The organism is Streptomyces sp. SAI-135 (assembly GCF_029893805.1).
GTDB lineage: Bacteria > Actinomycetota > Actinomycetes > Streptomycetales > Streptomycetaceae > Streptomyces.
In genome coordinates this window covers 2805576-2863246 of record NZ_JARXYP010000002.1, presented here as the reverse complement: position 1 = coordinate 2863246, position 57671 = coordinate 2805576, and the positions used below count along the sequence as shown (strand labels likewise).

Annotated in this window: 47 protein-coding genes (2 of these 47 cut by a window edge); 21 read left to right on the top strand and 26 right to left on the bottom strand. The window is 71.0% G+C overall.

What is annotated here, in order from left to right:
* On the top strand, positions 1–606 hold the 3' portion of the coding sequence (locus tag M2163_RS17440; RefSeq protein ID WP_280894395.1) for a small ribosomal subunit Rsm22 family protein. Its footprint begins 384 nt before the window's first position; the window shows 606 of its 990 coding nt (coding positions 385–990); its start codon lies off the left edge, out of view; its stop codon occupies positions 604–606.
* Positions 607–630: 24 nt separating this feature from the next.
* Here the strand turns inward: M2163_RS17440 and M2163_RS17435 are convergent, their stop codons facing one another.
* Positions 631–813, bottom strand: a complete 183-nt coding sequence (locus M2163_RS17435) for a DUF6243 family protein (protein WP_280894394.1) — start codon at positions 811–813, stop codon at positions 631–633.
* Between the two features lie 110 nt (positions 814–923).
* Between M2163_RS17435 and M2163_RS17430 the strand changes: the two genes are divergently transcribed.
* Both M2163_RS17430 and M2163_RS17425 read left to right on the top strand, forming a co-directional pair.
* Positions 924–1553 carry a TetR/AcrR family transcriptional regulator gene (locus M2163_RS17430; RefSeq protein WP_280894393.1) on the top strand — a complete coding sequence of 210 codons (630 nt, stop codon included), beginning with the start codon at positions 924–926 and terminating at the stop codon, positions 1551–1553.
* Positions 1554–1675: 122 nt separating this feature from the next.
* Positions 1676–2413: a bifunctional DNA primase/polymerase gene (locus tag M2163_RS17425; protein ID WP_280851863.1), complete on the top strand. Its 738-nt coding sequence runs from the start codon at positions 1676–1678 to the stop codon at positions 2411–2413.
* A 21-nt stretch (positions 2414–2434) separates the two neighbouring features.
* Here the strand turns inward: M2163_RS17425 and M2163_RS17420 are convergent, their stop codons facing one another.
* From M2163_RS17420 to efeO, 4 genes are read right to left on the bottom strand one after another with little or no spacing between them, the layout of a single operon-like run.
* A complete protein-coding gene (locus M2163_RS17420; protein ID WP_280894392.1) occupies positions 2435–3436 on the bottom strand; it encodes a hypothetical protein in 1002 nt (333 codons plus the stop codon).
* A complete protein-coding gene (gene efeU, locus M2163_RS17415; protein WP_280894391.1) occupies positions 3396–4268 on the bottom strand; it encodes an iron uptake transporter permease EfeU in 873 nt (290 codons plus the stop codon). The genes M2163_RS17420 and efeU overlap by 41 nt, the downstream gene beginning before the upstream one ends.
* Before the next feature lie 3 nt (positions 4269–4271).
* On the bottom strand, positions 4272–5519 hold the full coding sequence (gene efeB / locus M2163_RS17410) for an iron uptake transporter deferrochelatase/peroxidase subunit (RefSeq protein WP_280851866.1): 1248 nt from the start codon (positions 5517–5519) through the stop codon (positions 4272–4274).
* 10 nt (positions 5520–5529) lie between these two features.
* Positions 5530–6675 carry an iron uptake system protein EfeO gene (gene efeO, locus M2163_RS17405; RefSeq protein ID WP_280851867.1) on the bottom strand — a complete coding sequence of 382 codons (1146 nt, stop codon included), beginning with the start codon at positions 6673–6675 and terminating at the stop codon, positions 5530–5532.
* 186 nt (positions 6676–6861) lie between these two features.
* On the opposite strand from efeO, the gene M2163_RS17400 reads away from it, so the two are divergent.
* Positions 6862–7518 (top strand): PhzF family phenazine biosynthesis protein, encoded by a 657-nt coding sequence (locus M2163_RS17400; RefSeq protein WP_280851868.1) that lies wholly within the window; start codon positions 6862–6864, stop codon positions 7516–7518.
* Here M2163_RS17400 and M2163_RS17395 read toward each other — a convergent pair.
* Together M2163_RS17395 and map are read right to left on the bottom strand one after the other, a co-directional pair.
* A complete protein-coding gene (locus tag M2163_RS17395) occupies positions 7515–8162 on the bottom strand; it encodes a biliverdin-producing heme oxygenase (RefSeq protein WP_280894390.1) in 648 nt (215 codons plus the stop codon). The two genes, M2163_RS17400 and M2163_RS17395, sit on opposite strands and share 4 nt — an antisense overlap.
* A gap of 111 nt (positions 8163–8273) precedes the next feature.
* Positions 8274–9131: a type I methionyl aminopeptidase gene (gene map / locus M2163_RS17390; RefSeq protein WP_280851870.1), complete on the bottom strand. Its 858-nt coding sequence runs from the start codon at positions 9129–9131 to the stop codon at positions 8274–8276.
* A gap of 58 nt (positions 9132–9189) precedes the next feature.
* Between map and M2163_RS17385 the strand changes: the two genes are divergently transcribed.
* Positions 9190–9417 (top strand): hypothetical protein, encoded by a 228-nt coding sequence (locus M2163_RS17385; protein WP_280851871.1) that lies wholly within the window; start codon positions 9190–9192, stop codon positions 9415–9417.
* Here M2163_RS17385 and M2163_RS17380 read toward each other — a convergent pair whose 3' ends face one another.
* Together M2163_RS17380 and M2163_RS17375 are read right to left on the bottom strand one after the other, a co-directional pair.
* Positions 9418–10731, bottom strand: coding sequence for an MFS transporter (locus tag M2163_RS17380; protein WP_280851872.1), 1314 nt, complete (start codon positions 10729–10731; stop codon positions 9418–9420).
* Between the two features lie 51 nt (positions 10732–10782).
* On the bottom strand, positions 10783–11385 hold the full coding sequence (locus tag M2163_RS17375; RefSeq protein ID WP_280851873.1) for a hypothetical protein: 603 nt from the start codon (positions 11383–11385) through the stop codon (positions 10783–10785).
* 292 nt (positions 11386–11677) lie between these two features.
* On the opposite strand from M2163_RS17375, the gene npdG reads away from it, so the two are divergent.
* Both npdG and M2163_RS17365 read left to right on the top strand, forming a co-directional pair.
* Entirely contained in the window at positions 11678–12385 is a 708-nt protein-coding gene (npdG, locus tag M2163_RS17370; protein ID WP_280894389.1) for an NADPH-dependent F420 reductase, read from the top strand.
* A gap of 60 nt (positions 12386–12445) precedes the next feature.
* The gene (locus M2163_RS17365; protein WP_280854217.1) at positions 12446–12628 is read left to right on the top strand and encodes a hypothetical protein; all 183 of its coding nucleotides are present in this window, start codon (positions 12446–12448) and stop codon (positions 12626–12628) included.
* Here the strand turns inward: M2163_RS17365 and M2163_RS17360 are convergent.
* Positions 12610–13380 carry a site-2 protease family protein gene (locus M2163_RS17360; protein WP_280894388.1) on the bottom strand — a complete coding sequence of 257 codons (771 nt, stop codon included), beginning with the start codon at positions 13378–13380 and terminating at the stop codon, positions 12610–12612. The two genes, M2163_RS17365 and M2163_RS17360, sit on opposite strands and share 19 nt — an antisense overlap.
* A 784-nt stretch (positions 13381–14164) precedes the next feature.
* On the opposite strand from M2163_RS17360, the gene M2163_RS17355 reads away from it, so the two are divergent.
* A complete protein-coding gene (locus tag M2163_RS17355; protein ID WP_280894387.1) occupies positions 14165–17482 on the top strand; it encodes a BTAD domain-containing putative transcriptional regulator in 3318 nt (1105 codons plus the stop codon).
* A 19-nt stretch (positions 17483–17501) separates the two neighbouring features.
* Here the strand turns inward: M2163_RS17355 and M2163_RS17350 are convergent, their stop codons facing one another.
* Both M2163_RS17350 and M2163_RS17345 read right to left on the bottom strand, forming a co-directional pair.
* Positions 17502–18314 carry an ABC transporter permease gene (locus M2163_RS17350; protein ID WP_280851876.1) on the bottom strand — a complete coding sequence of 271 codons (813 nt, stop codon included), beginning with the start codon at positions 18312–18314 and terminating at the stop codon, positions 17502–17504.
* The gene (locus M2163_RS17345) at positions 18311–19336 is read right to left on the bottom strand and encodes an ATP-binding cassette domain-containing protein (protein WP_280851877.1); all 1026 of its coding nucleotides are present in this window, start codon (positions 19334–19336) and stop codon (positions 18311–18313) included. Before M2163_RS17345 ends, M2163_RS17350 begins: the two co-directional genes overlap by 4 nt.
* A 109-nt stretch (positions 19337–19445) precedes the next feature.
* On the opposite strand from M2163_RS17345, the gene M2163_RS17340 reads away from it, so the two are divergent.
* A complete protein-coding gene (locus tag M2163_RS17340) occupies positions 19446–19913 on the top strand; it encodes a hypothetical protein (protein WP_280894386.1) in 468 nt (155 codons plus the stop codon).
* A gap of 52 nt (positions 19914–19965) precedes the next feature.
* Here the strand turns inward: M2163_RS17340 and M2163_RS17335 are convergent, their stop codons facing one another.
* The 4 genes from M2163_RS17335 to M2163_RS17320 form a co-directional block, all read right to left on the bottom strand.
* A complete protein-coding gene (locus tag M2163_RS17335; RefSeq protein WP_280894385.1) occupies positions 19966–21186 on the bottom strand; it encodes an MFS transporter in 1221 nt (406 codons plus the stop codon).
* 92 nt (positions 21187–21278) lie between these two features.
* Entirely contained in the window at positions 21279–22328 is a 1050-nt protein-coding gene (locus M2163_RS17330) for an endonuclease/exonuclease/phosphatase family protein (RefSeq protein WP_280851880.1), read from the bottom strand.
* Positions 22329–22524: 196 nt separating this feature from the next.
* Positions 22525–23148 (bottom strand): TetR/AcrR family transcriptional regulator, encoded by a 624-nt coding sequence (locus M2163_RS17325; RefSeq protein ID WP_280851881.1) that lies wholly within the window; start codon positions 23146–23148, stop codon positions 22525–22527.
* A gap of 100 nt (positions 23149–23248) precedes the next feature.
* A complete protein-coding gene (locus tag M2163_RS17320; RefSeq protein ID WP_280894384.1) occupies positions 23249–24835 on the bottom strand; it encodes an MFS transporter in 1587 nt (528 codons plus the stop codon).
* A 203-nt stretch (positions 24836–25038) separates the two neighbouring features.
* On the opposite strand from M2163_RS17320, the gene panB reads away from it, so the two are divergent.
* Positions 25039–25905, top strand: coding sequence for a 3-methyl-2-oxobutanoate hydroxymethyltransferase (gene panB, locus M2163_RS17315; RefSeq protein ID WP_280894383.1), 867 nt, complete (start codon positions 25039–25041; stop codon positions 25903–25905).
* A 110-nt stretch (positions 25906–26015) separates the two neighbouring features.
* On the opposite strand, the gene M2163_RS17310 is transcribed toward panB, so the two are convergent.
* From M2163_RS17310 to M2163_RS17295, 4 genes are all read right to left on the bottom strand, one after another.
* Entirely contained in the window at positions 26016–28052 is a 2037-nt protein-coding gene (locus tag M2163_RS17310) for an NAD(+) synthase (protein ID WP_280894382.1), read from the bottom strand.
* Between the two features lie 140 nt (positions 28053–28192).
* Positions 28193–30133 (bottom strand): S53 family peptidase, encoded by a 1941-nt coding sequence (locus M2163_RS17305; RefSeq protein ID WP_280894381.1) that lies wholly within the window; start codon positions 30131–30133, stop codon positions 28193–28195.
* A gap of 141 nt (positions 30134–30274) precedes the next feature.
* Entirely contained in the window at positions 30275–30877 is a 603-nt protein-coding gene (locus M2163_RS17300) for a DUF305 domain-containing protein (RefSeq protein ID WP_280894380.1), read from the bottom strand.
* A gap of 11 nt (positions 30878–30888) precedes the next feature.
* On the bottom strand, positions 30889–31542 hold the full coding sequence (locus tag M2163_RS17295; RefSeq protein ID WP_280894379.1) for a DUF3105 domain-containing protein: 654 nt from the start codon (positions 31540–31542) through the stop codon (positions 30889–30891).
* A 339-nt stretch (positions 31543–31881) separates the two neighbouring features.
* Between M2163_RS17295 and glnA the strand changes: the two genes are divergently transcribed.
* Positions 31882–33243: a type I glutamate--ammonia ligase gene (gene glnA / locus M2163_RS17290; RefSeq protein WP_028807424.1), complete on the top strand. Its 1362-nt coding sequence runs from the start codon at positions 31882–31884 to the stop codon at positions 33241–33243.
* A 181-nt stretch (positions 33244–33424) separates the two neighbouring features.
* On the opposite strand, the gene M2163_RS17285 is transcribed toward glnA, so the two are convergent.
* Together M2163_RS17285 and M2163_RS17280 are read right to left on the bottom strand one after the other, a co-directional pair.
* A complete protein-coding gene (locus M2163_RS17285; RefSeq protein WP_280851888.1) occupies positions 33425–33865 on the bottom strand; it encodes a VOC family protein in 441 nt (146 codons plus the stop codon).
* A 41-nt stretch (positions 33866–33906) separates the two neighbouring features.
* The gene (locus M2163_RS17280; RefSeq protein WP_280894378.1) at positions 33907–34416 is read right to left on the bottom strand and encodes a pyridoxamine 5'-phosphate oxidase family protein; all 510 of its coding nucleotides are present in this window, start codon (positions 34414–34416) and stop codon (positions 33907–33909) included.
* Between the two features lie 188 nt (positions 34417–34604).
* Here M2163_RS17280 and M2163_RS17275 point away from each other — a divergent pair, with 188 nt between their 5' ends.
* Positions 34605–37592, top strand: coding sequence for a bifunctional [glutamine synthetase] adenylyltransferase/[glutamine synthetase]-adenylyl-L-tyrosine phosphorylase (locus M2163_RS17275; protein WP_280851890.1), 2988 nt, complete (start codon positions 34605–34607; stop codon positions 37590–37592).
* A gap of 54 nt (positions 37593–37646) precedes the next feature.
* On the opposite strand, the gene M2163_RS17270 is transcribed toward M2163_RS17275, so the two are convergent.
* Entirely contained in the window at positions 37647–38564 is a 918-nt protein-coding gene (locus M2163_RS17270; RefSeq protein ID WP_280894377.1) for a phosphatase PAP2 family protein, read from the bottom strand.
* A 131-nt stretch (positions 38565–38695) separates the two neighbouring features.
* Positions 38696–39730 (bottom strand): LacI family DNA-binding transcriptional regulator, encoded by a 1035-nt coding sequence (locus M2163_RS17265; protein ID WP_280851892.1) that lies wholly within the window; start codon positions 39728–39730, stop codon positions 38696–38698.
* 362 nt (positions 39731–40092) lie between these two features.
* Between M2163_RS17265 and M2163_RS17260 the strand changes: the two genes are divergently transcribed.
* From M2163_RS17260 to M2163_RS17220, 9 genes are all read left to right on the top strand, one after another.
* Entirely contained in the window at positions 40093–41361 is a 1269-nt protein-coding gene (locus M2163_RS17260; protein WP_280851893.1) for an extracellular solute-binding protein, read from the top strand.
* A gap of 133 nt (positions 41362–41494) precedes the next feature.
* Positions 41495–42499: a sugar ABC transporter permease gene (locus tag M2163_RS17255; RefSeq protein ID WP_280851894.1), complete on the top strand. Its 1005-nt coding sequence runs from the start codon at positions 41495–41497 to the stop codon at positions 42497–42499.
* A 13-nt stretch (positions 42500–42512) separates the two neighbouring features.
* Entirely contained in the window at positions 42513–43421 is a 909-nt protein-coding gene (locus M2163_RS17250) for an ABC transporter permease subunit (protein WP_280894376.1), read from the top strand.
* A 167-nt stretch (positions 43422–43588) separates the two neighbouring features.
* Positions 43589–45250: a glycoside hydrolase family 13 protein gene (locus M2163_RS17245; protein WP_280854218.1), complete on the top strand. Its 1662-nt coding sequence runs from the start codon at positions 43589–43591 to the stop codon at positions 45248–45250.
* Between the two features lie 131 nt (positions 45251–45381).
* Positions 45382–45948, top strand: a complete 567-nt coding sequence (locus M2163_RS17240) for a dihydrofolate reductase family protein (RefSeq protein WP_280851896.1) — start codon at positions 45382–45384, stop codon at positions 45946–45948.
* 109 nt (positions 45949–46057) lie between these two features.
* The gene (locus M2163_RS17235; RefSeq protein ID WP_280894375.1) at positions 46058–47449 is read left to right on the top strand and encodes an alpha-amylase family protein; all 1392 of its coding nucleotides are present in this window, start codon (positions 46058–46060) and stop codon (positions 47447–47449) included.
* A gap of 120 nt (positions 47450–47569) precedes the next feature.
* Positions 47570–52972 (top strand): pullulanase-type alpha-1,6-glucosidase, encoded by a 5403-nt coding sequence (gene pulA, locus M2163_RS17230; RefSeq protein WP_280894374.1) that lies wholly within the window; start codon positions 47570–47572, stop codon positions 52970–52972.
* Positions 52973–53046: 74 nt separating this feature from the next.
* A complete protein-coding gene (locus M2163_RS17225; RefSeq protein ID WP_280894373.1) occupies positions 53047–54666 on the top strand; it encodes a fused response regulator/phosphatase in 1620 nt (539 codons plus the stop codon).
* A gap of 28 nt (positions 54667–54694) precedes the next feature.
* Positions 54695–55048: an isomerase gene (locus tag M2163_RS17220; protein ID WP_280894372.1), complete on the top strand. Its 354-nt coding sequence runs from the start codon at positions 54695–54697 to the stop codon at positions 55046–55048.
* Here M2163_RS17220 and M2163_RS17215 read toward each other — a convergent pair.
* On the bottom strand, positions 55045–55734 hold the full coding sequence (locus M2163_RS17215; protein WP_280851900.1) for a TetR/AcrR family transcriptional regulator: 690 nt from the start codon (positions 55732–55734) through the stop codon (positions 55045–55047). The two genes, M2163_RS17220 and M2163_RS17215, sit on opposite strands and share 4 nt — an antisense overlap.
* Positions 55735–55811: 77 nt before the next feature.
* Positions 55812–57671, bottom strand: the 3' portion of a protein-coding gene (locus M2163_RS17210) for a hypothetical protein (RefSeq protein ID WP_280894371.1). 66 nt of this gene lie beyond the right edge of the window; the window shows 1860 of its 1926 coding nt (coding positions 67–1926); the start codon falls outside the window, past its right edge; the stop codon is at positions 55812–55814.

Here is a 57671-nt window from a genome sequence, read left to right as displayed (position 1 = left end):
ATCGCCGCCGCCAACCCGGCCCTGAAGGACGCCCGCTGGCAGCGCGCCAGGATCGGCCGGGACCTCACCCTGCCCGCGACCGACCTGGTCACCGTCTCGTACGTCCTCAACGAGCTCACCCCGGCCGACCGCACCGCCCTCGTGGACAGCGCGGCGGCGTCGGCCCGGGCGGTCGTGATCGTGGAGGCCGGCACCCCCGCCGGGTACGCCCGCGTCATCGAGGCCCGCGACCGGCTCGTCACCGCCGGTTTCCGTGTCGCCGCCCCCTGCCCGCACAGCGCCGCCTGCCCGATCGCCCCCGGCGAGGACTGGTGCCACTTCTCGGCGCGGGTCAGCCGCTCCTCCCTGCACCGCCAGGTCAAGGGGGGCTCGCTGCCGTACGAGGACGAGAAGTTCAGCTATGTGGCGGCCACCCGGCTCCCCGTCACCCCGGTGCCCACCCGGGTGATCCGCCGCCCCCAGATCCGCAAGGGCCAGGTCCTCCTCGACCTGTGCGAGCCCGACGAACGGCTGACCCGTCGTACGGTCACCAAGCGGCACGGCGACCTGTACCGGGCGGCGAGGGACGCCGAGTGGGGCGACGGCTGGCCCCCGGCGGACCACTAGGCCCGGTCCGCGGGGGCTCCCCGGTCACTTCGGCGATTCCCCCTCCCGCTTCTCCAAGAGTTTCCGCACCAGCTCACGCCTGTGCGCCTGCGGGTCCCGCGCACCCCCGATCCGGCCTTTGCGGCCGCCACCGCGCAGCGCCTCGCGGCCGATGTTGCTGCGGGTGCCTCCGACTCCGAGCATGCCGCCCGCTCCACCTCGTGTCATGACCTGCGCCTTTCGATCGATCTCAGCTAGACGATACGTACCGTCTCGCTCAATGTCTCATCACTCTCCAGCGAGACGCACCGTCTTGTCAACCTGGTAGGTTCGCCACCATGGCCACCCAGAACCCCAAGCAGCCCGCCCCCGACACCACCCGGCGCAGCGAGCGATCCCGCCGCGCCATCTACGACGCCGCCCTCGCTCTCGTCGCCGAGGTCGGCTATCCGAAGACCACGATCGAGGGCATCGCCGCCCGCGCGGGGGTCGGCAAGCAGACGATCTACCGCTGGTGGTCGTCGAAGGCGGAGGTGCTGATGGAGGCGTTCCTCGACCTGAGCGAGCAGGCGGCACGGGAGGCCGGCCCCGAGGAGACGTACGCCATTCCGGACACCGGTGACCTCGCCGCCGACCTCAAGGCCGTACTGCGGCTGACCGTGGACCAGCTCAACGACCCCCGCTTCGAAGCCCCCTCCCGCGCCCTGGCCGCCGAGGGCGTCGTCAACGAGCAGGTCGGCCGCGCCTTCACGGCCAAGCTCCTCGAACCCTCGCTCCAGCTCTACGTCGACCGCGTGCGCGCCGCCCAGGAGGCCGGCCAGGTGCGCCCCGAAATCGACCCCCGCATCGCCCTCGAACTCTGGGTCTCCCCCCTCGCCCAGCGCTGGCTGCAGTACACCGGCCCGATCAGCTACGACTACACCGACACCCTCGTCGACTACGCCCTGTACGGCATCGCGCCCCGCTGAGCCGCACCCGGTCACCGGGCATTGGCCCCCAACCCCTCATATCCGCTCAGGGCCCCCCGGAGCAGAGGAAGGTGGGACCATAAGGCATGCTGTTCCGCACGACAGCGAGGCGAGGGTGGTAGATGAGCGCGGAGTCGGGGGGCCTGACCGGCCTGCAGGGCAAACTCTCCCAGTGGCTGCGCGGACGCCGGCCGAAGGAGGCCGCCGCCGGGGACGACGGCGGCCGTGAGGCCCTGCTGCTGGCCGCCGCCTCAGCGGGACTCCCGCTGGCCCCCGCCGCGCACCCCGCCCCCGGATACCGGTGCTCCTGCGACCGCGTCGGCTGTCCCACACCCGCCCGGCACCCGGTGTCGTTCGCCTGGCAGACCCAGTCGACCACCGACCGCGCGCAGATCGAGCGCTGGGCCAGGCACCAGCCGCAGGCCAACTTCATCACCGCGACCGGCATGGTCCACGACGTCCTGGACGTCCCCCTGGAGGCCGGCCGCGAAGCCCTGGAGCGGCTCCTGGCCGCCGGCGTCGAGGTCGGCCCGGTCGCCGAGAGCGACGACGGACGGCTCCTCTTCTTCACCCTCACCCGCGGCACCCCCGAGGACGAGGACGAGTGGTGGCCGTGCGAACTGGACTGCCACCCCGAGACGGCGGACGAACACCCCGGCCTGCGCTGGCACTGCCGCGGCTCCTACGTCCTCGTACCGCCCGCCCGGCTGCCCGGCGACCAGGCCGTGCACTGGGTCCGCGGCCTCGAACACCCGCTGCCCGACCCGCTGAGCCTCCTGGAAGTCCTCACCGACGTCTGCGCCCGCCACGTGGGCGAGGAGCCGGACCACACCGACGCGGCCTGGCCCCTGCGCCGGTAGCGGACCGGTCCCGGCCCGTTCCTACGAGCCCTGCGCGGACGTCAGTCCCTGGATCCGCCCGATCACGTCGACCTCCTGGTCGCCCGCGCCCTTCGGCGGGTCGAGCGCCACCTCGTTGGAGACGAACTGCATGGTCAGCGACTGCTTGATCTCGCCGGTCGTCAGCGCGAGCACGGCGTCACCGGGGTTGGGCACCGACGTACCGGAGTGGGCCGTCTCCTTCACGTAGTGGTGCGTGGCGAAGAACACCAGCGCCCCGCCGTCCTTCGTGCGCAACGCCAGCGGCGCGTAGGCGTCGCCCGTCAGCGGCTCGTCGAGGTACTGGGTGGCCAGCCCCGGCCGGATGGCGTCCTTCGCCCGGTCCGCCCGCCACACGCTGGTGTGCGTGCCGTCCGCGAAGGCCTCCCCGCCGTTCTTCAGATAGCTCACGTACTTCGTGCTCAGGTCCCCGGGCTCGGCGGCCAGACCGGCCGAGTCCGCCGGGACCGCCTCGGCCCAGCCGTCCGCGTCCTTCTTGAACTCCGGCACCTTGCCCTCGGCCACCAGCGTCAGGAACGCCACCTGGAACGGCTCGTCCATCCCGTCGCGGGTGAACACGAGCAGCCAGCGCGCGGTGCCGCCCTTGTTGCCGGCCGCGTCGGCGACGAACCAGCGCGGCCAGCCCGCCTTCTTCGGGATGGTGTACGTCACGTCCGACAGCTTCAGCGGGGTGTGCGAGGCGTTGCCGCTCGGGCTGTTGGCCTTGCCGGCCTTCAGCCGCGCCGCGTCGATGGCGCCCAGCGCGCCGGTGACATGGGCGGCGTCCAGCGAGCTGTCGTACGCCTTGTCGGCCGCGTTGTACGCGTTCGTGAACTGCTGGAGCGCCTTGGCGGCCTCCGCCCTGGTGGTCGCGGGAAGCACCTCCCGCTCGCCGTGCACCACCACGCATCCGCTCGCCGTCAACGACAAAGCGGTCACAGACGCCGCTATCAGTGCGCTCCGGTCAAGCCTGCGGAGCCTTCGAGGGCTGCGATCCCTGCTCATCAGGTGCCTTCACCTTCCCCTTCCCGGAGGCGAACCCTACCGGGGCGAGGAAGAGCGCGAGCGTCGGGACCAAGTACAGCAGCCACACCGTGACCTGAAGGACGGTCGGGTCCGGCTGGAAGTTGAACACACCCTTGAGGAGGGTGCCGTACCAGCTGTCCGGGGGGACCGTGTCGCTGATGTCGAAGGCCTTGTCGTTCAGGCCGGGCAGCCAGTCGGCCTCCTGGAGGTCGTGGAAGCCGTACGCCAGCACCCCCGCGGCCACGACCACGAGCATCCCGCCGGTCCAGGTGAAGAACTTGGCGAGGTTGATGCGCAGGGCGCCGCGGTAGAACAGCCAGCCGAGCGCGATCGCGGTCAGGATGCCCAGGGCCGCCCCGATCAGCGGGCGCGGGGTGCCGTCACCGGCCGCGCGCACCGACGTCCACACGAACAGGGCGGTCTCCAGGCCCTCCCGGCCGACGGCCAGGAACGCGGTGGCGACCAGGGCACCCGTGCCCATCTGCAGGGCGGCGTCCAGCTTGCCGTGCAGCTCGGACTTCAGATGCCGGGCGGTGCGCCGCATCCAGAAGACCATCCACGTCACCAGGCCGACCGCGATGACCGACAGGGTGCCGCCGAGGGCCTCCTGCGCCTCGAACGTGAGCTCCTGCGAGCCGAATTCGAGCGCGCACCCGAAACCGAGGGCGAGCGCCACCGCGACGCCGATGCCGGTCCAGATGGGCCGGAGGGCGTCCCGGCGGCCCGTCTTCACCAGGTAGGCGATGAGGATGCAGACGACGAGAGACGCCTCCAGGCCCTCGCGCAGACCGATCAGGTAGTTGGAGAACACGGGTCAGCCCTCCTCGGAGAACAGCGTGCTGCCCCACCAGTCGTCCTTGTCACGGACGCCGGGCGGGACGGCGAAGACCGCTGAACCCACGTGCTGGATGTACTCGTTGAGCGCGTCGGTGGACAGATGCCGCTGGATCCGGATGAAGCCCTCGCGGACGTCCTTCTGGTACGCGAGGAAGAACAGCCCCGCGTCCAGCCGGCCCAGTCCGTCCGTGCCGTCGGTGAAGGAGTAGCCGCGGCGCAGGATCGTCGCCCCGCCGTTGGAGTCGGGGTGCGCGAGCCGGACGTGCGCGTCGGGCTTCATCGCCGGCAGGAACGGCTTGTCGCGCTCCTTGGCCCTGCCGACCGGGGCGCCCTCGCCCTTGTCCCGGCCGAAGATGTCCTCCTGCTCCTGGAGCGAGGTGCGGTCCCAGGTCTCGATGTGCATGCGGATGCGGCGGGCGACGAGGTAGGAGCCGCCGGCCATCCAGTCCTTGTCCTTGCCGTCGGCCCAGACGAACTTCTTCAGCCGGTCCGTCTCCGTGCCCGCGATGTTGCGGGTGCCGTCCTTGAAGCCCATCAGATTGCGCGGGGTCTGCGCGTCGGGCGTGGTCGAGGACGTCTTGCCGAAGCCGAGCTGGGACCACCTGATGACGACCTTGCCGAAGCCGATCCGGGCGAGGTTGCGGATGGCGTGCACGGCGACCTGCGGGTCGTCGGCGCAGGCCTGGACGCACAGGTCGCCGCCGCTGCGGTTCTTGTCGAGGTTGTCCCCGGCGAACTGGGGGAGGTCGACGAGCGCCTCGGGCCGCCGGTCGGCCAGGTCGAACTTCTCGAACAGGGACGGCCCGAAGCCGATGGTGAGCGTCAGCCGGGACGGCTTGAGCCCCAGCGCCTCCCCGGTGTCGTCCGGCGGCGCCTCGGCGAGACCGCCGTACGCCCCGTCCCCGACCGCCTTGCCGGCGGTCATCCGGCGGGCCGCGGCCGTCCAGTCCTTGAGCATCTGCACGAACTCGGCGCGGTCGTCGGTCGTCACGTCGAACGCGGCGAAGTGCAGCCGGTCCTGCACGGGCGTGGCGATGCCGGCCTGGTGGGCGCCGTGGAACTCCACGGCGGCACCGGCCTCGGCGGCGGTGGGGCTGATGTCGTCCCCGGTGCGGGTCATCGCGACCGCGCCGCCGGCCGCGGCGGCACCGAGCGCGAGCCCGGCCCCGCCCCAGCCGATGAGTGCGCGCCGCGAGGGGCTCGGGGTTTCTGCTGCGTCGGTCATGGCCCCGGCCTCAGGAGGACTTGGTGACGACGGCTGCGGCCAGCTTGGACAGCGGCTCCGCGAGCGCGTTCACACCGTCCGACAGCTGCTTGCGATCGGCGTCGCCGACCTTGTCGTACGAGGTGAAGTCGTACGACGACTTGTCCGCCCGGTACTTGTCCAGCAGCGTGTCGAGCGCCGCGAACTGCTTGTCGAGCTCGGCGACCAGGGCTGCGTCGTTCTCCTCGGCGACCGGCTTCAGCAGCTCGTACGACTTCTCGGCGCCCTCGACGTTGGCCTTGAAGTCGACGAGGTCGGTGTGCGAGTAGCGCTCCTCCTCGCCGGTGACCTTGCCGGTGGCGACCTCGTCGAGGAGCTCCTTGGCGCCGTTGGCCATGGAGGTCGGGGTGATGTCCGCCTTGCCGACCCGGTTCTGCCAGTCGGTGAGGTCGGTGATGAGCTGGTCGGCGAGGGTCTTGTCCTCGGCGGTGATCTTCTTGTCCTGCCAGAGGGACTTCTCCAGCCGGTGCCAGCCGGTCCACTTCTGGCCGTCCTCCAGGCCGTCCTCGCGGACGTCGACCTTGGGGTCGATGTCACCGAAGGACTCGGCGACCGGCTCGGTGCGCTCCCAGCCGATGCGGGAGGGGGCGTAGGCCTTCTTGGCGGCCTCCAGGTCACCGGCCTTGACGGCGGCGGCGAAGGTCTTCGCCAGCGGCAGGGTCGCGTCGGCCTGCTCCTGCGCGTACTTGCGGTACGCGGCGACGGCCGCGTCCAGACGCGGGTCGCGCTTGGCGGCGGTCCCGCCGGTGGCCTTGACCTCCTGGCGGATGCCGTCGCCCTTCATGCCGGGCTTGCAGGCGATCGTGTAGTCGCCGGCCTTCACCTCGGCGGTGACCTTCTGCTTGGTGCCGGGGCCGATGTTCTCCCGCTCGGTGACGATCCGGTCGTCCGGGAACAGGACGTAGACCTCGGTGACCTTGGAGCCCTTGTTCTCGATCGCGAGTTCCACGTGGCCGGCCGGGAACTCCTTCTTGGAGACCTCGCACTTGCTGTCCGTGGCGGTCACGTCGATCACACGGTCGCTGCCCCCGGAGCTTGCCTTCTCCGTGCACCCCGTGACGGCGGTCAGGGCCGCCACGGCGGTGGCGGTGAGGACGGACAGTCTGACGGCGCGCATACGAGCTCCTGAGGGTTGGATAGGCTCGCCTAACTTATCTGAGGCTTATCTATGTATGGCTCAAAATAAACGTCAAGTAAGATTCAAGGGACATTCAAATGTGCCGTTACGGAGGTACCGGGGAGGGTCTGTTCCGGTGACGGCCGCCCGTCGGAACCCCGGGCTCCCGGATGCTTCAATTCCCCCGTGACTGACTACGACGTGCTGCGCGTCTTCTGCTCGCCGAACGGCGGCTACGGCAATGAGCTGGGAGTCGTCCGTGAGGGGTCCGTGATGCCGGACCGGGACGAGCGACAGGCGTTCGCCGCGAAGCTCGGGTTCAGCGAGACCGTGTTCGTCGACGACCCCGAGCGGGGCGTCATCGACATCTACACGCCCTCGGTGCGGCTGGCGTTCGCCGGATACCCGTGCGTCGGCGCCGCCTGGCTGCTCGACGTGCCCGAACTCGTCACACCCGCTGGGGTCGTCGGGGCCCGCCTCGACGGTGAGTTCAGCTGGATCGAGGCGCGGGCCGAGTGGGCGGCGCCCCGGACCTTCCGGCAGTACGGCAGCGCCGCCGAGGTGGACGACCTGGCGGTCCCGGCGCCGGGGGAGTGGATCTACGCCTGGGCCTGGGAGGACGAGGCCGCCGGACGCATCCGGGCCCGCGGCTTTCCCGGCCGGGGCGACGGGGTCGAGGAGGACGAGGCCACCGGCGCCGCGGCGATGCAGCTGACCGACCGGCTCGGCCGCGCCCTGAACATCACCCAGGGCGCGGGCTCCCAGATCCTCACCGCACCCCAGCCCTACGGCTGGGTGGAGATCGGCGGCCGCGTCTTCCTGGAACGCCAGCCCGAGCGCTAGGCGCTCAGCGGGAACTCCTCGGCGAGGGCCCTGAACATCGCGGTGTTCAGGGCGAACGCCCTCTTGCACTCGGCCACCACGCGCTGCCTCTCCAGATCGTCCGCGCGGACTTCGTCCAGTAGTCGGCGGTAACCCCGCTTGAACGCGGCCGGGTTGGTGATCTCCTCGAAGACGTAGAAGCGGACGCCGTCGCCCTTCCTCTCGAAGCCCCAGGTCTTCTCCGCCCGGTCCCGGATGATCTGGCCGCCGGAGAGGTCGCCGAGATAGCGGGTGTAGTGGTGGGCGATGTAGCCCGCCCGCCACTGCTCGGCGCACTCGCGCACCCGGGCCGCGTAGACCTCCGTCGCCGGCAGGGCCGAGACGACCCTGCGCCAGTCCGCGCCCCGCAGATGCTCCAGGTCCCGCTCCAGCGCCGCCCGTCGGAACAGCTCCGGCCGGATGAAGGGGGCGGTCACCGGGTCCGCCGCCAGCCGCTCGGTGCCGGTCTCCAGCGCCTCGTAGACGAACCACAGTTGCTCGGTGTAGCGCGCGTAGGCGTCGACGCCGAGCCGGCCGCCGAGCAGGTCGCTCATGAACGTCGAGGTCTCCGCCTCGACATGCTGCTCGTGGGACGCGGTGCGGATGACTGTCGAGAAGGAGTCCATGCGGTACATCCAATAAGGTAAGGCTTGCCTAAGTCAATAGGTTTGCCGACAGTCTGTCGGTAAAAGGGTACAAGAAAAGACCCGCCCCGGGGGGACGGGTCTTTCGCCTGGTCAGGGGAGGGTCAGGATCTCCGCGCCCGTCTCCGTCACCACCAGCGTGTGCTCGAACTGGGCCGTCCGCTTGCGGTCCTTCGTGACGACCGTCCACCCGTCGTCCCACATGTCGTACTCGTGCGTCCCGAGCGTCAGCATCGGCTCGATCGTGAAGGTCATCCCGGGCTGGATGACCGTCGTCGCGTGCGGGCTGTCGTAGTGCGGGATGATCAGGCCGCTGTGGAAGGAGGAGTTGATGCCGTGGCCCGTGAAGTCGCGGACGACTCCGTAGCCGAAGCGCTTGGCGTACGACTCGATCACACGGCCGATGATGTTGATCTGCCGGCCCGGCTTGACCGCCTTGATCGCACGGTCCAGGGACTCCCGGGTCCGCTCGACCAGCAGCCGGCTCTCCTCGTCGACGTCACCCACCAGGTACGTCGCGTTGTTGTCGCCGTGCACCCCGCCGATGTACGCCGTCACGTCGAGGTTGATGATGTCGCCGTCCCGGAGCACGGTGGAGTCCGGAATGCCGTGGCAGATCACCTCGTTGAGGCTCGTGCACAGCGACTTCGGGAAACCCCGGTACCCCAGCGTCGACGGGTAGGCGCCGTGGTCGCACATGTACTCGTGCGCCACCTTGTCCAGCTCGTCGGTGGTCACCCCGGGAGCGATCAGCTTCGCGGCCTCCGCCATCGCCCGCGCCGCGATACGGCCGGCGACCCGCATCGCCTCGATCGTCTCCGGGGTCTGCACCTCCGGCCCGGTGTACGGCGCCGGCGCGGGCTTGCCGACGTACTCGGGACGCCGGATGTTTCCGGGCACGGAACGGATGGGGGACAGCTCCCCGGGCACGAGCAGCGACTGGCCAGACATGCGGACGAGTCTATCCAGCGGCGATGGGGGAACATGTCGGAGGCGAGAGGAGCAGGTCATGCCCTTGTTCAAGAAGCGCGCGGTCGGCAAGCCGGGCGAGTGGTTCTACTGTCTGGAGCACAAAACGGTCGAGGAAGGGCCCCAGTGCCCGGCCAAGGACCGCTTCGGGCCCTACGCGAGCCGCAAGGAGGCCGAGCACGCGATGGAGACGGCCCGCGAGCGCAACCTGGAGTGGGAGAACGACCCCAAGTGGCACGACTCGTCCACCCGGGCCGAGGACGGCTGATCACGCCTCCATGGGCGCCGGCGCGGCTGCCGCGCGTTGCTCGCGCAGCCGCGTCGCGTGCTCGTTCGTGCGCACGTCGTACGACATCAGCTTCGGCAGGCACAGCGCCAGCAGGCCCACCGCGCCCGCACACAGCAGGCCGCCCGACCAGACCGACGTCCGCACGCCCCACCACGCGGCGAAACCACCGGCCCTGACCTGGCCCACGGTCGGGCCGACCGAGTACGACAGCAGCTCGATCCCGGCGAGCCGCCCGCGCAGCTCGTCCGGGATCGTCTGGTTCCACATGGCCCCGCGGAAGATCCCGCTGACCATGTCGCAGCCGCCGGCCACGGTCAGGAACAGCAGCACCAGCCATACGTCGTCCATGACCCCGGCGGCCGCGATCGCCACACCCCACAGGGCTGCCGACAGCACCACCATCCGGCCGTGGCGGTGGACCCGGGACGTCCAGCCGCTCATGAGGCTCACCAGCAGCGCGCCGAGCGGGACGCTCGCGTACATCAGGCCCAGCGACCACCGCGCGTCCAGCTCGTCCGCGAGGAACGGCAGCAGGGCCAGCGGCATCGCCAGGAACATCGCGGCGAGGTCGACGGCGTAGGTGCCGAGCAGCTCCTTGCGGCTCCAGGCGTACCGCGCGCCCTCCGCGACGGCCTTCAGTGACGGCTTGGCCGCCTCGTGGGAGGCCGGGGAGGCAGCGATCCGCGCGATGAGGACGACGGAGACGGCGAACGTCAGCAGGTCCGCCCCGTACGCCCAGCCGAGGCCCGCGTAAGCCACCACCACGCCCGCCAGCGCCGGGCCCGCGACCCCGCCGACCGTCCAGCGGAACGAGTTCAGCGAGGCCGCCGCCGGGAGGTGGTCGTGGGCCACGATCCGGGGCCAGAGCGAGTCGAGCGCCGGACGCTGCACCGAGACCAGGGCGGAGGACAGGGCGGCGACGACGTACAGCGGCCAGACGGCGGGGTGCGGGAGCAGCGCGTTGAGCAGCAGGGCCGCGCTCAGCAGGCCCTGCCCCACCTCGGTCCACACGATCAGCTTCCGTTTGTCCCAGGCGTCGGCGAGCGCGCCGCCGTACAGGCCGAAGACGAGGAGGGGAATCAGCTCCACCGCCCCGATCGCGCCCACCGCCGCCGCCGAGTCCGTCAGGTCCTTCAGCTGCACCGGCAGGGCCACGAAGGTCAGGAAGCTGCCGAAGTTCGAGATCAGCCCCGCGTACCACAGCCGCCGGAAGTCCCGGGAGGCCCGCCAGGGGGCGAGGTCGGGGAGCATCGCGCGCAGGCCGGAGGGGGGAGCGGGGGCGTCGTCGGTCACGACCGGTCATGGTCGGGGGAGGCATCCCGGTCCGGCAACTGCTTTTCGCGGCTACCAGCGGGCCGGCGGCGGTGCCGTCAGCTGGTCGGCCAGTCTCGACAGCCGGTCCCTGAACCGCCGCCGGCCCCGGGGGGCGGGGACGGCGTTCTCCCCGGCCGCCGCGCTCACCAGGTGCTGCACGGTGTCCAGATCGAGGTCGGTGCCCTCCGGCACGGCCAGCGACTCGTGGGCCATCCTGGCGAGTTCACCCTCGCCCGGACCGAGGGAGAGGACCGTGGCCCCGGCCCGCCGGGCGTCATGGACCTGCTCCAGAAGCGGGGCGCCCGGCCGGTCCGGGGACACCACGAGCAGGGTCTCGCCGCGCCGGGCCGCCGCGAGCCGGCCCGGTCCCACCGACAGATGCGCGGGGTCGGAGGGGCGCGCGTCGTGGCGTACCAGCGTGGGGGCCAGCTCCGGTGTGCCGGACCAGGCGGCCTCGTCCACCAGGTGGGCCGCCAGGTGCCAGGGCTCGTACGAGGGGGTGCCGACCAGCAGCAGTCCGCCGCCGTGCGAGACCACCGATCCGCGCAGCACGCCCGCGAAGCGTCGCGTGGCCCCCAACCACTCGGTCCCGGCGAGCACTTCGCGCAGCAGCGCGACCCGTACGGCGTCCATGGGGCCGCATCCTGCCCCAAGCGGGCGTGCGGCACTCGAGGTTCGCCCCGGATTCGCCCGAACCGGGCAGGGCTTGTACCGGCCGCCGGTGTTCGCCGCCGGGGCGGTTGCGGTTCGTGAACCGGGTCACCGGAGCGGCGGGGGCGGCTGCGGTTCGTGAACCGGGTCACCGGACGGGCGGAGGCGGCTGCGGTTCGTGAACCGGGTCACCGGACCGGCGGGGGCGGCTGCGGTTCGTGAAGCGGCTCACCCGACCGGCCGGGGCGGTTGGTGCGGACGTAAAGTCGGCGCCATGACCTTTAGCGACAGTGCTGCACAGAAGGCTCCCGCCAAGGACCCCTGGGACCTTCCCGACGTCTCCGGGCTCGTCGTCGGCGTGCTCGGCGGGACCGGGCCGCAGGGCAAGGGCCTCGCCTACCGGCTCGCCCTAGCCGGGCAGAAGGTGATCATCGGTTCGCGGGCCGCCGACCGCGCGCAGGCCGCCGCCGACGAACTCGGGCACGGGGTCGAGGGCGCCGACAACGCCGAGACCGCGCGCCGCAGCGACATCGTGATCGTCGCCGTGCCGTGGGAAGGGCACGGCAAGACCCTGGAGTCGCTGCGCGAGGAACTCGCCGGCAAGCTCGTCGTCGACTGCGTCAACCCGCTCGGCTTCGACAAGAAGGGCGCCTACGCGCTGAAGCCGGAGGAGGGCAGCGCCGCCGAGCAGGCCGCCTCCCTGCTGCCCGACTCGCGGGTCACCGCCGCCTTCCACCACCTGTCGGCCGTGCTGCTCCAGGACCCGCAGGTCCAGGAGATCGACACCGACGTCATGGTGCTCGGCGAGGAGCGGGCCGACGTGGAGATCGTGCAGGCGCTGGCCGGCCGGATCCCCGGCATGCGCGGCATCTTCGCGGGCCGGCTGCGCAACGCCCACCAGGTGGAGTCGCTGGTCGCCAACCTGATCTCGGTCAACCGGCGGTACAAGGCGCACGCGGGACTGCGGGTCACGGACGTCTGAGCCGATGGGGGACACTGGACGCCGTAGCGCAGCAGTGTCCCCCCGACAGGAGCCATGGAAATGCCCCGCCTCGCCCTCTACGCCCTCGCCGTCTGCCTGCTCGCCGTGGCCGCGGCGGTCGTCTCCTTCGTGCAGGGCAGCTGGCTCGGGGTGGTGTGGGTGCTGCTGGCCGGGCTCTCCTCCAACATGTGCTGGTACTACCTCAAGCGGGGCCGGGCCGCCGCTCAGCTCCAGAAGCGGTAGAGGCTCCAGCCGGACGAGGCCTCCCATGCGTCGACCTGGAGTCCGCGCAGAACGGCGTCGACGATGTCGAAGAACACGGCGTTGACCTGCGGCACCCACAGCAGCGCGAACACGAACAGCAGGCCGAAGGGCGCGAAGGGCTCCACCTGGCGCTTGACGTTGTACGACAGCCAGGGCTCGATGACGCCGTAGCCGTCCAGGCCCGGGACCGGCAGGAAGTTCAGCAGGGCGGCCGAGACCTGGAGCAGGGCGAGGAAGGCCAGCGCGAAGCGGAACTCCTGGGGGACGCCGGTGAGGGCGTCCAGCCAGAACGGGGCGGTGCAGGCGACGGCGAACAGTACGTTCGTGAGCGGGCCCGCCGCGGAGATCAGGCTGTGCCGCCAGCGGCCGCGGATCCGGTCGCGCTCGATGAAGACCGCGCCGCCGGGGAGGCCGATGCCGCCCATGATCACGAAGATGACGGGGAGCACGATGCTGAGCAGGGCGTGGGTGTACTTCAGCGGGTTCAGCGTGAGGTAGCCCTTCGCGCCGATCGTGATGTCGCCGCTGTGCAGGGCGGTGCGGGCGTGCGCGTACTCGTGCAGGCACAGGGAGACGATCCAGGCGCCGGTCACGAACAGGAACACGGCGATGCCGGGCTTCTCGGCGAAGCCGGTCCAGGTGGCCCAGCCCGTCACTGCCGTGACCGCGACGATCCCGATGAAGACCGGACTGATCCGCCGGTCGCTGTGGCGGGTGGTGGCGGTGGTCATGGGGCTCCCTGGACTGTTCACGCGCGCGGTGGGACGGCCCGACGGTACCGGGCAGAGGGGAGAACGTCTTGGGGTGGGGTTGGGGTTCCGGGGTGGGGGCGGGTGCGGGTTGGTGGGGGCGGGCGTTTTGCGCAGTTCCCCGCGCCCCTGAATGCCTCCGGCGGCCCGTGACGGCTTCGGTGGGGGCTTGTGTAGCGCATGCGGTCCGGTGGGTGGGTCGGTGCCGGGGTGGGGGGTATCCGTCCTCGGTCCGGCGGCTCGGTCCCTTGAGCAGTGCCCTGTGCCGGACGCCGGCCGCTGCGGGCGGACACCCCCCACCCCGTCCCCTTCGCGCCGTACGCGGCCAACCGGCCGTCGTGGCGCCCCGTCCGGCCAACGGTCCGTCGTGGCGCGGCGAGGTGGCGAACGGTCCGTCGTGGCGCCGGTGACTGCAACTCCTCAGGGGCGCGGGGAACTGCGCGACCAGCCACGACGGACCCGCACTCGCCCCACGACCGGTGGGTGAGGTGGCCAACGATCCGACGTCACGCGGGCGACTGCACCCACCCAGGGGCGCGGGGAACTGCGCGACCAGCCCCCACCGGCCCGCACCCGCCCCACAACCGGTGAGGTTGAGGTGGCCAACGGGTCCGCCATGGCTTGGGTGACTGCGCCTCCCCAGGGGCGCGGGGAACTGCGCGACCAGGCACGACGGACCCGCACCCGCCCCACAACCGAACCCGGCACCCCCGTAGGCGCCCCGCTGAAGCAAATCCCGTCACCGGCTCCGGCCGCAGCAGAGACAATGGACCCCGTGCGCTATCGCATCCTCGGCACCACGCAAGCACTCCGCTCCGACGGAACGTCCGTCCCGGTCGGCGGCACGCGCCTGCGCGCGTTGCTGACCGTTCTCGCGTTGCGGCCCGGCCGTACCGTCCCGGTGAGCGTCCTGGTGGACGAGGTGTGGGACGGCGACCCGCCCGCCGACGCGACCGGCGCGGTGCAGGCACTGGTGGGACGGCTGCGGCGGGCGCTCGGCCCGGGCGCCGTGGTGTCCGTGGACGGCGGCTACCGGCTGACCGCCGCGCCGGACGACATCGACCTGCACCGGTTCGAGCGGCTCGCCGGCGACGGCGTGCGGGCGCTGACCGACGGGGACCCCGCGAAGGCGGCCGGGGTCCTGGACGACGCCCTCGCCCTGTGGCGCGGCCCGGCGCTGGCCGATCTGCCCGACCGTACGGCCGACGCGGCCCGCGCGGAGGCCCGCCGGCTGGAGGCCCTGCGCGCCCGTCACACCGCCGCGCTCGTCCTCGGCCAGGCCGACCAGTCCCTGCCCGAACTGACCGCCCTGTGCGACACCCACCCCCTCGACGAGCCCCTTCAGGCCCTGCGTCTGCGCGCCCTGCGCGACACCGGCCGCACGGCGGAGGCGCTGGCCGCCTACGAGTCCGTACGGAAGTTGCTCGCGGACCGGTTGGGAGTGGACCCGGGCGCCGAACTGCGGGCGCTGCACGGGGAGTTGCTGCGACCGGAGCCCTCCGGCGGGGACCGGCGTGGGTCCGCGGGTGAGGCCGTGCGTGCGGCGCACGCGACCGGTCCTGCCCCCTCCGGCAACCTCCGCGCCCGGCTCACCTCCTTCGTCGGCCGGGAGGCCGACATCGATGCCATCCGGGGCGACCTCGCCACCGCGCGGCTGGTCACGCTGCTCGGGCCGGGCGGGGCCGGCAAGACGCGGCTCTCGCAGGAGGCCGCCGAGGCCGTGGGGGACGTGGTCCAAGACGGCGTGTGGCTGGCCGAGCTCGCCCCGGTCGACGATCCGGACGCGGTGGCCGAGGCCGTGCTCACCGCCGTCGGCGCCCGCGAGACCGTGCTGTACGGAGCCGGTGCCGAGGCGATGCGCGCCGCCGGGAGCGAGCGGCTCGACGACCCCGTCGAGCGGCTCGCCGAGCACTGCGGCCGGCGCAGCATGCTGCTCATCCTCGACAACTGCGAGCACGTGGTCGAGGCGGCCGCCCGGCTGGCGGAGATGCTTCTGGAGCGCTGTCCGGGGCTGACCGTCCTGGCCACCAGCCGTGAACCCCTCGGTGTGCCGGGGGAGTTGCTGCGCCCGGTGGAGCCGCTGCCGGAGCCGGTCGCGCTGCGGCTGCTCGCCGACCGGGGTGCCGCCGCCCGGCCCGGGTTCCGGGTCGACGCCGACGAGGAGACCGCGGCGGCCTGCGCCGAGATCTGCCGGCGCCTGGACGGACTGCCCCTCGGCATCGAGCTCGCCGCCGCCCGGCTGCGGATGCTGACGCCACGGCAGATCGCCGACCGGCTCGACGACCGCTTCCGGCTGCTCACCTCCGGCAGCCGTACCGTGCTGCCCCGCCAGCAGACGCTCAGGGCCGTCGTCGACTGGTCCTGGGACCTGCTCGACGCGGAGGAGCGGGACGTCCTGCGGCGGCTGTCGGTCTTCGCCGGCGGCTGCGACCTGGCCGCCGCCGAGGCCGTCTGCGGCCCCGCCGCGCTGGACGCGCTCGGCTCGCTGGTCGACAAGTCCCTCGTGGTGGCGGCCCCTTCCGGAGACGGCGAGATGCGCTACCGGCTCCTGGAGACCGTCGGCGAGTACGCCGGTGAGCGCCTCGACGAGACGGACGGCGCCCGCGCCGGCGCCGAGCGCGCGCATCTGACGTACTACCGCGAACTCGCCCGCACCACCGACCCGCTGCTGCGCGGACCGGACCAACTCGCCGCCATCGAGCGCCTGGAGCGCGAGTACGAGAACCTCCGCACCGCCCTGCGCCGGGCGGTGGCCGACCGCGACGAGCAGGAAGGGCTGTGCCTGGTCCTGTCGCTCGCCTGGTACTGGCAGATGCGCGACCTGCGCATCGAGGCCCGCAACTGGTCCCGCGAGGTCCAGGGCCTCGGCCCCGACCCCTTCACCGAGCCCGTCCGCCCCGCCGCTCCGGTGTGGGAGCGCTGCACGGACACCCCGCCGCCGTGGACCGGCGAGGTGCTGGAAGAGGCCAGGCGAGGTGCCCACCTCGTCCATCTCGCCTGCATGGACACCGAGTTGGACGCCTGGCAGAACCAGCACGCGCAGGCCAAGCTGCGGTCCATCGCCGCCACCTACGAACCGGGCATGGCGCAGACCTGCCGGATGCCGGGCTCGCTCTGGTTCTTCGCCATCATGCTCACCGGGGACATGGAGCGGCTGCGGGACGTCATCAGGGCGACCGTCGAGACCTGCCGGGCCACCCCCGGCTTCGAGTGGGAGCTCGCCGCGGCCCTGCAATGGCGGGCCAACCTGCTCGCCAACCGCTCCGACTGGGCCGGCGACGCCATCCAGGACGCCGAGGAGGCGCTGGCGATCTACGAGCGGATCGGTGATGTGTGGGGGACCGCCGAGGCGCTCTCCGCACGCGCCGAGGCCCATGAGCGCAAAGGGAAGTGGAGCGAGGCCGCCGCCGACTACCAGCGGGCGATCGAGCGGGCCGAGCAGCTCGGTGCCCGCGCCCAGCGGTCCGTGCTCAACGCCCGGCTGGGCAGCGTGCTGCTGGAGACCGGGGACGCCGAGCGCGGCGAACTCCTGCTGCGCGAGGTGATCGCCGACCAGGACGGCGCCCGCAACGAGGCGATGCCCGCCGCCCGGATGTTCCTCGCCGGCCGGCTCGGCCTGACCGGCCGCATCCCCGAGGCGCGCGAGCAGCTCAAGCTGCTGCGCCAGCAGTTCGGCATCGCCCACTTCGTCATCTTCGACGCCTTCATCCTCGGCTCGGAGGCCTGGCTGGAGGCGATGGACGGCTGCTACGAGGAATGCCTGCGGCTGACCCGCCGGGCGCTGGAGAAGTCCGAGGACCCGCTGGCCCTGACCATCGCGCCCCATATGCGGACCATGTACCTGCGCACCGGGGCGCTCGCGCTCGCCGGGTTCAACGGCGGGGCCCGGGCCCGGGACGGCGCCCGCTGCCTGGCGGCCGGGGACGCCCTGCTGCCGGCCGACCACGCCCCGACGAGCGTCGAGCGCGAGGTGCGGGTCACGGCCGAACGGTCGCTGCGCGCGGTGCTCGGCGACGCGGCCTACGAATCGGCGTACGCGGAGGGCGGCGGCCTCTCCCCGAAGGAGGCCGCCGCCCTGGTGTGACGCGCACCGACGCGGGAGCTCAGTTCTTCGTGCGGAACTTGTGGATGGCGTACGGTGCCGCCACCGCCGTGATCGCCGCCGACCAGCCGAGCGTCACCCACAGGTCGTGCGCGACCGGGCCGCCCACCATCAGTCCGCGGGCCGCGTCGGCGAGCGCGGACAGCGGGTTGTAGTCGGTGAAGTGCTGGAGCCAGCCCGGCATCGAGTTCGTCGGCGCGAAGATCGACGAGCCGAACTGGAGCGGGAACAGCACCAGGAAGCCCATCGCCTGCACGGATTGCGCGTTCTTCAGGATCACACCCAGGGTGAGGAACACCCACATGATCGAGGAGGCGAACACGGCGGACAGACCGACCGCCGCGAACAGCCCGGCCCAGTGGTCGATGTCGAATCCGACCAGGACGGCGACGATCATCAGCACGGTGGTCGCGAACAGCATCCGCAGCAGCTCGACGGAGATCTTCGCGAACAGCACCGAGCCGCGCCCGATGGGCAGGGACCGGAAACGGTCCATGACACCGGAGTTGAAGTCCTGGCTGAAGCCGGTGCCGACGCCCTGGGACAGGGTCATGCTCATCATCGCGATCATGCCCGGGATGACGTACTGGACGTATCCGTCCTGTCCGCCGCCCAGGGCCTGTCCGATCGAGCCGCCGAAGACGTAGACGAACAGCAGGGTGAAGACGACCGGCATCAGGATCGCGTCGAACATCGACTCGGGGTCCTGGCGGATCCACAGCAGGTTGCGGCGGACGAGGGCGCCGGTGTGCCGGAGGTGCCCGCGCAGCGGGATCCGGGCGTCGGCGTCGATGGTGGCGGTTGCGGCGCTCATACGGCGACCTCCTCGCGGGTGTCGGTGGGGACGGCGTCCTGCGGGGCACTGGCACGGTGGCCGGTGAGGGACAGGAACACCTCGTCCAGGCTGGGCAGTTCGGTGGTGATGGAGGAGAGGGTGACACCGCGCGCGGTGACCGCGCCGACCACGGCGGTCAGCTGCTCGTCGCTGAGGATCGGGACGATGACGGTGCCGCTCTCGCTGTCCACGGTGGAGGTGGCGAGCCCGGTGATGCCGAGTTCGTCGATCCAGCCGGCGAGCGGCTGGAGCTGCAGCGGATCCACCGGCCGCACCCGCAGCGAGCGTCCGCCGACCTTCGCCTTGAGCTCCTCGATGGCGCCGTCGGCGATGACCTTGCCGTGGTCCACGACGGTCAGCTCGGAGGCGAGCTGTTCGGCCTCCTCCATGTACTGGGTGGTCAGCAGGACGGTCACCCCGTCCCCGACCATCCGCTTGACCTCGTCCCACACCTCGTTGCGGGTGCGCGGGTCCAGACCGGTGGTGGGCTCGTCCAGGAAGAGCACCTGGGGGCGCCCGATCATCGAGGCGGCGAGGTCGAGGCGGCGCCGCATACCGCCGGAGTAGGTGCTCGCCGGCCGCTTGGCGGCGTCCGTCAGCGAGAACCGCTCAAGGAGTTCGTCGGCCCGGCTGCGGGCCTCCTTGCGGGGCAGGTCGAGCAGCCGCCCGATCATGTACAGGTTCTCCCAGCCGGGCAGCTTCTCGTCCACCGAGGCGTACTGCCCGGTGAGCCCGATGACCCGCCGCAGCTGCCGGGGCTGGCGCACGACGTCGTAACCGGCGACGGTGGCCTGCCCGGAGTCGGGGGACAGGAGGGTGGACAGGATGCGTACGAGGGTGGTCTTCCCGGCGCCGTTGGGCCCGAGCACACCCATCACGGTGCCCTCGCGCACGTCCAGGTCGACACCGTCCAGCGCCTTGGTCTCGCCGTAGTGCTTGACCAGCCCCCGCACGGAAACGGCGGAGTCCCCGCTCTGGGGGTTCTTGTCGATTCGCGTCATACCGAGGACAGTGCCAGCACCCACCGACAAACCACCGACAGGCCGCCGACAGGGCTCCACAGGTCACCGACAGACCCGTCGGGTTCGACCGCCGTGGGACGTGACGCCCATGTCGGGCCAGGTCTGGGTGTCTCTCATATCGCTGGGCGGAGTCGCTCTGGGGGGCGTGCTCTCCTACCTCGTCCAGCACAGGACGCAGCAGTCGGCGGAGCGTGCCGAGGAGCGGCGCCAGCAGATCGCGGTGTCGCAGGCCCTGCGCGCGGAGCGCCTGGCCCTGCTGGAACGCTTCATCGAGGTCAGCGCGGAGGCGGAACGCGCCGCCTACTCCCGCCCCGCCGACCACGAGCACACCGACCCCTGGTTCCTCACGACCAGCGAGGTGATGAACCGCCTGTGGGTGGCCGAGCGCCTCATCCGCGTCCAGTTCCCCCTCTCGGTCCACCGGGCGGCCCGCGCCCACTTCCTCGACCTCAACCGGACGGTGTGGGAGGGCCTGCCGGAGGGCGAGAGCGTCCGGGACTACCTGGAGGCCAACCGGCTGGCGTTCCTTGACGCGGCGCGGGGGACGCTGGAGTGAGCGAAGGGGGGCGCCCGGAGATCTCCGGGCGCCCCCCTCGGCGTAGGACTGCTCAGTGGTGGGCCGGCTCCGCGTGTTCCGGCACATGGGTCGCGATCACGCGTTCGCGGGCGGCGGTCCCGCTCGCGCGGCGCCGGTCCACCAGCGTGGCGACCGCGGCGACGCCGAGGCCGAGGACCGCCAGGGCCGCGCCCGTCAGCGCCGGGGACGTCGCGCCGAGGCCCGCGGCGAGGGCCAGGCCGCCGATCCAGGCGCCGCCGGCGTTGGCCAGGTTGAAGGCGGCCTGGTTGGCGGAGGAGGCCAGGGAGGGGGCGGCCTGCGCCTTCTCCATGACCATCAGCTGGAGCGGGGAGCCGGTGACGAAGGCCGCCGTGCCCAGCAGGACCACCGCGACCGCCGCGCTCCACTGCGCGGACATCAGCACCGGGAACAGCGCCAGGACCACGACCAGCGAGGTCAGACCGCCGAACAGGGTGCCGCGCAGCGAGTGGTCGGCGAGCCGTCCGCCGAGCAGGTTGCCGGCCGTCGCACCCACCCCGAACAGGGCGAGCAGCAGCGTCACGCTGGAGTCGGCGTAGCCGGCCGCGTCCGTGAGCATCGGCGTGATGTAGCTGTACGCGGCGAACAGCGCGCCGAAGCCCGCCACCGTGGTGCCGAGCGCCAGCCACACGGGCAGCGACCTCAGCGCGCCCAGTTCGCGGCGCAGGCCCACCGCCGGGGCGTGGGCGTGGTCGTGCGGGATGAGGAGGGCCAGGGAGGCTATCGCGGCCAGGCCGATCGCGCTGACGCCGAGGAAGGTCGCCCGCCAGCCCAGGTGCTGGCCCATGAGGGTGGCGACGGGCACGCCCGCGATGTTGGCGAGGGTCAGGCCGAGGAACATCAGCGACACCGAGCGGGCCTTGCGTTCCGGGGCCACCATGCTCGTGGCGACGACCGCGCCCACCCCGAAGAAGGCACCGTGCGGCAGACCGCTCAGGAAGCGGGCCGCGAGCAGCAGGTGCTCGTCGGGGGCGAGGGCGGAGAGCGCGTTGCCGGCCACGAACAGTCCCATCAGGCCGATGAGGACCTTGCGGCGGGACATCCGGGCCGTGACCGCGGCGAGCAGCGGGGCGCCGATCACCACGCCCAGCGCGTACGCCGAGACCAGGTGGCCCGCGGTGGGGATGGAGATGCCCAGGTCGTCCGCGACATCGGGCAGCAGCCCCATCATCACGAATTCGGTGGTGCCGAGACCAAAAGCGCCGACGGCCAGTGCGAGCAGGGCCAAGGGCATGGGGAGCCGAGCCTTTCAGGGGAGAGCGGTGTTCCGTACCTAGCTTATGTTCAGTATCGGAACAAAAACTGCTTCCCCAGGCTTCCCGCAGGTTACGAAGAGGTGGCGAGGCTCACTCGGGCCGCCACCGGCAGGTGGTCGCTGCCGGTGGCGGGCAGCGTCCACGAACTCTCGGGCTCCACGCCCTGCACCATGATCTGGTCGATCCGCGCCATCGGGAACGACGCCGGCCAGCTGAACCCGAAGCCGCTGCCCGCGGCACCCTGCGTGGAGCGCATCTGGGAGGTGACGGCGTTCAGCGCGCGGTCGTTCATCGTGCCGTTGAGGTCGCCGAGCAGGATCTTGCGGGGCAGCTTCTCGTCGGCGATGGCCTCGCCCAGCGCGTCGGCGCTCTTGTCGCGCTGCCGGGCGGTGAACCCGGCCTCCATCTTCACCCGTACGGACGGCAGGTGGGCGACGTAGAACGCGACCCGGCCGTCCGGGGCGGCCACCGTGGCCCGCATGGCCCGGGTCCAGCCCAGCTTGATGTCGACGGCCCGCACACCGGTCAGCGGGTACTTGCTCCACAGCCCGACGGTGCCCTCGACCGCGTGGTAGCGGTACGTCGACGCCAGCGCCTTCTCGTACACCGGCACCGCCGAGGCGTTCAGCTCCTCCAGGGCCACCACGTCCGCGCCGGAGGCCGCCACGTCCCGGGCGGTGCCGGACGGGTCGGCGTTGTCGGCGTTCACGTTGTGGGTGGCCACCGTGAGGTCGCCGCCGGTGCCGGACTTGTCGGTGAGCAGCCCGCCGAAGAGGTTCAGCCACACGGCCGCCGGGAGCACCACCGCGATCAGCGCGGTCGCGGACCTGCGCAGGAAGCCGAGCAGGAGCAGCACCGGCACGAACAGGCCGAGCCACGGCAGGAAGGTCTCGGTGAGACTGCCCAGGTTGCCCACGGCGTTGGGGATCTGCGCGTGCAGCAGCATCACCAGGGCCACGATCACCGCCAGGGCGGCCAGCACGAGACCGCGGCGCCAGATCCGGCGGTCACCGCGCCAGCCGGAGAAGGGGCGGCCGAGCAGACGCCGGAGCCGGTCTCTCTGGCGCTCGGATCCCGAGCCGCCGTCCGCCGTCTCCGTCACGTATGCCTGCTGCGCCATACCGTCGCCTCACTACCTGCCGTGCACACCGTTCGCCCCGCTGCCGTGGGGGCGCAAACACCCCGTACGACCCTAGGGGATGATCGGCTTCCCTCTCGTCGTCCCATGACGACCGTACGGGGGCGATGACGTACAAGTCGCCTTCGCCAGTTCCCCGCACGAGGGGGAAAGCGCCCTCTGTGACGAAACGCGCACACTAGGAACTGACGGGGCGTAGACCTTCGAGGACGGAGTCGACGATCTGTTCGGACAGGCCCTCCGGCAGGGCGGCGTCGGGCTGCATGATGGTGCGCAGCAGCATGGGGCCGACGAACAGGTCGTTGAGCAACTCGCACTCGATGTCGGTGCGGAGCTCGCCGTTGGCCTGTCCCCGGCGCAGGATGGCGAGCTGCTTGCGGCGCCGGGGCGCGACGACGATCGCGTGGTAGGCGTCCCAGACCTTCGGACTGCTCTTCATCTGGGCGAACACACTGTGCAGCAGCGCCGAGGAACGGGTCATCAGCCCGCGTTGCCGCAACTGCTCCAGCAGCGCCACGAGATCGTCGCGCATCGAGGTGCCGGGCAGTTCGGCGTCCGGGGGCTCGGCGGTGCGCACGACGTCGACGAAGAGCTCCTCCTTGCCGTTCCAGCGGCGGTAGATGGTGGCCTTGCCGACGCCCGCGGTGCGGGCGATGCGCTCGATGGACAGTTCGGCGAGCGGTACGCCGTCCTCCAGCAACTTGATGACGGCCTCGATGATGGACCGCTCCACGGCCTCGCTGCGGGGCCGCCCCCGCACGGCCCCCGCCTGCCTGGACTGACTCTCCGCGAGGCCGCTCACGTCGCTTGGTCCTCTCTGTCTGATGAAGCGATTATCCCTGCTCCACCGCGGGGCGGCGGGGCGGTGTCCGGCCGCCGCCGGTCCGCCGCCGCCCCGCCGGTCACTCGCCCGCGCGAACCAACTCCTGTTCCTCCTGGCCCGGCTGAGGCGACGTCGGGCGGCCCGGGAGGTACAGGGCCACCACCAGGGCGCCGACCAGGGCCACACCCGCCCCCCACAGCGCGGTGACGTGCATCGCGTGCAGGAAGGCGTCGTTGGCCGGTCCGACCAGGGCGTCACCGCGGGGCCCGAGCTTCGCGGCGACGCCCAGGGTGGCCTCGATGGACTCGCCCGCGGTGTGCCGTGCACCCGCCGGGAGCACGCCGAGGTGGGACTCGATGCCGTTGCGGTAGGCCGTGGACAGGACCGAGCCCAGGACGGCGATGCCGAGCGCGCCGCCGACCTGCCGGAAGGTGTTGCTCAGCGCGGACGCGGAGCCGGCCTTCTCGCGCGGCAGGGCCTGCATGATGACCACGCTGGTCGGCGTCATGATGTGCGCCATACCGGTGCCCATGAGGAAGAAGATCACCTCGAGGAGCCAGATCGGGGTGTCCGCGTCGAGCACGGCGAAGGCGCACAGCATCGCGGCGATCAGCAGCATGCCCCCGGTGGTCGTCGCGCGGTTGCCGAAGCGGTCCACGACCAGCCGGGCGCGCGGCGCGAAGATCAGCTGCGCGGCGGCCAGCGGCAGCATCAGCAGACCGGTCTGCAGCGGCGAGTAGCCGCGCACGCTCTGGGTGTAGAAGACGGAGAAGAACGTCACGCCCATCAGCGCGAAGAACACCAGCCCTATGGCGCCGATCGCCGCCGAGAACACCTTGTTCTTGAAGTACGTGACGTCGATGGACGGGTGGTCGCTGCGCTTCTCGAACACCACGAACGCCACGAGCACGGCGAGTCCGGCGCCGATGGTGGCCAGGACGGTCGCGTCCGTGAAGTCGGCGAGCTGGCCGCCCTTGATGATGCCGTAGACGAGCAGCACCAGTCCGACGACCGACAGCACGACACCGACGGGGTCGATCCGGCCCGGGTTCGGGTCACGGGAGTCGGGCACCAGCCACAGCATCAGCCCGAGCGCGAGCACCACGATCGGCACGTTGATGAGGAAGACCGAGCCCCACCAGAAGTGGTCGAGGAGCACCCCGCCGGTGATCGGCCCGATGGCGATGGCGAGGCCCACGCCGCCGGCCCAGATGCCGATGGCCTTGGGCTGCTCGTCGCGCTCGAAGACGTTCATCAGGACGGCGAGCGTGGCCGGCATGACGAACGCCGCGCCGAGACCCATCAGCGCGCGGAAGGCGATGAGCTGGTCCGGCGAGCCGGAGAACGCGGCGAGGGCGGAACCGGCGCCGAACACGAACAGGCCGCCCAGCAGCACCTTCTTGCGGCCCAGCCGGTCGCCGAGCAGGCCCGCGGTGAACAGGAGGCCGGCGAAGACCAGGGTGTAGGCGTTGATCGCCCACTCCAGCTCGCTCTGGGTGGCGCCCAGGCCGGTCGGCGCCGGAGTCGAGATCGTCTTGATCGCGACGTTCAGGATCGAGTTGTCGAGCACCACGATCAGCAGGCTCAGCATCAGTACGCCGAGGATCGCCCAGCGGCGCCGGTGCACCGCTTCCGGTACCCGGGAGTCAGGGGCTGCGGTAGTCATGCGTCCGAGAGTAGCCCCATTACGATACGGCACCGTCTCGTATCGTAAGTCTTTACCGAGACCTTACGCACCGGAGGGGCTCCGCGGGGGTGCCGGAACGGTCACACCGACCACCCCTGGCCCTGACTGGCACGAGGTGCCACCATGGAGGGGATCCGGGGACGCCGTGAGGGCGCCTCGAGATGACGTAAGGAGCCGTTGCAATGACGCAGCTTTCGGCTGCCCACACCAAGCCCTCCGACGGCAGCAAGGCGCTGTATGGGGGCAAGGGCACCCGCCGCATCACTGTCCGGGACATCGCCCTCGCCAAGGAACGCGGCGAGAAGTGGCCCATGCTCACCGCCTACGACGCCACGACCGCCTCCGTCTTCGACGAGGCCGGCATCCCCGTGATGCTGGTCGGCGACTCGGCGGGCAACTGCCATCTCGGGTACGAGACCACCGTGCCCGTCACCATGGACGAGATGACCATGCTGTCGGCGGCCGTCGTACGGGGCACCTCGCGCGCCCTCATCGTCGGCGACCTGCCCTTCGGCTCCTACCAGGAGGGCCCGGTGCAGGCGCTGCGCTCGGCGACCCGGCTGGTCAAGGAGGCGGGCGTCGGCGCGGTCAAGCTGGAGGGCGGCGAGCGCTCCCACGAACAGATCCGGCTCCTCGTCGAGTCCGGCATCCCGGTCATGGCCCACATCGGCCTGACCCCCCAGTCCGTCAACGCCATGGGCTACCGCGTCCAGGGCCGTGGCGAGGAGGCCGCCCAGCAGCTGCTGCGGGACGCGAAGGCCGTACAGGACGCGGGAGCGTTCGCGGTCGTCCTGGAGCTGGTCCCGGCGGAGCTCGCGGCCGAGGTCACCCGGGTGCTGCACATCCCGACGGTCGGCATCGGCGCGGGCCCGGAGACCGACGCGCAGGTCCTCGTCTGGACCGACATGCTCGGCCTGACCGGCGGGCGGGTCCCGAAGTTCGTCAAGCAGTACGCCAACCTGCGCGAGGTCATGACCGGCGCGGTCAAGGCCTTCGCGGAGGACGTCGTCGGCGGGACGTTCCCGCTGGAGGAGCACTCCGTTCACTAGGGCCCCCGGCCCCACAGAACCACAGTGGCACCAAGCGCCCCGCCGATCTTCCCCCGTCGGCGGGGCGCCCTCTGTTCAACCGTGCGGAGCGAGTCGCTGCCGCGCCTCGGCTAGTCGAACCTCTTCAGGTCCCGCAACCACGCCCCCGCCGAACCGTCCGACGGCGCCCGCCAGTCACCGCGGGGCGACAGCGAACCGCCCGCCGAGACCTTCGGCCCGTTCGGCATGGCCGAGCGCTTGAACTGGGCGAACGCGAAGAAGCGCTTGCAGAAGACCTCCAGCCAGCGCCGGATCTCCGGCAGGTCGTACGTCACACGCTTGGCCTGCGGGAAGTTCGGGGGCCAGTCGCCGCTCTTCTCGTCGTGCCAGGCGTGCCAGGCCAGGAACGCGATCTTCGAGGGCCGGAACCCGTACCGCAGGACGTGGAAGAGCGTGAAGTCGTGCAGCGCGTACGGGCCGATCTTCGACTCGGTGGACTGCATCTCCTCGCCCGGTACCAGCTCCGGGCTGATCTCGGTGTCGAGGATCGCGGCGAGCACGGCACCGGTCTCCTCGTCGAACTGCCCGCTGCTGATGACCCAGCGGATCAGATGCTGCATCAGCGTCTTCGGCACGCCCGAGTTGACGTTGTAGTGGCTCATCTGGTCGCCCACGCCGTACGTCGACCAGCCGAGCGCCAGCTCGGAGAGGTCACCGGTGCCGAGCACGATGCCGCCGCGCTGGTTGGCCAGCCGGAACAGGTAGTCGGTGCGCAGGCCCGCCTGGACGTTCTCGAAAGTGACGTCGTACACCGGCTCGCCGGAGGCGAAGGGGTGGCCCATCTCCTCCAGCATCAGCCGCGCGGTCGGCGTGATGTCCAGCTCGGCCGAGGTGACACCGAGGGCCCGCATCAGCCGGTGGGCGTTGCCCTTGGTGTGGTCGCTGGTGGCGAAACCGGGCAGCGTCCAGGCCAGGATGTCGCTGCGCGGGCGCCCGGCGCGGTCCATCGCCCGGGCGGCCACGATCAGCGCGTGCGTGGAGTCGAGGCCTCCGGACACCCCGATGACCACCTTCGGGCCGCCGATCGCCGCGAGCCGCTGCTGGAGCCCGGCGACCTGGATGTTGTAGGCCTCGTAGCAGTCCTGGGCCAGCCGGCTCGCGTCGGCCGGCACGAACGGGAAGCGCTCCAGACGGCGCTTGAGGCCCAGGTCGCCCGCGGGCGGGTCGAGCTCGAAGGAGACCGTCCGGAAGTCACCGGTCCGCACCTGGTGGGTGCGCCGGTTCTCGTCGAACGTGCCCATCCGCATCCGCTCCTGCCGCAGCAGGTCCAGATCCACGTCGGCCACCGCGTACTCGTCGCCCTGCGGGAAACGCTCCGTCTCGGCCAGCAGCACGCCGTTCTCGTAGACCATGGCCTGCCCGTCCCAGGACAGGTCGGTGGTCGACTCGCCGAGGCCGGCCGCCGCGTAGACGTACGCCGAAAGGCAGCGCGAGGACGCCGAACGGCACAGCAGCTTGCGGTCCTCGGCCCGCCCGACCGTGATCGGACTGCCGGAGAGGTTGACCAGGACGGTCGCACCGGCGAGCGCGGCCTCCGCGCTGGGCGGCACCGGCACCCACATGTCCTCGCAGATCTCCGCGTGCAGCACGAGCCCCGGCACGTCGGCCGCCTCGAACAGCAGGTCCACGCCGAACGGTACGGCGACGTCGCCGACCCGGATCGAGCCGCCCCGCTCGTCGGCGCCGTCGCCGATCTGCCGACGCTCGTAGAACTCGCGGTAGTTGGGCGGGTACGACTTCGGTACGACACCGAGGACCCGGCCGCGGTGCACGACCACCGCGCAGTTGTAGACCCGGTTGCGGTGGCGCAGCGGGGCGCCGACGACCAGCACCGGGAGCAGGCCGGCCGACCCGGCGACCACCTCCGCGAGCGCCGTCTCGACCTCGTCGAGCAGGGCGTCCTGGAGCAGCAGGTCCTCGATGGAGTAACCGCACAGCCCCAGCTCCGGGAAGACCGCGACGGCGACCCCCTCCTCGGAGCACCGGCGCGCGTGCCGCAGTACCGCTTCGGCGTTGGCGGGCGGGTCCGCGATGACGGTGTGACCCGTACACGCCGCGACGCGTGCGAACCCGTGCTGATAGATGGACCAGAAGTTCGAGGCAGTCACGGGATCAGTGTAATCGTCAGAGCGACGCTATAGGGGGTGGGGGTGCGTGGCTCCGGGCCCGACTCTGCCGCCGCGCGCCAAGGGGCCCGGTCCCGAAGGGGTGAACCTTCGGGACCGGGCCCCTGCGGGCGTACGTCCGGTCAGTGCCGGCCGAAGGACTGCACGTAACCGTTCGCGGGGGTACCCACGCCCGTCACGTCGTCGTAGCCCTTGACCGCGGACAGCGAGCTGTCCTTGCCGAGGCTGCGGACCGAGGTGCTCAACCCACCGGTGGCGTCATAGCCGTTGGTGAAGTCGACGCGGGCCACCGCCAGGCCGGAGCCCGTCGGGTTGTCCGTGACGTCGTGGTACACCCGGGAGCCGAACTTCGAGTAGATCGACGGGTTGGCGAACCCGAGCGCCTTGCCGCCGCCCGCCTGCTGCGCCAGCGCCTGCACGGCCGCGATCACCGGGGAGGCCAGCGAGGTGCCGCCGATGCGGTACTCGCTGTACTGCTGCGAGCCGTCGGGGAAGGTCTGCGTCTGCCCCACCAGGAAGCCGGTGTTCGGGTCGGCGATCGCGGAGATGTCCGGGACCACGCGGTTGCCGGCGGCGTTGTTGGCCGTGGCGAGCGCGTTCGGGACGACACCCTTCTGGTAATAGGGCTCGGCGACCGTCCTGCTGGTGCCGCCGCCCGCGCCCGAGGTGAACGCGCCGGGGAAGTTCGTCCAGCTCTTGCCGTCCGCGGACAGCACGGCCTTCTCGGTGCCCCAGCCGGTCTCCCACAGGTACTTGTCGCCCTTGCCGACGGCCAGCGAGGTACCGCCGACCGCCGTCACCCACGCCGAGTTGGCAGGGGTGTCGACCTGCTTCGTGCCGGTGTTGGCGACCTCGTCGCCGTTGTCGCCGGAGGAGAAGTAGAAGCCGATGCCCTCGACCGCGCCGAACTGGAAGACCTGGTCGTAGGCGGCCGCGAGGTCAGGCGTCTGGTTGGCCTCGATGTCGCCCCAGGAGTTGGAGACGATGTCGGCGAGGTGGTTGTCGACGATCTTGCTGAGCGAGTCGAGCAGGTCGTCGTCGTAGCAGGACGCGGCACCCACGTACGTGATGCTCGCGTCCGGCGCGACCGCGTGCACGGCCTCGACGTCGAGGGTCTCCTCGCCGTACCAGCCGGCCGCCCCGCACTCCTCGGTCTTCGTGTAGTTCTTCGGCAGGACCTGCTTGAGCTGCCCGGTGGTGTAGGCGGCGTCGCCGTTCTTCTTCGCGTAGGTGGCCGCGTCGAAGGCGATGGTGGGGGAGGCGTAGGCGTCGGTGATGGCGACGCGCACCCCCTTGCCGGTGTACGTGCCCGCCCCGTAGGCGGCGCGCAGCTGCTTGCCCGTGTAGCCCTTGATCGCGTACGGGATCTTCGTGCCGTAGGCCTCGGGCAGCGTGCTCGCGGTGTTCGAGCCGTAGTACGAGGAGAACGGCCCGGCGTTCTTGAACACGGCGTCCGGCGGCGGCAGTTGGTCCTTGCTGCTCGCCTTGTGCGGGGCGTTGTCCAGGCCGGTGACGGTCAGGACGGCACCGTCCAGGCCGGCCGGCGCGGAGGCCGCCTTGGCCGGGGCGCGGTAGGTCTTCGAGCCCTTGGCGTAGTTGTGGAGCTGGGTTCCGAAGGCCTTCTCGGCGGCGGCCACGTCACCGGTGACGGAGACGTAGTGCTGCGTGGTGCCGGTGACCTTCAGGCCCGCCGACTCCAGCCAGGACTTCACCGCGGCGACCTGCGCCTTGGTGGCGCCGAAGCGGGACTGCGCCTGCTTGGCGCTCAGGTACTTGCCGTACGACGCCGAGGCCGGGTCGGACACCGACTTCGCGTAGGCGGCGAGACCGGCGGCGTTCTTGCCGGCGAGGTAGACCCGGGCGGAGACCTGGGCACTGTCCGAGGTGGCGCCCTTGTCGGCCTTGGCGGTGGCCCACGCGGGCTTGGTCCCGGCCAGCGTGTCACGGTTCGGGCTGTCCGCGGCGTGGGCCGCGGGTATACCGAGCGCCAGTGCGCCCGCGAGCATCGGCAGTGTCGCCGCCATGCTCACCCCGGCGCGGAGTTTGGCGCGGTTGGATCTCATGGAACCCCCTGGATGCGGTTCGTCGCGAGTGATCACTCGACGGTGGCCACTCTTGCGACGAACCCTTCATGCAAGGGGAATGCGCATGCCAAGAAGAGCCCAATTAACCTAATGAAAAAGGCTGGTTCGAGGGTTAACCCTCTATGATCGCGGCTTTGCGCCCCGCTCCTTCAGCATTCCCGCCATCAGATCGATCTCCGACTGCTGTGCGTCGACCATCCCCTGCGCGAGCCGCTTCTCCACGCCGACCGTGCACTTCTGCGCACAGCCCTTCGCCATGTGGATGCCGCCCTGGTGATGGTCCGTCATCAGCTGGAGGTAGAAGATCTCGGCCTGCTTGCCGTTCAGCGTGCCCAGCTTCTTCATCTCGCTGTTGGTCGCCATGCCCGGCATCAGCGACCCCTCACCGGCCGACGGCATGTCACCCATGTCCATCCACGTCATCGGCGGATCCGCCGACACCTTCGGCAAACCCCACAGATCCAGCCAGCCCAGCAGCATGCCGCGCTGGTTGGCCTGCGTCTGTGCGATGTCGTAGGCGAGCCGCCGCACCTCGACGTCCTCGGTGCGGTCGCGCACGATGTACGACATCTCGACGGCCTGCTGGTGGTGCACGGCCATGTCCCGAGCGAAACCCGCGTCCGCGGACCCGGCGGACGGGGTGTCGTCCGATCCGCCGTCCTCGGCCACGGCGTAGGTGATGGCGCCCGCCGCGACCACCGCGGAGACCGCGGCGACGGCCACTCCCGTGAACCTCACTGCCCCAGACCGCCCGTGCACGCCGCGCCCGGCTCGGGCGTCTGCTCGCCCTGCACGAACTTCTCGAAGAACTTGGCGACGTTCGGGTCGCTCGCCCCCGTCACGGTCCGCTGGTGGCCCCACGCCGACAGCATGATCGGGTCCTTCTGCTTGTCGTCCGGGCTCATCAGCGTGTACGGCGTCTTCTTCACCTTCGCCGCGAGCGCGTCGACGTCGGCCTTCTTGGCCGCGCTGGTGTACGTCACCCAGACCGCGCCGTGCTCCAGGGAGTGCACAGCGTTCATGGTGCCGATCGCCTTGGTGTAGACGTCGCCGTTGCAGTTCATCCAGACCTGGTTGTGGTCGCCGCCGACCGGGGGCTCCATCGGGTAGTCCACGGTCTTGGCCACGTGGTTGCGGCCCAGCGTGCCCTTCCAGGTCTTCACGCCGTCCGAGCCCGTGACGAAGTGGCCCTTGCCGTCGGCCGCGGTGTCGTCGTCGGACTGCGACTGCACCAGCACGACGGAGCCGACGACCAGACCGGCGACGACGACCACGGCGGCGCCGATGGTGAGGAGACGGTTGCGGCGCTCCCGGGACTGCTCGGCGCGCCGCATCTCCTCTATGCGCGCCTTGCGTGCCGCTGCGGTGCTCTTCTTGGCGGAACCCATGAGGTGTGTCCTTCTGGGGGAAAGGGGCGGGACGGATGGTGACGATCGGTCCGCTGATCGTAGTGCGGCGGGGGCGGCTTCTCGCAGGGAGCCCACAGGAAACCCGGGCGCGGGGTGAGACGGGGAGGGCCGGGCATTACGTATGTCAGTCCGAGCAGGCAAGATGGGCGGCAGAGCAGTACATCCGCCGGACGTGAGGCGTTCACCCCCGGGTCGCCGAGGCGATCAAGGTCGGCAACGCGCACGAAATGCTGTTGTGGTGTGATGCTCAGGTGCTCGACCGCCTCCTGCGGGACACGGAGACAGGCGGCCTGACCAGCAAGGATGGGGAAGCGGAAGATGGACAAGCAGCAGGAGTTCGTGCTCCGGACCTTGGAGGAGCGCGACATCCGGTTCGTACGCCTGTGGTTCACGGACGTACTGGGCTTCCTCAAGTCCGTGGCGGTGGCCCCGGCGGAACTGGAACAGGCCTTCGACGAGGGCATCGGCTTCGACGGCTCCGCGATCGAGGGATTCGCTCGCGTGTACGAGTCCGACATGATCGCCAAGCCGGACCCGTCCACCTTCCAGGTCCTGCCCTGGCGCGCCGAGGCCCCCGGCACGGCCCGGATGTTCTGCGACATCCTCATGCCGGACGGCTCCCCGTCCTTCGCGGACCCCAGGTATGTGCTGAAGCGCGCCCTGGCCCGCACCTCCGACCTGGGCTTCACCTTCTACACCCACCCGGAGATCGAGTTCTTCCTGCTGAAGGACCGCCCGCTGGACGGCTCGCGCCCGACCCCGGCCGACAACTCCGGCTACTTCGACCACACCCCGCAGAACATCGGCATGGACTTCCGCCGCCAGGCGATCACCATGCTGGAGTCGATGGGCATCTCGGTCGAGTTCTCCCACCACGAGGGCGCCCCCGGCCAGCAGGAGATCGACCTGCGCTACGCCGACGCGCTCTCCACGGCCGACAACATCATGACGTTCCGCCTGGTCATGAAGCAGGTGGCGCTGGAGCAGGGCGTCCAGGCGACGTTCATGCCGAAGCCGTTCTCGGAGCACCCCGGCTCGGGCATGCACACCCACCTCTCGCTCTTCGAGGGCGACCGGAACGCGTTCTACGAGTCCGGCTCGGAGTACCAGCTCTCCAAGGTCGGCCGCTCCTTCATCGCGGGCCTGCTCAAGCACGCGGCGGAGATCTCCGCGGTCACCAACCAGTGGGTCAACTCCTACAAGCGCATCTGGGGCGGCACCGAGCGCACCGCCGGCGCCGGCGGCGAGGCCCCCTCCTACATCTGCTGGGGCCACAACAACCGCTCTGCCCTGGTCCGGGTCCCGATGTACAAGCCCGGCAAGACCGGCTCGGCCCGCATCGAGGTCCGCTCCCTGGACTCCGGCGCCAACCCCTACCTCGCCTACGCCCTCCTCCTGGCCGCCGGCCTCAAGGGCATCGAGGAGGGCTACGAGCTCCCTCCGGGCGCCGAGGACGACGTCTGGGCCCTCTCCAACTCCGAGCGCCGCGCCATGGGCATCGAGCCCCTGCCCCAGAACCTGGGCGAGGCCCTCACCCTGATGGAACGCAGCGACCTGGTCGCCGAGACCCTCGGCGAACACGTCTTCGACTTCTTCCTGCGCAACAAGCGGCAGGAGTGGGAGGAGTACCGGTCCGAGGTGACCGCGTTCGAGCTGCGGAAGAACCTGCCGGTGCTGTAGGCGGGGACCGCGGGTCCTTCGCCCGGTCGGGCGGACATCCGGGCCGACGGCACGCTGCCGTCGGCCCGGATCCATGTGTCGCAAGCGGCGCGGGTCTGGCCGACGCCAAGATCCAGCCGGTCGACACCCAGTGCACCACCGGCGGAGGCCGACAACCCGGCGGCCAGCAGCCGACCTGCCGCTACCCCTGCTGCCCCGCCTGGTCCGCGAGGACCTTGTGCAAGGGCTCCGTCTCCCGGCGCCGGTACTCCTGGATCGCCCAGCCGTTGCCGTCCGGGTCCTTGAAGTACATGAACGTGGCGCCGTCCTGCGGGGCGAACTGGACCGGCTCGCTCACGTCGAGGCCACGGGAGGTGAGCTCCTCGTAGGCCGCCTTCGCGTCCGTGACGCACAGCTGCATCCCGTGGTACGTCCCCGGCTGCGGGGTTCCCGTGGGCACCTGGAGGCCGTCCACCAGGGCGATCGAACACCCCGAGCCGGGCGGGGTCAGCTGGCAGATGCGGACGCCCTCCATGACCTCGCCGTCCAGATCCACGTGGAAACCGACCTTGTCGCGGTAGAACTCCTTCGCGCGGTCCACGTCCGTGACCGGCAGCAGGATCACTTCGAGGCTCATGTCCATGGCGTGACTCCCTTGTCGACGTCAGTACAGAGGGGCCGTTCTCAGAAGCGCCACCGCGTCTGGCTGAACGGCTGTCCCTTACCGAAGCCGAAAACCGTGCGCGGCGCCACCGCATAGACGACGGCGTGTCCCGGCCCGTGGTGGAAGTAGCCGTCCCGCACCTCGAAGCGCCAGAAGTCCCCGTACTTGGCCTCCCACGCGGCGGCCAGCTCGCGCAGCCTCGTGTCGTCGGAGACCCGCACCGCCTCGCCCTCCACCACCAGGTCGTAGCCCTTGTCCCAGATGTTGGTGCCGGTCGTCAGCGTCACGTGCGGGTTGTGCGCGAGGTTCTTCGCCTTGCGCTCCTCGGGGCCGGTGCAGAAGTGCAGCGCCCCGTGCGCCCACACCGCCGGCAGCGGCGTGACGTGCGGGCGCCCGTCCGGCCGTACCGTCGAGATCCAGAACAGTTCGGCGGAGGCCAGAAGCGACTCCGCGTCCACCCAGGAGTGCGCCGTGGCGTCGGGGTCGCTGTAGCGGGGGTCGAGGTGGGTCTCGGGTTCCTTCTCGGTCATCACACAGCCTCCGGCTCGGGAAACACCCGGTCCACCGCGGCGGTCCGGCTCGACACCCCCAGTCTGCCGAAGGCGTGCTCCGGATGCGGACGGATACGCCCGGAATCCGCCCACCGGCGCCCAGGCGCTTCTCCCCGCCTCTCCGGTTAGGCTCGATCGATACGACCTTGATCGGACAGGAGGCCGGGATGACGTCGGCGCCGGGGCGCAGGAGCAGTACCTTCTCGCGGCTGCTGCGGCACGGTTTCACCGATCCGTCGGCCGCCGAGCGGCTCCTGGACAGCGCGGAGCTGAGCGCCGTACGCAATGACCCGGTGCTCCTGGAGGCGCTCGGCGCGACCGCCGACCCCGATCTCGCGCTGCTCGGTCTCGTGCGGCTGCTGGAGGCGCAGCCCGACCGGGAGCTGCTCGACACGCTGATAGCGGCGAAGCCGTTCCGCGACCGGCTGCTCGGGGTGCTCGGCGCGTCCGCCGCGCTCGCCGAGCACCTCGCCCGGCACCCCGGAGACTGGCACACCCTCGTCACCTACGAGCCCCGCGACCTGCATCCCGGCGTCGAGGAGTTCGAGCGCGGGCTCGCCGAGGCCACCGACCCCGTCTCCCTGCGCGTCGCCTACCGGCGCTGTCTGCTGTCCATCGCCGCCCGTGACGTGTGCGGCACCATCGACCTGGCCGAGACCGCCGCCGAGCTCGCCGACCTCGCCACCGCGACCCTGCGCGCCGCGCTCGCCATGGCGCGGGCCGCCGCCCCCGAGGACGCGGCGCTGTGCCGGCTCGCGGTGATCGCGATGGGCAAGTGCGGTGGCCACGAGCTGAATTACGTGTCCGACGTCGACGTCATCTTCGTCGGGGAGGCCGTCGACGGGGCCGACGAGGGCAAGGCCCTGCGCGCCGCCACCAAGCTGGCCTCGCACATGATGCGGGTGTGCTCGGAGACGACCGTCGAGGGCTCCATCTGGCCCGTAGACGCCAATCTGCGGCCCGAGGGACGCAACGGGCCGCTCGTGCGCACCCTCTCCTCCCACCTCGCCTACTACCAGCGCTGGGCCAAGACCTGGGAGTTCCAGGCCCTCCTGAAAGCCCGCCCGGTCGCCGGCGACCCGGAGCTCGGCGAGGAGTACGTCGCGGCCCTCGAACCCCTCGTCTGGAAGGCCGCCGAGCGCGAGAACTTCGTCGCCGACGTGCAGAAGATGCGCCGCCGTGTCGTGGAGAACATCCCCGTCGCCGAGCTCGACCGGCAGCTCAAGCTCGGCCCCGGCGGCCTCAGGGACGTCGAGTTCGCCGTACAGCTCCTGCAGTTGGTGCACGGCCGGGAGGACGGCTCGCTGCGCAGCGGCACCACCCTCGACGCCCTCCAGGCCCTCGCCGCCGGCGGTTACGTCGGCCGGGCCGACGCCGCCCAGCTCGACGCCGCCTACCGCTTCCTGCGCTCCATGGAGCACCGCATCCAGCTCTACCGGCTGCGCCGCACCCACCTCGTGCCCGAGGACGAGGCCGACCTGCGGCGCCTGGGCCGCTCCCTGGGCCTGCGCGCCGACCCGGTGACCGAGCTGAGCCGCGAGTGGAAGCGGCACGCCTCCGTCGTACGACGACTGCACGAGAAGCTGTTCTACCGGCCGCTGCTGGACGCGGTGGCCCAACTCGGGCCCGGAGACATCAGGTTGAGCGCCGGAGCGGCCCGGGAGCGGCTGGTCGCGCTCGGGTACGCCGACCCGGCCTCCGCGCTGCGGCACCTGGAGGCCCTCGCCTCCGGCGTCACCCGCAAGGCCGCCATCCAGCGAACTCTCCTGCCCGTCCTGCTGGGTTGGTTCGCCGAGTCCGCCGACCCGGACGCCGGACTGCTCAACTTCCGCAAGGTGTCGGACGCGTTGGGCAAGACCCCCTGGTACCTGCGCCTCCTGCGGGACGAGGGTGCGGCCGCCGAGAACCTCGCCCGGGTCCTGTCCGCCGGGCGCCTCGCTCCGGACCTGCTGATGCGCGCCCCCGAAGCCGTCGCCCTCCTCGGGGACGGCGACGGCGGCGGGCTCGCCCCGCGCGGGCGTGCCGGTCTCGAACAGGAGATACTCGCCGCGGTCGGCCGCGCCGAGGGCGCCGTCCAGGGCGTCACGGCGGCCCGTGGCGTCCGCCGCCGCGAACTCTTCCGTACGGCCGCCGCGGACATCGTCGGCTCCTACGGCACCGAGACCCAGCCCGCCGAACCGGACCAGGGCGCCCTGGTGGACCGCGTCGGCGCCGCCGTGTCCGACCTGACCGCCGCGACCCTCGCCGGCACCCTGCGCGCGGTCGTCCGGGAGGGCTGGGGCGACACCCTGCCGACCCGGTTCGCGGTCATCGGCATGGGCCGCTTCGGCGGTCACGAACTCGGCTACGGCTCCGACGCGGACGTTCTGTTCGTGCACGAACCGCGCGAGGGCGTCGAGGAGCGCGAGGCCTCCCAGGCCGCGGGCAAGGTCGTCTCCGAGATGCGCCGCCTGCTCCAGATCCCGAGCGCCGACCCGCCGCTGCTCATCGACGCCGACCTGCGCCCGGAGGGCAAGTCCGGGCCGCTGGTGCGCACGCTGACGTCGTACGCGGCCTACTACCGCCGCTGGTCGCTCGTCTGGGAGGCACAGGCGCTGCTGCGGGCCGAACCGGTCGCCGGGGACGAGGAGCTGGGCCGTCGCTTCATCGAGCTCGTCGACCCGCTGCGGTACCCGGCGGCCGGCCTCGGGGACGACGCCGTACGCGAGATCCGGCGGCTGAAGGCGCGCATGGAGTCCGAGCGGATGCCGCGCGGCGCCGACCCGAAACTGCACACCAAGCTCGGGCCCGGCGGCCTCTCGGACGTCGAGTGGACGGTCCAGCTCCTCCAGATGCGGCACGGGGCGCAGGTGCCGGGGCTGCGCACGACCCGTACCCGCGCGGCCCTCGTCGCCGCCCGGGACGCCGGTTTCGTCTCCGCGGACGACGCCCAGGTCCTCGACGAGGCGTGGGTGCTGGCGACCCGGGTGCGCAACGCGGTGATGCTGGTGCGGGGGCGGGCCGGGGACACCTTCCCCACCGAGGCGCGCGAACTTGCCGCCGTGGGCCGGTACCTGGGATACGGGCCGGGGCACGCGGGGGACATGCTGGACGACTACCGGCGTACGGCCCGGCGGGCCAGGGGCGTGGTGGAGGAGCTGTTCTACGGGGGGTAGGGCTGAGCCACCCCCAGGGCGCGAGGGACCCCGGGGTGAGACGGAGGCGCCGTGCTACGCGGGTGGGGCGGGCGACCGACGGCCCCGGTCCGGCTGGACCCCGGTGTGCAGCGGGGCGTGCTCGTCCGGCGCGGCGGCCTTCGGCGGCGTGTACGGCACCCTCGGCAAGGCGTACGGCAGCGCCCCGTACCACAGCCGTGCCACCGCGAAGCCGAACAGCAGGCACAGCACGCCGCCGACCGCGTCGAGCCAGAAGTGGTTGGCCGTGGCCACGATGACCACGAGCGTCGCCGCCGGGTAGAGCAGGCCCAGGACGCGCACCCACGGCACCGACGCCAGCGCGAAGATCGTCAGGCCGCACCACAGGGACCAGCCGACGTGCATGGACGGCATCGCGGCGTACTGGTTGGACATGTGCTTCAGGTCGCCGGAGGCCATCGAGCCCCAGGTCTGGTGGACCATGACCGTGTCGACGAAGTCGTCGCCGTTCATCAGCCGCGGGGGCGCGAGCGGATACAGGTAGTAACCGACCAGTGCCACGCCCGTCGTCGCGAAGAGCACCAGACGCGTTGCCGCGTAGCGGCCCGGGTGGCTGCGGTAGAGCCAGACCAGGACGCTCAGTGTCACGAGGAAGTGCAGTGTCGCGTAGTAGTAGTTCATCCCGACGACGAGCCAAGTCGCCGAGTTGACCGCGTGGTTGACGGACTCCTCGACCGCGATGCCGAGGTGGTGCTCCATCCGCCAGATCCAGTCGGCGTTGCGCAGCGCCTCGGCCTTCTGCTCCGGCACCGCGTTGCGGATCTGCGAGTACGTCCAGTAACTCACCGCGATCAGCAGGATCTCGAACCACAGGCGAGGTCGCCGGGGAGCGCGCAGTCGGTGCAGGGGACCCGGCCGGTCCGGGACCGTGCGGGAGTCCGGAGCGGCCGCGTTCTCGCGGTCTTCCAGACTGGTCGCGGTCGAGTCACCCATAGACACAAAGTCTGCCAGAGAAGCCTTACCCCACCGATCATCCTCTGGTCGGGTTCGAGTCGCATGTCCTACGACGGGAAGACTGTCCTTTTCTCCTGCCGGCGCACTGGATCGGGCCCGGTTCCTCCGCCTTACGGACGACCGCGTTCCCCAGGGGCCGAGGCCGTCGAACCCCGCACCACCAGCTCCGGCATGAACACGAACTCGCTGTGCGGCGCGGGCGTTCCGCCGATCTCCTCCAGCAGGGTCCGCACCGCCGCCTGCCCCATGGCCGGCACCGGCTTGCGGACCGTCGTCAGCGGCGGGTCGGTGAAGGCGATCAACGGGGAGTCGTCGAAGCCCACGACCGACACGTCCCGCGGCACCTCGAGGCCCCGCTGCCGGGCCGCCCGTATCGCGCCCAGCGCCATCATGTCGCTCGCGCACACCACCGCCGTGCAGTCCCGGTCGATCAGGGCCGTCGCCGCCGCCTGACCGCCCTCCAGGGTGTACAGCGAGTGCTGGACGAGGTCCGCCTCGACGGTCGCCGCGGCCAGTCCGAGCTGGTCCTGCATGGTGCGCACGAAGCCCTCGATCTTGCGCTGGACCGGCACGAAGCGCTTCGGTCCGAGCGCGAGGCCGATCCGTGTGTGCCCCAGCGACACCAGATGCGTCACCGCCAGCGACATCGCCGCACGGTCGTCGGGGGAGATGAACGGCGCCTGCACCTTCGGCGAGAAGCCGTCCACGAGCACGAACGGCACGCCCTGCGCCCGCAGCTGCTCGTAGCGCTGCATGTCCGCCGAGGTGTCCGCGTGCAGTCCGGAGACGAAGATGATGCCCGCCACGCCCCGGTCGACGAGCATCTCCGTCAGCTCGTCCTCCGTGGAGCCGCCCGGGGTCTGGGTGGCGAGGACCGGGGTGTAGCCCTGCCGGGTCAGCGCCTGGCCGATCACCTGGGCCAGGGCCGGGAATATCGGGTTCTCCAGCTCCGGGGTGATCAGGCCCACCAGGCCCTCGCTGCGCTGCCGCAGCCGCACCGGGCGCTCGTAGCCCAGCACGTCGAGCGCGGCCAGCACGGACTGGCGGGTGGTGGCGGCGACACCCGGCTTCCCGTTGAGGACGCGGCTGACGGTCGCTTCGCTCACCCCCGCCTGAACAGCGATGTCGGCTAGCCGTGTGGTCACGCCACCGGACTGTACCGGCCGTATGGTCATCGCGGTCCCTCTGTTCTGGTCGGCGCCCCTTGTCCCGCAAGGGGATGATTCCCGTACGGGAGGGGGATGGCAAGAGCTTGCAGAGTCTTGCACAACCCGTAGTCATCCCGCTCAGCCCCGTAAAACAAGGGTCTCGTGACGGTCGACGAGGGATCACGGCGGGGTAACTTCCGCAGTCTCTTGCACTTTTTTTCTGCAAGGTCTTTCGCAAGCCTTGCATCGCTGTTACGTTCCCACTCGCCCGGCGGCCGCAACGGCGCAGTCGGCAGGCAGGGACGGCAGACGGGGCCGACACCCTGCACACACGGGCTTTTCACCCTCAAGGAGAACTCATGCGGCGTGGCATAGCGGCCACCGCGCTGGTGGCGTCTTTCGCCCTCGCGGCGACGGCCTGCGGCGGAAGTGACAGCGGCGACAAGGCCGACGGTCCGGTCACCATCACCTGGTGGGACACCTCCAACGCCACCAATGAGGCGCCGACGTACAAGGCCCTGATCAAGGACTTCGAGGCCGCCAACAAGAACATCAAGGTCAAGTACGTCAACGTCCAGTTCGACCAGGCGCAGAACAAGTTCGACACCGCCGCCGGTGCCTCCGGCGCCCCCGACGTGCTGCGCTCGGAGGTCGGCTGGACCCCCGCCTTCGCCAAGAAGGGCTACTTCCTGCCCCTCGACGGCACCGAGGCCCTCGCCGACCAGGCCAAGTTCAAGTCCAACCTGATCGAGCAGGCCAAGTACGACGGCAAGACCTACGGCGTGCCGCTGGTCACCGACACCCTCGCCCTGGTCTACAACAAGCAGCTCTTCGCGAAGGCCGGCGTCGAGGCCCCCAAGACCTGGGACGACCTGAAGAAGGCCGCCGCCACCATCAAGGACAAGACCGGCGTCGACGGCTACTGGGGCTCCACCCAGGCCTACTACGCCCAGACCTTCCTCTACGGCGAGGGCACCGACACCGTCGACGCCTCCGCCAAGAAGATCACCGTGAACTCGGCCGCCGCGAAGAAGGGCTACGGCACCTGGCTGAGCCTCTTCTCCGGCAAGGGCCTGCACAAGGCCGACACCACCGCCGACGCCTACGCCCACATCCAGGACGCGTTCGTCAACGGCAAGGTCGCCGCGATCATCCAGGGCCCCTGGGAGATCACGAACTTCTACAAGGGCTCCGCGTTCGCCGACAAGAACAACCTCGGCATCGCCACCGTCCCGGCCGGTTCCACCGGCAAGGCGGGCGCCCCGACCGGCGGCCACAACCTCTCGGTCTACGCCGGCTCGGACGCCGCCCACCAGAAGGCCGCGCTGAAGTTCGTCAACTTCATGACCTCCGCGAAGTCCCAGTCGGCCATCGCGCTGAAGAACTCCACGCTGCCCACCCGCGACGACGCCTACACCGACCAGGTCAAGGCCGACCCGGGCATCGCCGGCTACGGCACGGTCCTCGCCGCCGCCCAGCCGCGCCCGGCCCTGCCCGAGTACAGCTCCCTGTGGGGCCCGCTGGACACCGAGCTGCCCAAGGTCGCCGGCGGCAAGGAGTCCCTGGACAAGGGGCTGAGCAACGCGGAGACCGCCATCGCCAAGCTGGTGCCGGACTTCAGCAAGTGAGTCCGAGTGGCCGCCGGATCCCCCGGTCAGTGGGGGAGGGATCCGGCGGCCACCGGCCTGCGCCCGGCCACAACGGCGGGCCGCTTCGCCCAGCCACTTCTCAGAGCCGCAGAACTTCCAGAAGGTGTCGAACATGACAGTCGCCATCGACCGCGCCACCGGCAAACGCCACGGTGACCGCGCGCCGCGGCCCGGGCTGGGCCAACGCCTGAAGCACAGCTACCAAAAGCACTGGTACGCCTACGCGATGATCACCCCGGTGGCGATCGTCCTCGGCGTCCTCGTGCTCTACCCCCTGGTCTACGGCGTCTACCTCACCCTCACCGATGCCAACAGCCTCAACACGGCCCGCACGATCGGCGTCAACCACATCGACGCCACCTACAAGTTCATCGGCCTGGACAACTACGCCGACATCCTGTGGGGCGACACGGCCTACGACCGCTTCTGGTCGCACTTCATCTGGACGATCGTCTGGACGGCCCTGTGCGTCGCCCTGCACTACTGCATCGGCCTGGGCCTCGCGCTGCTGCTCAACCAGAAGCTGCGCGGGCGCACCCTCTACCGGCTGATCCTGGTGCTGCCCTGGGCGGTACCGACCTTCGTCACCGTCTTCGGCTGGCGCTTCATGCTCGCCGACGGCGGCATCATCAACAGCGCCCTCGACGCCCTGCATCTGCCGAGCCCGTCCTGGCTGGAGGACACCTTCTGGCAGCGGTTCGCCGCGATCATGGTCAACACCTGGTGCGGAGTGCCGTTCATGATGGTCTCGCTGCTCGGCGGACTCCAGTCCATCGACGCCTCGCTGTACGAGGCCGCCGAGATGGACGGCGCGAGCGCCTGGCAGCGCTTCCGGTACGTCACCCTGCCGGGACTCAGAAGCGTCAGCTCCACCGTCGTACTGCTCGGCATCATCTGGACCTTCAACCAGTTCGCCGTGATCTTCCTGCTGTTCGGCACCACCGCGCCGGACGCGCAGATCCTCGTCACCTGGGCCTACTACCTGGGCTTCGGACAGCAGCCGCGTGACTTCGCGCAGTCGGCGGCCTACGGCATCCTGCTGCTGGCCATCCTGATCGTCTTCACCTCCTTCTACCGCCGCTGGCTGAACCGCAATGACCAGCAGCTCGCGATCTGAGGCAGGAGCTCCCATGAGTACGACCACAGTCGAGACCTCCACCGCGGTGCCCGAGGCCGGCTCCGCCGAGGCGCCCCGCCGGATCCGCCGCCGCGGTGAGCAGAGCCTCGCCGGCTCCCTCGCCTCGCACGGCATCCTGATCGTCGCGAGCCTCATCGCGCTCTTCCCGATCTCCTGGCTGGTCTTCCTGTCCCTGGGCCCGGACAAGGACGACTACCTCCACCCGGGTGGCATCTGGAAGAAGATGACGTTCGACAACTACTCGTTCGTCCTTCAGCACACCGAGTTCTTCAGCTGGCTCAAGAGCTCGCTGATCGTCTCGCTGGGCACCACGGTGATCGGGGTGCTGATCGCCGCGACCACCGGGTACGCCGTCTCCCGGATGCGCTTCCCGGGCTACCGCAAGTTCATGTGGGTCCTCCTGGTCACCCAGATGTTCCCGGTGGCCGTCCTCATGGTGCCGATGTACCAGATGCTCTCGGACCTGAAGCTCATCGACAGCTACCTCGGGCTCATCCTGGTGTACTGCACGACGGCGGTGCCGTACTGCGCCTGGCTGCTCAAGGGGTACTTCGACACCATCCCGTTCGAGATCGACGAGGCCGGACGCGTCGACGGGCTGACCCCCTTCGGCACCTTCGCGCGGCTGATCCTGCCGCTCGCCAAGCCCGGTCTCGCGGTCGCCGCGTTCTACAGCTTCCTCACCGCCTTCGGCGAGGTCGCCTTCGCCTCGACGTTCATGCTGTCCGACACCAAGTACACCTTCGCGGTCGGGCTCCAGAGCTTCGTGAGTGAGCACGACGCCCAGCGGAACCTGATGGCCGCGACGGCGGTGCTGATCGCGATACCGGTGTCGGCGTTCTTCTACCTCGTGCAGAAGAACCTGGTGACCGGCCTGACGGCGGGCGGCACGAAGGGGTAGCGCGCCCGTTGTCCGGCTGCGGCGCCGTCGTGGCTTGTCGCGCAGTTCCCCGCGCCCCTTGAAAGACCCGAGGCGGCCGCAGTGTCCATCCGACCCCGCTGTCACTGCGGCCGCCTCGTCACCCTCATACCTTTGACCTGATGAACCCGTTACGTACCAAGGACGCCATGAGCCAGCAGCACTCCGCCCTCGCCCCGGCCCCCCACTCCGCCGAAGCCAAGCGCAGCGACTGGTGGCGGGACGCGGTGATCTACCAGGTCTATCCGCGCAGCTTCGCCGACAGCAACGGCGACGGCATGGGCGACCTGGAAGGCATCCGCACCCGACTGCCGTACCTGCGCGACCTCGGCGTGGACGCCGTGTGGCTCAGCCCCTTCTACGCCTCCCCGCAGGCCGACGCCGGCTACGACGTCGCCGACTACCGGGCCGTGGACCCCATGTTCGGCAACCTCCTGGACGCCGACGCACTGATCCGCGACGCCCGCGGGCTCGGGCTCAGGGTCATCGTCGACCTGGTGCCCAACCACTCCTCCGACCAGCACGAGTGGTTCAAGCGCGCGGTCGCCGAGGGCCCCGGATCGCCCCTGCGGGACCGCTACCACTTCCGCCCCGGCAAGGGCGAGAACGGCGAACTCCCGCCCAACGACTGGGAGTCCATCTTCGGCGGCCCCGCCTGGACCCGTGTCGCGGACGGCGAGTGGTACCTGCACCTCTTCGCTCCCGAGCAGCCCGACTTCAACTGGGACCACCCGGCCGTCGGCGACGAGTTCCGCTCGATCCTGCGCTTCTGGCTGGACATGGGCGTGGACGGCTTCCGCATCGACGTGGCCCACGGCCTGGTGAAGGCGGAGGGGCTTCCCGACCTTGGATCCCACGACCAGGTGAAGCTTCTGGGCAACGATGTCATGCCGTTCTTCGACCAGGACGGCGTCCACGAGATCTACCGCCAGTGGCGTCTGATCCTCGACGAGTACTCCGGCGAGCGCATCTTCGTGGCCGAGGCCTGGACCCCGACCGTCGAGCGCACCGCGAACTACGTCCGCCCCGACGAGCTGCACCAGGCGTTCAACTTCCAGTACCTCGCCACCGCGTGGGACGCCGGGGAGCTGCGCGGGGTCATCGACCGCACCCTGGAGGCCATGCGCCCGGTCGGCGCCCCGGCCACCTGGGTGCTCTCCAACCACGACGTCACCCGCCACGCCACCCGCTTCGCCAACCCGCCCGGTCTGGGCACCCAGATCCGCACGGCGGGGGACCGGGAGCTCGGGCTGCGCCGCGCCCGCGCCGCCACGCTGCTCATGCTGGCGCTGCCCGGATCGGCGTACATCTACCAGGGCGAGGAGCTCGGCCTGCCCGACGTCGTCGACCTCGCCGACGAGGACCGCCAGGACCCGGCGTACTTCCGCGGCGCGGGCCAGGACGGCTTCCGCGACGGCTGCCGGGTGCCGATCCCCTGGACGCGCGAGGGATCGTCGTACGGCTTCGGCACGGGCGGCAGCTGGCTGCCCCAGCCGTCGGAGTGGGCCGAGCTGAGCGTGGAGGCGCAGACCGGCGACCCGGGCTCCACCCTGGAGCTGTACCGCTCGGCCCTCGCCGTCCGCCGGGCCCAGCCCGACCTGGGCGCCGGTGACGCGGTCGAGTGGCTGCGGGCACCCGAGGGCGTCCTGGCCTTCCGGCGCGGCGAGTTCGTCTGCGTCGCGAACACCACCGGCGAGTCGGTGACGACCCCGGCGTACGGCCGTCTGCTGCTCGCCAGCGGGGAGGTCGCCGAGGTCGACGGGGACGCCAAGGTGCCGGCCGACACGACCGTGTGGTGGACGACCGCCTGAGCACCCGCAGCGTGAATCACCGGGCCCCGAGCGGGCCCGGTGATTCTTTTCTCCGGCGTGTCGATCGGCGGAGCCCGCGTTCGACGCTTGGGTGAAGGGGCGAACAGCGCCCCCGGTACCGAGGAGAGACCATGAAGATCCGCGCCCGGATGAGCACGAGTGCCGACGGCTACGTGACCACCCCGAACGGCTGGCCCGCGCACACCGCCGACCCCGCGTTCGTCTCCGGCCAGAGCCACGGCATCCGCGAGTTCCTGGCCGACTGCGAGGCCGCCCTCATGGGCCGTACGACCTTCGAGCCCGCCCTCACCAACAATCGCTGGCCCTGGCCCGCCCTCGACGTGTTCGTCCTCGCCTCGCACCGCCCGGAGAACACCCCCGACCACGTCACCACCGACAGCGACCCGGCCCGGCTGCTGGAGCGCATCCGCGCCGCCAACCGGGGCGGCGACGTCCATCTCATCGGCGGTCCGCGGACCATCGCCACCTTCCACGCCCTCGGCGCGCTCGACCGCCTCGAACTGGTCGTCCTGCCCATGCTGTTCGGCGGCGGCATGCAGCTCACCCCGGCGCTCAGCCCCGAGGCCGGCCTCACCTTCGAGAGCCAACGGGCCCTGCCCGGCGGGTCGGTGGAGATCGTCTACTCCTGCGGGGGCAGCCGCGGCGACCTCCCCGGCAGGCCCGCCAGCCAAGTGTGAAAGTTCTTGCCGTTACTTTCTCGACTCTTGCTGTAAACATTTCAACAGCGGTACGTTCTCGCCGGCGCCGGGCAAAGAAGCCCGGCCGTCGCGTAAGGAGAACCCCCACGTGATACCGAGAAGGTCCGCAAGAGCCACCGTCACCGCCGCGGCGACCGTGCTCGCCGCCACGGTCGCCGTCCTGACCCCCACCGCCGCGCAGGCCTCCCCGCCGGGCACCAAGGACGTCACCGCAGTCCTCTTCGAATGGAACTTCGCCTCCGTCGCCAAGGAGTGCACCAACACCCTCGGCCCCGCCGGATACGGCTACGTCCAGGTCTCCCCGCCCGCCGAGCACATCCAGGGCTCGCAGTGGTGGACCTCGTACCAGCCCGTCAGCTACAAGATCGCGGGCCGGCTGGGTGACCGTACGGCCTTCCAGAACATGGTGAACACCTGCCACGCGGCCGGTGTGAAGGTCGTCGTCGACGCCGTCGTCAACCACATGTCCGCGGGCAGCGGCACCGGCACCGGCGGGTCGTCGTACACGAAGTACAACTACCCCGGGCTCTACTCGTCGTACGACTTCGACGACTGCACCAGCCAGGTGAGCAACTACGCCGACCGCTGGAACGTCCAGCACTGCGAGCTGGTCGGCCTGGCCGACCTCGACACCGGTGAGTCGTACGTCCGCGGGGCGATCGCCGGGTACCTGAACGACCTGCTCACCCTCGGCGTCGACGGCTTCCGCATCGACGGGGCCAAGCACATCGACACCGCCGACCTCGCCAACATCAAGTCCCGGCTGACCAACCCGTCGGTGTACTGGAAGCAGGAGGTCATCTACGGCAGCGGGGAGGCCGTCCAGCCCACCGAGTACACCGGCAACGGGGACGTCCAGGAGTTCCGCTACGCCTACGACCTCAAGCGGGTCTTCAACAACGAGAACCTCGCCTACCTGAAGAACTACGGCGAGGGCTGGGGTTACATGAGCAGCTCGGTCGCCGGTGTCTTCGTCGACAACCACGACACCGAGCGCAACGGCTCCACCCTCAGCTACAAGGACGGCGCCAACTACACCCTGGCCAACGTGTTCATGCTCGCCTACCCGTACGGCGCCCCGGACATCAACTCCGGCTACGAGTGGTCCGACACGGACGCGGGGCCGCCCAGCAACGGCTCGGTGGGCGCGTGTTGGCAGAACGGCTGGAAGTGCCAGCACGCCTGGCCGGAGATCCTGCGCATGGTCGCCTTCCGCAACGCCGTCCGCGGGGAGTCGGTCACCAACTGGTGGGACAACGGCGGCGACGCGATCGCCTTCGGGCGGGGCGCCAAGGGATACGTCGCCATCAACCACGAGTCGAGCGGCCTGAGTCGTACCTACCAGACCTCGCTGCCCGCCGGGACGTACTGCAACGTGCAGAACAACACGACGGTGACCATTAACTCCAGCGGCCAGTTCACCGCCACCCTCGGCGCCAACACGGCGCTCGCCATCTACGCCGGCAAGTCGAGCTGCTGAACACCCCGGCACTGAAAGTTCTTGCCAGCTGTTTCAGGACTCTTGCTGTAATCCTTACGGCGGCGATACGGTCACGCGGGGTCGGACCCACGTAGAGCCGCAATCGCAAGGAGTCCATCCGTGATACCGAGATGGCCGGTGCCGCCCAGGCGCCGTACCACCCAGGCCGGACGGGTCGCCGCGGTCACCGTGACCGCGCTGGCCGCAGCGCTCGTCCAGCCGCTGTCCGCCCGGGCGGACACCCCTCCGCCACCGCCCTCCGACACGAAGCTCGCTGCGGAACCGGCCCGGCACGACGACACCCGTGAGCAGTTCTACTTCGTCCTGCCGGACCGTTTCGCCAACGGTGACACGGGCAACGACCGGGGCGGGCTCACCGGTTCACGGCTGAGCACCGGGTACGACCCCACCGACAAGGGGTTCTACCAGGGCGGCGACCTCAAGGGCCTCACGAAGAGGCTCGACTACATCAAGGGCCTCGGCACCACCTCCATCTGGATGGCCCCGATCTTCAAGAACCGGCCCGTCCAGGGGACGGGGGCCAACGCCTCGGCCGGCTACCACGGTTACTGGATCACCGACTTCACCCAGGTCGACCCGCACTTCGGCACCAACAAGGACCTGGAGACCCTGATCTCCAAGGCGCACGCCAAGGGCATGAAGGTCTTCTTCGACGTCATCACCAACCACACGGCCGACGTCGTCGACTACGAGGAGAAGTCCTACGACTACCTCTCCAAGGGTGCCTTCCCGTACCTGACGAAGGACGGCGAGCCCTTCGACGACGCGGACTACGCGTCCGGGGACCGGAAGTTCCCGGCGGTCGACGCCGACTCCTTCCCGCGCACCCCGACGGTCACCGGCACGGACGCCAAGGTCCCCGCCTGGCTCAACGACCCGACGATGTACCACAACCGCGGCGACTCCACCTACGCCGGCGAGTCCACCACCTACGGCGACTTCTCCGGCCTCGACGACCTGTGGACCGAGCGTCCCGAGGTCGTGAAGGGCATGGAGAGGATCTACCAGCGCTGGGTCCGCGACTTCGACATCGACGGCTTCCGGATCGACACCGTGAAGCACGTCAACATGGAGTTCTGGACCCAGTGGGCCACCGCCCTCGACGCCTACGCGGCCGAGCAGGGCCGGAAGAACTTCTTCATGTTCGGCGAGGTCTACTCCGCCGACACCTCGATCACTTCGCCGTACGTCACCCAGGGCCGTCTCGACGCCACGCTGGACTTCCCCTTCCAGGAGGCGGCACGGCAGTACGCCTCCCAGGGCGGCAGCGCGCGGAAGCTCGCCTCCGTCTTCGGCGACGACTACAAGTACACGACCGACAAGGCCAACGCGTACGAGCAGGTCACCTTCCTCGGCAACCACGACATGGGCCGCATCGGGTACTTCCTGAACCAGGACAACCCGAAGGCCACCGACGCCGAACTGCTCGCCAAGGACAAGCTCGCCAACGAGCTGATGTTCCTCAGCCGCGGCAACCCCGTCGTCTACTACGGCGACGAGCAGGGCTTCACCGGCGCGGGCGGCGACAAGGACGCCCGCCAGACGATGTTCGCCTCGAAGACCGCCGACTACCTCGACGACGACGAGATCGGCACCGACCGCACCCACGCGAGCGACGCGTACGACCCGAGCGCGCCGCTGTACCGGCAGATCGCCGCACTCGCCAAGCTCCGCAAGGCCAACCCGGCGCTGACCGACGGCGTCCAGGAGGAGCGGTACGCGGCCGACGGGGCCGGGATCTACGCCTTCTCCCGCACCGACGCGAGGACCGGCCAGGAGTACGTCGTCGCCTTCAACAACGCAGGCGAGGCCAAATCGGCGACGTTCGCGACCGGTTCGCCGGACATGCGGTTCTCCGGCATCTACGGGACGTCCGCGAAAGCGACCTCCGACGCCGACAGGAAGATCACCGTCACCGTCCCCGCCGGTTCCGCGATCGTCCTCAAGGCGGCCGGCAGACTCGCCGGTCCCGCCACGAAGCCGGCCCTCACCCTCAGGGCCCCGGCCGCTGGCGCCACCGGCACCGTCGAGCTCACCGCCGACGTGGACGGCGGACAGCTCAACCGCGTCGTCTTCGCGGCGCAGGTGGGCAACGGCAAGTGGCGGACGCTGGGTTCGGCGGACCACGCCCCGTACAAGGTCACGCAGACCATCGGAAAGGACGTGAAGGCCGGAACCGCCCTGCGCTACAAGGCAGTTGTGGTCGACTCGGCCGGCCGCACGGCTGCCGCGACCGCCTCGTCGGAGACCGGCACCCCGCCCGCCGAGGAGACCCCCACCGCCTCCTCCCGCGACTACGCCGTCGTCCACTACAAGCGCACCGACGGCGACTACGACAACTGGGGCCTGTACGCGTGGGGCGACCTCGCCGACGGCGAGTCCACCACCTGGCCCGCGAGCCACCCCTTCGCCGGCCGGGACGCCTACGGCGCCTTCGCCTACGTCAAGCTGAAGCCCGGCGCCTCGAACGTCGGCTTCCTCGTCATCGACAAGGACGGGAACAAGGACGTCTCCACCGACCGCACGATCGACGTCACCAAGACCGGTGAGATCTGGATCGAGCAGGGCAAGGCGGACGTCCGCACCGAGCGGCCGGACTACCCGGCGCAGGACAGGACCAAGGCCGTCGTCCACTACCACCGCGCCGACGGGAACTACGACGGCTGGGGCCTGCACGTCTGGACGGGCGCCGCGAACCCCACCGACTGGTCGAAGCCGTTGCAGCCGGTGCGGACCGACGCCTACGGCGCGGTTTTCGAGGTGCCGCTCACCGACGGTGCCACCAGCCTCAGTTACATCATCCACAAGGGTGACGAGAAGGACCTGCCCACCGACCAGTCCCTGGACCTCACGGCGAACGGCCACGAGGTGTGGCTGCTGAACGGCCAGGAGAAGTACCTGCTCCCGCAGCCCGCGGGCTCCGCGGCCGCCCTCGACCTGACCACGTCCAAGGCGGTCTGGATCGACCGGAACACGGTCGCCTGGAACGGCTCCGACGCCGCCGCCTCCACCCAGCTCCTCTACAGCCGCGACGGCTCGATCGCGGTCAAGGACTCCGCGCTGACCAGCGACGACGAGCGCTGGCTGCGGCTGAGCAGGACCAGCCTCACCGACGCCCAGAAGGAGAAGTTCCCGCACCTGAAGGCGTACACCGCCTGGACCGTCGACGCCCGTGACCGCGACCGGGTCCGCGAGGCCCTCGGCGGCCAGGTCGTCGCCTCCCAGCGGGCCGCGAACGGCGCCGTCCTCGCGGCGACCGGCGTTCAGATCGCCGGCGTCCTCGACGACCTGTACGCGAGCGCGACCAAGGCCGACCTCGGGCCGACGTTCGACAGGAGCGGCCGTCCCACGCTGTCGGTGTGGGCGCCGACCGCGCAGAGCGTCGCCCTGGAACTCGACGGCTCCACGGTGCGGATGAAGCGCGACGCGAGGACCGGCGTCTGGTCCGTCACCGGGCCGAGGTCCTGGAAGGGCAAGGAGTACCGGTACGTCGTGAAGGTCTGGGCGCCCAGCGTCCGGAAGGTCGTCACCAACAAGGTCACCGACCCCTACTCGGTCGCCCTCACCGCCGACTCCGAGCGCAGCCTCGTGGTCGACCTCGACGACAGGTCCCTCGCCCCGAGCGGCTGGACGTCGTACACCAAGCCCAGGGCCGTCCCCCTCAAGGACGCCGAGATCCAGGAGCTGCACATCCGGGACTTCTCCGTCGCCGACAGGACGGCGGGCCACCCCGGTACGTATCTCGCGTTCACCGACAAGGACAGCGACGGCTCCCGGCACCTGAGGGAGCTGGCGAAGGCGGGCACCTCGTACGTGCACCTGCTGCCGGCGTTCGACATCGCGACCATCCCGGAGAAGAAGGCCGACCAGGCGACCGCCGACTGCGCCCTCGCCTCCTACCCGGCCGACTCCGACCAGCAGCAGGAGTGCGTCGCGAAGGCCGCCGCCAAGGACGCCTACAACTGGGGCTACGACCCGTACCACTACACAGTCCCCGAGGGCTCCTACGCCACCGACCCGGACGGCACCGGCCGCACGGTCGAGTTCCGGAGGATGGTCAAGTCCCTCAACGAGGACGGGCTCGGCGTCGTCATGGACGTCGTCTACAACCACACCGCGGCGAGCGGACAGGCCGCCACGAGCGTGCTCGACCGGATCGTCCCCGGCTACTACCAGCGACTCCTCGCCGACGGCTCGGTCGCCAACAGCACCTGCTGTGCCAACACCGCGACCGAGAACGCCATGATGGGCAAGCTGGTCGTCGACTCGATCGTCACCTGGGCCAAGGAGTACAAGGTCGACGGCTTCCGCTTCGACCTCATGGGCCACCACCCCAAGGCCAACATCCTGGCCGTCCGCAAGGCCCTCGACACCCTCACCCTCAAGAAGGACGGCGTCGACGGCAAGAAGATCATCCTCTACGGCGAGGGCTGGAACTTCGGCGAGGTCGCCGACGACGCCCGCTTCGTGCAGGCCACCCAGAAGAACATGGCCGGCACCGGCATCGCCACCTTCTCCGACCGCGCCCGTGACGCCGTGCGCGGCGGCGGCCCCTTCGACGAGAACCCCGGCGTCCAGGGCTTCGCTTCCGGGCTGTACACCGACCCCAACTCCTCCAAGAACAACGGCACCCCGGAGGAACAGAAGGCCCGGCTCCTGCACTACCAGGACCTCATCAAGGTGGGTCTGTCCGGCAACCTCGCCCGGTACCGCTTCACCGACACCGACGGCAAGGAGGTCACCGGCGCCCAGGTCGACTACAACGGACAGCCCGCCGGATACGCCGACGCGCCCGGCGACGCCCTCGCCTACGCCGACGCGCACGACAACGAGTCGCTGTTCGACGCGCTGACCTACAAGCTGCCCGCCGGCACCGGCGCCTTTGACCGGGCCAGGATGCAGGTCCTCGCCATGGCCACGGCCGCCCTCTCGCAGGGCCCGGCGCTCTCCCAGGCCGGAACCGACCTGCTGCGCTCCAAGTCCCTGGACCGCAACTCCTTCGACAGCGGCGACTGGTTCAACGCGATCCACTGGAACTGCCAGGACGGCAACGGCTTCGGCCGCGGACTGCCCATGGCGGCCGACAACGCCTCCAAGTGGCCGTACGCGAAGCCCCTGCTGGGCTCGGTGAAGGTCGGCTGCGCCCAGATCGAGGGGGCGTCGGCCGCGTACCAGGACCTGCTGCGGATCCGTACGACGGAGAAGGCCTTCTCGCTCGGCACCGCGGACCAGGTGCAGTCGCGGCTGTCCTTCCCGCTGTCCGGGAAGGACGAGACGCCGGGAGTGATCACCATGGAACTCGGTGACCTGGTCGTCGTCTTCAACGCGACACCGAAGGCACAGGACCAGCGGGTCGCCGCCCTTGCCGGAAGCGCCTACCGGCTGCACCCCGTGCAGGCGGCGGGGGCGGACTCCACCGTCAAGGAGGCGTCCTACGACAAGGAATCCGGTACCTTCGCCGTCCCGGCCAGGACCGTGGCTGTTTTCATCCGCCATCCCTAGCCGAAGGCATTACCGTGGTGGAGCAGACCCCGAACCCCGGTCTGCTCCACCAGTGTTGCCCGAGGGGGTGACGGATGGGCGCGAAAGGCAAGCCGACCGGCACGACCGTCATGGTCGTGGACGACGTGGAGGCCAGCCGGTACGCCGTGGGTACCGTGCTGAGCCGGGCGGGGCACCGGGTCGTCCCGGTCGCCACCGGCGGCGAGGCCCTCGCCGAACTCGACACCCGGCTGCTCAAGGGCACCCTGCCGGACGTGGCGCTCATCGACGTGGGCCTGCCCGACATGAGCGGCTTCGACCTGTGCCGGCTGTTCAAGGAACGCCCGCACACGGCCGGGATGCCCGTCGTGCACTTCTCGGCCGCGGCCTCGCCCCCGGCCGACTTCTGCCAGGGCCTGGACGCGGGCGTCGAGGCCTATCTGAAGGTGCCCGCCGAGCCCCTGGAGATCGAGGCGGTGGTCCGGGCCGCCGTACGCAACGCGCAACTGCGGGCCGGCGACCGGGCGCTCGTACGGCGGCTCACCCTGCTCTCCGAGACGATCGTCACCATCCAGTCCGCCCGCACCCTCCAGGAACTGTCCGACGCGGCCGCCGAGGGTGTCTCACGGCTCACCGGGACCCCCGCCGCGGTCTTCGTCCTCGACCAGGACGACCAGCTCTACCGCGGTCTGTCCCGCGACCGTGTCCCCGTGGCGCTGCCCGGCGAGGACGCCGACCGGGCCGTCGCGGGACTGCTGCGCCGGCTCACCCGGGGGCAGGCCGGAGCGCAGCTGACCACCGTGCCGGCGCCGCTGTGGCCCGCCGGGTACTTCCGGCCCGGCGTCGAGCACGACGCCCGCCTCGCGCTCGTCGTCACCCAGGACGGCCGGGCCCCGGTGTGCCTGGCCGCGCCCGCGCGCGGGATGCGCAGGGTCGGCCTGGAGGGCGAGGCGCTGCTGGCCCAGCTCGCGCAGGCCACCGCGCTGGCCGCCGAGCCGCTGCTCATGTACAAGGTCGAGCGGCATGTCGCCCTCACCCTCCAGCACAGCTTCCTGCCCCAGCCGCACCGGCTGCCCGACCTGCCGGGCATCGACGTCGTGGTCCGGTACGTCCCCGCCTCCCGGCAGACCGAGATCGGCGGCGACTTCTACGCCGCGCTGCGGGTGGACGAGGGCGTGCTGACCGCGGTCGGCGACGTCGTGGGGCACTCCCTGGACGCGGCGACCGTCATGGTCGAGCTCCGGCACGCGCTGCGCGCCTACGCCGTCGACGAGAGCGACCCTGCCGTGCTCGCCGAGCGCCTCGACCGGACGCTTCGGCGCTACCACCCCGACACCACGGCCACCGTCTGCCTGGCCCTGATCGACCCCGACACCGGGCGCACCCGGATCGCCAACGCGGGGCACATCCCGCCGCTGATCGTCCGCGACACCGGTACCGCCCACTTCGCCGAGGCGGCCGGCCCGCTGCTCGGGGTCGGCCTGCCCCACCCGCCGGCCACCGAAGTGCTCCTCGAACCCACCGACCGGCTCCTCATGGTCACCGACGGGCTCATCGAGACCCGCGGCACCGACCTCACGGCCTCCCTGGAACAGCTGCGCGCGGCCTCCGCGGGAGCCCTGCCAGGACTCGACGCGCTGTGCGACACCCTCCTGGACACCTTCGGCCACGACCGGGACGACGACATCGCCATGCTGGCCCTGCGGCTAGGGTGACGGTTGTCGCCCTGGAACAGGAGTACCCATGCCGCAGATCACCGTCGAACGCTCCCCGTATCTCGACCACGTCGACTGGGAGGAGTTCGCCCTGGCACTGCACCAGCTCGTCGTCGAGACGGCGGACGCGAAGCTTGAGGCGTGCAAGACCCGGGTGCTGCGCGGCGAGGACGAGGCGGTGGGCGGCGAGAAGGAGAACCACGCGATCGTGAACGTCACGCTCGCCCTGCTCGCCGGACGGTCCGAGGAGACCAAGGCGAAGCTCGCCGGGGCCGTCGTGGAACTGCTGCGCAAGCACGTGGGCCCCGCGGACGGCCTCACCGTGCACCTCTCCGCCGAGGTGCGCGACCTGGACCCCTCGTACACCAAGGCCGTGCTCTAGGAGGCCAGGGTGATCAGCCGGGCCGCCAGGTCGGTGAACGGGCCGTCGTGCGGTTCGTCCTTGAGCATGCGGCGCAGCAGCGCGGTCATCTCCTCGTCGTAGGCGGCGGCGACCGCGGCCAGGGCGGCGAAGTCGTGCACGAGCTGGACCTCCAGCTCGGCGCGCGGGATGCGGCGGCCGTCCAGCCAGATCAGGGCCGTCGACTCGACGAGCGAGATCCAGGAGCGGATGAGCAGTTCCAGTCGCGCGGGCGGCTCCGTCACCCGCAGGTGCGCCAGGATCTGCTCGTAGGCGACCTGCCGTACGGAGTCGATGAGCGCGTTCGTCGCCGACGAGCCGACCGCCGGGCCGCCGCGCATCAACGCCGAGAAGCCGGGCCCGTGTTCGTCCACGAAGTCGAAGAACCGCCGCATCACCCGCAGCAGCCGACCGCCCAGCGGCCCCTCGTGCGGTTCCTCGAACCGGCTCGCCAGATCCTGGGCGGCCCGCCTCAACGCGGCCTCGTACAGGCTGAGTTTGCCGGGGAAGTAGTGGTAGACGAGCGGGCGCGAGATACCGGCCGCCGACGCTATCTCGTCGATGGACACCTCGTCGGGCGAGCGGCGGGCGAACAGTTCGAGGGCGACGCCGATCAACTGCTGACGCCGTTCCTCGACGCCCATTCTTCGACGGACCCCGGTTGTCATACGAACACCTTACCGATCGAATCCGGCCTGGAACGGACCGGTTCGGTCGACGAGGTTCACCTGTGAGGCGTCGGCAGCTACCGGAGCCCGCCGACCGTCCGCCCGTCCTCCAGGACTCCCTTCAGCTCGGCCTGGGCCCCCTGCCGCGTCCGCACGGCCAGCAGACGGCCCTGCGCGGAACCCGTCACCCCGCCCGTCGCACTGATCGAGGAGGTGCCCCGGCTCCCCGCCGCCAGCAGGTACCAGGAGCCGGTCCCCGACTTCCACAGCACCCCGGCAAGGACCTGCGGATCCTTCGCCCCGCACGCCGGTACGTTCTCCGCCTTCGCCGCGACCGCCCCGTACGTCGAACCCGGCGCGTGGAACTGGGCCAGCACCCGCTCCCCGCCGCCCTGCCAGGTCTCGGCCCGGGTGCACACCCAGTCCGCCGAGCCGCTCGCGTCGGGCAGCGGCTGCGAGGCGTAGGCCCAGGCGTTCACCTCGCGCACGCCCGAGGAGCGCATCGCGCCGAGCGAGCAGGCGTACGGCGCCCAGGCGCGCAGCGCCTCCGCTCCGGACGCGTCCTTCACGGACCCGGGACGGCCGGTGGTGAGGCGGGCCGGAACCAGTTCGCCGAGGTCGGTCAGCAGCCGGGTACCGGTCGCGTCCGTCAGCTGGAGCACGTTCCAGGAGGTGCAGGCGCCGCTCTGCGCGGGGCCCGCCATCGGTGCCGTGGCGCCCTTGGTCAGCGTGAGGTCCATGGCGCCGGCGCCCGGCTTCAGCAGGTCGCGCTCGGCGGCCTTCGTCACCCAGGGGGCCGTCAGATAGCGGATGTTGCCGTCTGCGCGGCCGAGCACGACCGCGCTCGACCCGGCCCGGTCCGCGCTGTCGACCCGGGCGAAGTCGAGGGCGGCGCCCTGGGTGCCGTCCCGCGGCTCGGCGTAGCGGACAATGCGCAGACCGTCGTGGAGGAGCACCACGCGCGCGTTGTCGACGGTTCCGGCGTACAGGAGCTGCGGCGGGCCGGAGGGGCCGCCCGAGGGGGTGCCGGGGGTCGCGGAGACCTGGACGCTCTCGCCGGGGCGGGCCCAGACGGCGAGGGCGCGGCGCAGCAGGGCGTTGTCGCCGGTGAGGTCGCCGCGCGCGGGCCACACCGAGAAGTCGGTGCGCGCCGACGACTCCCACGCGGCGGCCGGGACCTTGAGCAGCAGGGCCGGGTTCAGGGCGGCCTGGGCGGCGGGGTTCTGCGCGTACGGGGGCGCGGCGGCGCCGTCGGGGCCCCAGCCGTCGCCCGGCATGCCGAGCAGCGCCCCGCACACCGCGACGGCCGCCGCGGCGGCGAGCGCGGCCTTCATGTGCTGCCTGCGCCGCATCAGGTCGGTGGGCCGGGCCTGGAGCGAACAGGGGTCGAACTCGGGGGAGTCGAGGAGGGCGTACCGGTCCTCGGTCCCGGCGGCCTCCTCGAGCGCCGCGTCCACGTCGGTCACGCCCGCCGCCGTCAGCAGCTCCCGTACGTCGCCGTCGGGCAGCTTCTCCAGGCCGCGCAGGACACAGGCGGCGCGGGCCGGTCCCGACATGGCCGACAGGCGCTGGTCCAGGGCGAGTTCGTCGGCCCCACCGGAGCGCGGGAAGAGCCTCAGGCCCCACACCTGGGGGAGCAGCGGCGGGAGTTGGGAGCGCCTGGGCCATGCCCGGCGCCTGAGCGGCAGGCCGGCCTCCAGCGCCGTACGCACCACCTGGAGACGGACGAAGGCGTAGCCCGGGTCGCCCTCGCGGCCGGCCGACTGGGCCGGGATCACGGGCGTCGCCGTCCGGCCCCGCGGCAGGGCACGCTGGGTGAGGGCGTGCGCGGTCAGCACCCGTCGGCCCCGGCCGAGGCCCGGCGGCAGCACCAGATAGGCGATCCGGACCAGCCGGGGGTAGTGCTCGACGAGCGCGGCCTCGGCCTGCTCGACATC

Coding starts and splice junctions, on each gene's coding strand:
- M2163_RS17435 (WP_280894394.1), bottom strand. CDS start 813: ATGACACGAGGTGGAGCGGGCGGCATGCTCGGAGTCGGAGGCACCCGC.
- M2163_RS17430 (WP_280894393.1), top strand. CDS start 924: ATGGCCACCCAGAACCCCAAGCAGCCCGCCCCCGACACCACCCGGCGC.
- M2163_RS17425 (WP_280851863.1), top strand. CDS start 1,676: ATGAGCGCGGAGTCGGGGGGCCTGACCGGCCTGCAGGGCAAACTCTCC.
- M2163_RS17420 (WP_280894392.1), bottom strand. CDS start 3,436: ATGAGCAGGGATCGCAGCCCTCGAAGGCTCCGCAGGCTTGACCGGAGC.
- efeB (WP_280851866.1), bottom strand. CDS start 5,519: ATGACCGACGCAGCAGAAACCCCGAGCCCCTCGCGGCGCGCACTCATC.
- efeO (WP_280851867.1), bottom strand. CDS start 6,675: ATGCGCGCCGTCAGACTGTCCGTCCTCACCGCCACCGCCGTGGCGGCC.
- M2163_RS17395 (WP_280894390.1), bottom strand. CDS start 8,162: ATGGACTCCTTCTCGACAGTCATCCGCACCGCGTCCCACGAGCAGCAT.
- map (WP_280851870.1), bottom strand. CDS start 9,131: ATGTCTGGCCAGTCGCTGCTCGTGCCCGGGGAGCTGTCCCCCATCCGT.
- M2163_RS17385 (WP_280851871.1), top strand. CDS start 9,190: ATGCCCTTGTTCAAGAAGCGCGCGGTCGGCAAGCCGGGCGAGTGGTTC.
- M2163_RS17375 (WP_280851873.1), bottom strand. CDS start 11,385: ATGGACGCCGTACGGGTCGCGCTGCTGCGCGAAGTGCTCGCCGGGACC.
- npdG (WP_280894389.1), top strand. CDS start 11,678: ATGACCTTTAGCGACAGTGCTGCACAGAAGGCTCCCGCCAAGGACCCC.
- M2163_RS17365 (WP_280854217.1), top strand. CDS start 12,446: ATGCCCCGCCTCGCCCTCTACGCCCTCGCCGTCTGCCTGCTCGCCGTG.
- M2163_RS17360 (WP_280894388.1), bottom strand. CDS start 13,380: ATGACCACCGCCACCACCCGCCACAGCGACCGGCGGATCAGTCCGGTC.
- M2163_RS17355 (WP_280894387.1), top strand. CDS start 14,165: ATGGACCCCGTGCGCTATCGCATCCTCGGCACCACGCAAGCACTCCGC.
- M2163_RS17350 (WP_280851876.1), bottom strand. CDS start 18,314: ATGAGCGCCGCAACCGCCACCATCGACGCCGACGCCCGGATCCCGCTG.
- M2163_RS17345 (WP_280851877.1), bottom strand. CDS start 19,336: ATGACGCGAATCGACAAGAACCCCCAGAGCGGGGACTCCGCCGTTTCC.
- M2163_RS17340 (WP_280894386.1), top strand. CDS start 19,446: ATGTCGGGCCAGGTCTGGGTGTCTCTCATATCGCTGGGCGGAGTCGCT.
- M2163_RS17335 (WP_280894385.1), bottom strand. CDS start 21,186: ATGCCCTTGGCCCTGCTCGCACTGGCCGTCGGCGCTTTTGGTCTCGGC.
- M2163_RS17330 (WP_280851880.1), bottom strand. CDS start 22,328: ATGGCGCAGCAGGCATACGTGACGGAGACGGCGGACGGCGGCTCGGGA.
- M2163_RS17320 (WP_280894384.1), bottom strand. CDS start 24,835: ATGACTACCGCAGCCCCTGACTCCCGGGTACCGGAAGCGGTGCACCGG.
- panB (WP_280894383.1), top strand. CDS start 25,039: ATGACGCAGCTTTCGGCTGCCCACACCAAGCCCTCCGACGGCAGCAAG.
- M2163_RS17305 (WP_280894381.1), bottom strand. CDS start 30,133: ATGAGATCCAACCGCGCCAAACTCCGCGCCGGGGTGAGCATGGCGGCG.
- M2163_RS17295 (WP_280894379.1), bottom strand. CDS start 31,542: ATGGGTTCCGCCAAGAAGAGCACCGCAGCGGCACGCAAGGCGCGCATA.
- glnA (WP_028807424.1), top strand. CDS start 31,882: ATGGACAAGCAGCAGGAGTTCGTGCTCCGGACCTTGGAGGAGCGCGAC.
- M2163_RS17285 (WP_280851888.1), bottom strand. CDS start 33,865: ATGGACATGAGCCTCGAAGTGATCCTGCTGCCGGTCACGGACGTGGAC.
- M2163_RS17280 (WP_280894378.1), bottom strand. CDS start 34,416: ATGACCGAGAAGGAACCCGAGACCCACCTCGACCCCCGCTACAGCGAC.
- M2163_RS17275 (WP_280851890.1), top strand. CDS start 34,605: ATGACGTCGGCGCCGGGGCGCAGGAGCAGTACCTTCTCGCGGCTGCTG.
- M2163_RS17270 (WP_280894377.1), bottom strand. CDS start 38,564: ATGGGTGACTCGACCGCGACCAGTCTGGAAGACCGCGAGAACGCGGCC.
- M2163_RS17260 (WP_280851893.1), top strand. CDS start 40,093: ATGCGGCGTGGCATAGCGGCCACCGCGCTGGTGGCGTCTTTCGCCCTC.
- M2163_RS17255 (WP_280851894.1), top strand. CDS start 41,495: ATGACAGTCGCCATCGACCGCGCCACCGGCAAACGCCACGGTGACCGC.
- M2163_RS17250 (WP_280894376.1), top strand. CDS start 42,513: ATGAGTACGACCACAGTCGAGACCTCCACCGCGGTGCCCGAGGCCGGC.
- M2163_RS17245 (WP_280854218.1), top strand. CDS start 43,589: ATGAGCCAGCAGCACTCCGCCCTCGCCCCGGCCCCCCACTCCGCCGAA.
- M2163_RS17240 (WP_280851896.1), top strand. CDS start 45,382: ATGAAGATCCGCGCCCGGATGAGCACGAGTGCCGACGGCTACGTGACC.
- M2163_RS17225 (WP_280894373.1), top strand. CDS start 53,047: ATGGGCGCGAAAGGCAAGCCGACCGGCACGACCGTCATGGTCGTGGAC.
- M2163_RS17220 (WP_280894372.1), top strand. CDS start 54,695: ATGCCGCAGATCACCGTCGAACGCTCCCCGTATCTCGACCACGTCGAC.
- M2163_RS17215 (WP_280851900.1), bottom strand. CDS start 55,734: ATGACAACCGGGGTCCGTCGAAGAATGGGCGTCGAGGAACGGCGTCAG.